General features: G+C 49.1%; 55 protein-coding genes and 1 riboswitch (2 of these 56 only partly in view). Of the genes, 39 read left to right on the forward strand and 16 right to left on the reverse strand.

What is annotated here, in order from left to right:
* Both JQX58_RS08875 and galU read left to right on the forward strand, forming a co-directional pair.
* Positions 1-68 carry the 3' end of an MFS transporter gene (locus JQX58_RS08875; RefSeq protein ID WP_204146479.1) on the forward strand. Its footprint begins 1,240 nt before the window's first position, so 68 of the gene's 1,308 nt are visible here — the last part of the coding sequence; its start codon lies beyond the left edge, outside the window; it ends in the stop codon at positions 66-68.
* 300 nt (positions 69-368) lie between these two features.
* Positions 369-1,199, forward strand: coding sequence for a UTP--glucose-1-phosphate uridylyltransferase GalU (gene galU, locus JQX58_RS08880; RefSeq protein ID WP_204146480.1), 831 nt, complete (start codon positions 369-371; stop codon positions 1,197-1,199).
* Between the two features lie 77 nt (positions 1,200-1,276).
* On the opposite strand, the gene JQX58_RS08885 is transcribed toward galU, so the two are convergent.
* Complete coding sequence (locus tag JQX58_RS08885; RefSeq protein ID WP_204146481.1) at positions 1,277-2,068, reverse strand: inositol monophosphatase family protein; 792 nt, start codon at positions 2,066-2,068, stop codon at positions 1,277-1,279.
* 250 nt (positions 2,069-2,318) lie between these two features.
* On the opposite strand from JQX58_RS08885, the gene JQX58_RS08890 reads away from it, so the two are divergent.
* Positions 2,319-3,038 (forward strand): RNA methyltransferase, encoded by a 720-nt coding sequence (locus JQX58_RS08890; RefSeq protein WP_204146482.1) that lies wholly within the window; start codon positions 2,319-2,321, stop codon positions 3,036-3,038.
* A 97-nt stretch (positions 3,039-3,135) separates the two neighbouring features.
* Here the strand turns inward: JQX58_RS08890 and gndA are convergent, their stop codons facing one another.
* The gene (gndA, locus tag JQX58_RS08895) at positions 3,136-4,662 is read right to left on the reverse strand and encodes an NADP-dependent phosphogluconate dehydrogenase (protein ID WP_204146483.1); all 1,527 of its coding nucleotides are present in this window, start codon (positions 4,660-4,662) and stop codon (positions 3,136-3,138) included.
* A 499-nt stretch (positions 4,663-5,161) separates the two neighbouring features.
* On the opposite strand from gndA, the gene JQX58_RS08900 reads away from it, so the two are divergent.
* From JQX58_RS08900 to JQX58_RS08915, 4 genes are all read left to right on the forward strand, one after another.
* Positions 5,162-6,715, forward strand: coding sequence for a phosphoenolpyruvate carboxykinase (locus JQX58_RS08900; protein ID WP_204146484.1), 1,554 nt, complete (start codon positions 5,162-5,164; stop codon positions 6,713-6,715).
* A 109-nt stretch (positions 6,716-6,824) separates the two neighbouring features.
* Positions 6,825-7,598 (forward strand): TatD family hydrolase, encoded by a 774-nt coding sequence (locus JQX58_RS08905; protein WP_204146485.1) that lies wholly within the window; start codon positions 6,825-6,827, stop codon positions 7,596-7,598.
* Between the two features lie 9 nt (positions 7,599-7,607).
* A complete protein-coding gene (locus JQX58_RS08910) occupies positions 7,608-8,489 on the forward strand; it encodes a sugar nucleotide-binding protein (protein WP_204146486.1) in 882 nt (293 codons plus the stop codon).
* Between the two features lie 36 nt (positions 8,490-8,525).
* Positions 8,526-8,924 (forward strand): hypothetical protein, encoded by a 399-nt coding sequence (locus JQX58_RS08915; protein ID WP_204146487.1) that lies wholly within the window; start codon positions 8,526-8,528, stop codon positions 8,922-8,924.
* A 36-nt stretch (positions 8,925-8,960) separates the two neighbouring features.
* Here JQX58_RS08915 and JQX58_RS08920 read toward each other — a convergent pair whose 3' ends face one another.
* Positions 8,961-9,806: a hypothetical protein gene (locus JQX58_RS08920; RefSeq protein ID WP_204146488.1), complete on the reverse strand. Its 846-nt coding sequence runs from the start codon at positions 9,804-9,806 to the stop codon at positions 8,961-8,963.
* 18 nt (positions 9,807-9,824) lie between these two features.
* A complete protein-coding gene (locus JQX58_RS08925; RefSeq protein ID WP_204146489.1) occupies positions 9,825-10,364 on the reverse strand; it encodes a YceI family protein in 540 nt (179 codons plus the stop codon).
* A 144-nt stretch (positions 10,365-10,508) separates the two neighbouring features.
* Here JQX58_RS08925 and JQX58_RS08930 point away from each other — a divergent pair, with 144 nt between their 5' ends.
* Positions 10,509-11,399 (forward strand): LysR family transcriptional regulator, encoded by an 891-nt coding sequence (locus JQX58_RS08930; protein ID WP_204146490.1) that lies wholly within the window; start codon positions 10,509-10,511, stop codon positions 11,397-11,399.
* Positions 11,400-11,428: 29 nt separating this feature from the next.
* On the opposite strand, the gene JQX58_RS08935 is transcribed toward JQX58_RS08930, so the two are convergent.
* The 3 genes from JQX58_RS08935 to JQX58_RS08945 form a co-directional block, all read right to left on the reverse strand.
* Positions 11,429-13,345 (reverse strand): beta-ketoacyl synthase, encoded by a 1,917-nt coding sequence (locus tag JQX58_RS08935; RefSeq protein WP_204146491.1) that lies wholly within the window; start codon positions 13,343-13,345, stop codon positions 11,429-11,431.
* Positions 13,346-13,497: 152 nt separating this feature from the next.
* A complete protein-coding gene (locus tag JQX58_RS08940) occupies positions 13,498-14,409 on the reverse strand; it encodes a glucosaminidase domain-containing protein (protein WP_204146492.1) in 912 nt (303 codons plus the stop codon).
* 173 nt (positions 14,410-14,582) lie between these two features.
* Entirely contained in the window at positions 14,583-15,563 is a 981-nt protein-coding gene (locus JQX58_RS08945) for a glutathione S-transferase family protein (RefSeq protein ID WP_204146493.1), read from the reverse strand.
* A 105-nt stretch (positions 15,564-15,668) separates the two neighbouring features.
* On the opposite strand from JQX58_RS08945, the gene JQX58_RS08950 reads away from it, so the two are divergent.
* The 5 genes from JQX58_RS08950 to JQX58_RS08970 all read left to right on the forward strand — a co-directional run bounded on the left by JQX58_RS08950 (position 15,669) and on the right by JQX58_RS08970 (position 22,416).
* Entirely contained in the window at positions 15,669-16,817 is a 1,149-nt protein-coding gene (locus tag JQX58_RS08950) for a GGDEF domain-containing protein (protein WP_204146494.1), read from the forward strand.
* Positions 16,818-17,092: 275 nt separating this feature from the next.
* Complete coding sequence (locus tag JQX58_RS08955) at positions 17,093-17,737, forward strand: TetR/AcrR family transcriptional regulator (protein WP_338040714.1); 645 nt, start codon at positions 17,093-17,095, stop codon at positions 17,735-17,737.
* A gap of 2 nt (positions 17,738-17,739) precedes the next feature.
* Complete coding sequence (locus JQX58_RS08960; protein WP_204146496.1) at positions 17,740-18,357, forward strand: LysE family translocator; 618 nt, start codon at positions 17,740-17,742, stop codon at positions 18,355-18,357.
* A gap of 128 nt (positions 18,358-18,485) precedes the next feature.
* Positions 18,486-20,918, forward strand: a complete 2,433-nt coding sequence (gene lon, locus JQX58_RS08965) for an endopeptidase La (protein WP_204146497.1) — start codon at positions 18,486-18,488, stop codon at positions 20,916-20,918.
* 127 nt (positions 20,919-21,045) lie between these two features.
* Positions 21,046-22,416: an MATE family efflux transporter gene (locus JQX58_RS08970; protein ID WP_204146498.1), complete on the forward strand. Its 1,371-nt coding sequence runs from the start codon at positions 21,046-21,048 to the stop codon at positions 22,414-22,416.
* A gap of 4 nt (positions 22,417-22,420) precedes the next feature.
* On the opposite strand, the gene JQX58_RS08975 is transcribed toward JQX58_RS08970, so the two are convergent.
* Positions 22,421-23,179: a TlyA family RNA methyltransferase gene (locus tag JQX58_RS08975; RefSeq protein ID WP_204146499.1), complete on the reverse strand. Its 759-nt coding sequence runs from the start codon at positions 23,177-23,179 to the stop codon at positions 22,421-22,423.
* Between the two features lie 109 nt (positions 23,180-23,288).
* On the opposite strand from JQX58_RS08975, the gene JQX58_RS08980 reads away from it, so the two are divergent.
* The 3 genes from JQX58_RS08980 (at position 23,289) to JQX58_RS08990 (ending at position 26,319) form a co-directional block, all read left to right on the forward strand.
* Positions 23,289-24,137: a sulfurtransferase gene (locus JQX58_RS08980; RefSeq protein ID WP_204146500.1), complete on the forward strand. Its 849-nt coding sequence runs from the start codon at positions 23,289-23,291 to the stop codon at positions 24,135-24,137.
* Positions 24,138-24,201: 64 nt separating this feature from the next.
* Complete coding sequence (locus tag JQX58_RS08985; protein WP_204146501.1) at positions 24,202-25,371, forward strand: nucleotide sugar dehydrogenase; 1,170 nt, start codon at positions 24,202-24,204, stop codon at positions 25,369-25,371.
* Complete coding sequence (locus JQX58_RS08990; protein ID WP_204146502.1) at positions 25,372-26,319, forward strand: glycosyl transferase family 90; 948 nt, start codon at positions 25,372-25,374, stop codon at positions 26,317-26,319.
* Here the strand turns inward: JQX58_RS08990 and JQX58_RS08995 are convergent.
* From JQX58_RS08995 to JQX58_RS09015, 5 genes are read right to left on the reverse strand one after another with little or no spacing between them, the layout of a single operon-like run.
* Complete coding sequence (locus JQX58_RS08995; protein WP_239090223.1) at positions 26,312-27,343, reverse strand: glycosyltransferase family 4 protein; 1,032 nt, start codon at positions 27,341-27,343, stop codon at positions 26,312-26,314. The two genes, JQX58_RS08990 and JQX58_RS08995, sit on opposite strands and share 8 nt — an antisense overlap.
* A 4-nt stretch (positions 27,344-27,347) precedes the next feature.
* Positions 27,348-28,133, reverse strand: coding sequence for a glycosyltransferase family 2 protein (locus JQX58_RS09000; RefSeq protein WP_204146503.1), 786 nt, complete (start codon positions 28,131-28,133; stop codon positions 27,348-27,350).
* 7 nt (positions 28,134-28,140) lie between these two features.
* On the reverse strand, positions 28,141-29,163 hold the full coding sequence (waaF, locus tag JQX58_RS09005) for a lipopolysaccharide heptosyltransferase II (RefSeq protein WP_204146504.1): 1,023 nt from the start codon (positions 29,161-29,163) through the stop codon (positions 28,141-28,143).
* Positions 29,156-30,103 (reverse strand): ADP-glyceromanno-heptose 6-epimerase, encoded by a 948-nt coding sequence (rfaD, locus tag JQX58_RS09010; protein ID WP_204146505.1) that lies wholly within the window; start codon positions 30,101-30,103, stop codon positions 29,156-29,158. The genes waaF and rfaD overlap by 8 nt, the downstream gene beginning before the upstream one ends.
* A 19-nt stretch (positions 30,104-30,122) precedes the next feature.
* The gene (locus JQX58_RS09015; protein WP_204146506.1) at positions 30,123-31,259 is read right to left on the reverse strand and encodes an AGE family epimerase/isomerase; all 1,137 of its coding nucleotides are present in this window, start codon (positions 31,257-31,259) and stop codon (positions 30,123-30,125) included.
* Positions 31,260-31,339: 80 nt separating this feature from the next.
* Between JQX58_RS09015 and hldE the strand changes: the two genes are divergently transcribed.
* From hldE to JQX58_RS09045, 6 genes are all read left to right on the forward strand, one after another.
* On the forward strand, positions 31,340-32,767 hold the full coding sequence (gene hldE, locus JQX58_RS09020) for a bifunctional D-glycero-beta-D-manno-heptose-7-phosphate kinase/D-glycero-beta-D-manno-heptose 1-phosphate adenylyltransferase HldE (protein WP_204146507.1): 1,428 nt from the start codon (positions 31,340-31,342) through the stop codon (positions 32,765-32,767).
* Positions 32,767-34,533, forward strand: a complete 1,767-nt coding sequence (msbA, locus tag JQX58_RS09025; RefSeq protein WP_204146508.1) for a lipid A export permease/ATP-binding protein MsbA — start codon at positions 32,767-32,769, stop codon at positions 34,531-34,533. Before hldE ends, msbA begins: the two co-directional genes overlap by 1 nt.
* A gap of 5 nt (positions 34,534-34,538) precedes the next feature.
* Positions 34,539-35,768, forward strand: a complete 1,230-nt coding sequence (locus tag JQX58_RS09030) for a 3-deoxy-D-manno-octulosonic acid transferase (RefSeq protein WP_204146509.1) — start codon at positions 34,539-34,541, stop codon at positions 35,766-35,768.
* A 92-nt stretch (positions 35,769-35,860) separates the two neighbouring features.
* Positions 35,861-35,964: riboswitch (TPP riboswitch) on the forward strand.
* Between the two features lie 45 nt (positions 35,965-36,009).
* Positions 36,010-36,999, forward strand: coding sequence for a thiamine ABC transporter substrate binding subunit (gene thiB, locus JQX58_RS09035; protein WP_204146510.1), 990 nt, complete (start codon positions 36,010-36,012; stop codon positions 36,997-36,999).
* A 2-nt stretch (positions 37,000-37,001) separates the two neighbouring features.
* A complete protein-coding gene (gene thiP / locus JQX58_RS09040; RefSeq protein WP_338040717.1) occupies positions 37,002-38,585 on the forward strand; it encodes a thiamine/thiamine pyrophosphate ABC transporter permease in 1,584 nt (527 codons plus the stop codon).
* Positions 38,572-39,282, forward strand: coding sequence for an ATP-binding cassette domain-containing protein (locus JQX58_RS09045; protein WP_204146511.1), 711 nt, complete (start codon positions 38,572-38,574; stop codon positions 39,280-39,282). The genes thiP and JQX58_RS09045 overlap by 14 nt, the downstream gene beginning before the upstream one ends.
* A gap of 16 nt (positions 39,283-39,298) precedes the next feature.
* Here JQX58_RS09045 and JQX58_RS09050 read toward each other — a convergent pair whose 3' ends face one another.
* Complete coding sequence (locus JQX58_RS09050; protein WP_204146512.1) at positions 39,299-40,204, reverse strand: DMT family transporter; 906 nt, start codon at positions 40,202-40,204, stop codon at positions 39,299-39,301.
* 246 nt (positions 40,205-40,450) lie between these two features.
* Here JQX58_RS09050 and rpsF point away from each other — a divergent pair, with 246 nt between their 5' ends.
* The 6 genes from rpsF (at position 40,451) to JQX58_RS09080 (ending at position 45,655) form a co-directional block, all read left to right on the forward strand.
* Complete coding sequence (rpsF, locus tag JQX58_RS09055) at positions 40,451-40,861, forward strand: 30S ribosomal protein S6 (protein WP_204146513.1); 411 nt, start codon at positions 40,451-40,453, stop codon at positions 40,859-40,861.
* A gap of 22 nt (positions 40,862-40,883) precedes the next feature.
* A complete protein-coding gene (rpsR, locus tag JQX58_RS09060; protein WP_055461955.1) occupies positions 40,884-41,114 on the forward strand; it encodes a 30S ribosomal protein S18 in 231 nt (76 codons plus the stop codon).
* A 22-nt stretch (positions 41,115-41,136) separates the two neighbouring features.
* The gene (locus tag JQX58_RS09065) at positions 41,137-41,994 is read left to right on the forward strand and encodes a hypothetical protein (RefSeq protein WP_204146514.1); all 858 of its coding nucleotides are present in this window, start codon (positions 41,137-41,139) and stop codon (positions 41,992-41,994) included.
* A 30-nt stretch (positions 41,995-42,024) separates the two neighbouring features.
* Positions 42,025-42,471 (forward strand): 50S ribosomal protein L9, encoded by a 447-nt coding sequence (gene rplI / locus JQX58_RS09070; RefSeq protein WP_204146515.1) that lies wholly within the window; start codon positions 42,025-42,027, stop codon positions 42,469-42,471.
* 158 nt (positions 42,472-42,629) lie between these two features.
* Positions 42,630-44,006, forward strand: coding sequence for a replicative DNA helicase (gene dnaB / locus JQX58_RS09075; protein WP_204146516.1), 1,377 nt, complete (start codon positions 42,630-42,632; stop codon positions 44,004-44,006).
* Positions 44,007-44,092: 86 nt separating this feature from the next.
* Positions 44,093-45,655, forward strand: a complete 1,563-nt coding sequence (locus JQX58_RS09080) for a methyl-accepting chemotaxis protein (RefSeq protein WP_204146517.1) — start codon at positions 44,093-44,095, stop codon at positions 45,653-45,655.
* Positions 45,656-45,728: 73 nt separating this feature from the next.
* Here the strand turns inward: JQX58_RS09080 and bioA are convergent, their stop codons facing one another.
* Both bioA and JQX58_RS09090 read right to left on the reverse strand, forming a co-directional pair.
* Positions 45,729-47,006: an adenosylmethionine--8-amino-7-oxononanoate transaminase gene (gene bioA / locus JQX58_RS09085; RefSeq protein ID WP_204146670.1), complete on the reverse strand. Its 1,278-nt coding sequence runs from the start codon at positions 47,004-47,006 to the stop codon at positions 45,729-45,731.
* A 102-nt stretch (positions 47,007-47,108) separates the two neighbouring features.
* A complete protein-coding gene (locus JQX58_RS09090) occupies positions 47,109-47,843 on the reverse strand; it encodes a ComF family protein (protein ID WP_204146518.1) in 735 nt (244 codons plus the stop codon).
* Positions 47,844-47,892: 49 nt separating this feature from the next.
* Here JQX58_RS09090 and bioB point away from each other — a divergent pair, with 49 nt between their 5' ends.
* From bioB to fliG, 11 genes are all read left to right on the forward strand, one after another.
* Positions 47,893-48,939, forward strand: a complete 1,047-nt coding sequence (bioB, locus tag JQX58_RS09095) for a biotin synthase BioB (RefSeq protein ID WP_338040718.1) — start codon at positions 47,893-47,895, stop codon at positions 48,937-48,939.
* Positions 48,929-50,110 carry an 8-amino-7-oxononanoate synthase gene (bioF, locus tag JQX58_RS09100; protein WP_204146519.1) on the forward strand — a complete coding sequence of 394 codons (1,182 nt, stop codon included), beginning with the start codon at positions 48,929-48,931 and terminating at the stop codon, positions 50,108-50,110. The genes bioB and bioF overlap by 11 nt, the downstream gene beginning before the upstream one ends.
* 6 nt (positions 50,111-50,116) lie before the next feature.
* Positions 50,117-50,923 carry an alpha/beta fold hydrolase gene (locus JQX58_RS09105; RefSeq protein ID WP_204146520.1) on the forward strand — a complete coding sequence of 269 codons (807 nt, stop codon included), beginning with the start codon at positions 50,117-50,119 and terminating at the stop codon, positions 50,921-50,923.
* Positions 50,904-51,704, forward strand: coding sequence for a malonyl-ACP O-methyltransferase BioC (bioC, locus tag JQX58_RS09110; RefSeq protein ID WP_204146521.1), 801 nt, complete (start codon positions 50,904-50,906; stop codon positions 51,702-51,704). The genes JQX58_RS09105 and bioC overlap by 20 nt, the downstream gene beginning before the upstream one ends.
* A complete protein-coding gene (gene bioD, locus JQX58_RS09115) occupies positions 51,697-52,383 on the forward strand; it encodes a dethiobiotin synthase (protein WP_204146522.1) in 687 nt (228 codons plus the stop codon). The genes bioC and bioD overlap by 8 nt, the downstream gene beginning before the upstream one ends.
* 110 nt (positions 52,384-52,493) lie before the next feature.
* Complete coding sequence (locus JQX58_RS09120; protein ID WP_204146523.1) at positions 52,494-52,964, forward strand: helix-turn-helix domain-containing protein; 471 nt, start codon at positions 52,494-52,496, stop codon at positions 52,962-52,964.
* Positions 52,965-54,116, forward strand: a complete 1,152-nt coding sequence (locus JQX58_RS09125; RefSeq protein WP_204146524.1) for an ATP-binding protein — start codon at positions 52,965-52,967, stop codon at positions 54,114-54,116.
* Between the two features lies 1 nt (position 54,117).
* On the forward strand, positions 54,118-55,461 hold the full coding sequence (locus tag JQX58_RS09130; RefSeq protein ID WP_204146525.1) for a sigma-54-dependent transcriptional regulator: 1,344 nt from the start codon (positions 54,118-54,120) through the stop codon (positions 55,459-55,461).
* Between the two features lie 71 nt (positions 55,462-55,532).
* A complete protein-coding gene (gene fliE / locus JQX58_RS09135) occupies positions 55,533-55,892 on the forward strand; it encodes a flagellar hook-basal body complex protein FliE (RefSeq protein ID WP_239090224.1) in 360 nt (119 codons plus the stop codon).
* A 26-nt stretch (positions 55,893-55,918) separates the two neighbouring features.
* The gene (gene fliF / locus JQX58_RS09140; RefSeq protein ID WP_204146526.1) at positions 55,919-57,595 is read left to right on the forward strand and encodes a flagellar basal-body MS-ring/collar protein FliF; all 1,677 of its coding nucleotides are present in this window, start codon (positions 55,919-55,921) and stop codon (positions 57,593-57,595) included.
* Position 57,596: 1 nt separating this feature from the next.
* A protein-coding gene (gene fliG / locus JQX58_RS09145; protein ID WP_204146527.1) for a flagellar motor switch protein FliG crosses the window boundary here: on the forward strand, positions 57,597-57,671 show its beginning. 936 nt of this gene lie beyond the right edge of the window; 75 of the gene's 1,011 nt are visible here — the first part of the coding sequence; the start codon lies at positions 57,597-57,599; its stop codon lies off the right edge, out of view.

Raw genomic sequence — 57,671 nt, forward strand, 5'->3', positions numbered from 1 at the left:
CCATGAGTAATCAAACGCCTGAGCCAGAAGAGATGGAACAGGCGCAAGAGGGCGAGTTGAAGCTTTGATACATCAATTCTGCTTTTATTGCACAAGGTTTGCCGTAAGGTGTCAGCCAAGTGTGTAGAATTAGTTTTATTATTTAGATGATTTTGGCCTAATCGGTGGCACGCTATGTGCAACTCATTAGGTGCGATAAGTAAAACCTACAAAAGGCCGTCAGTGCCATAGGCCTGATTGGGCGGCGTTAGGAGATAACGCGACACAGTGTGCTCATCATACTGTCATCCGATCAGTGTTAAGTTAATGAGGTCTGCTGTTGTTTTAGTTGTATGAGCGGCCCATTCGTTTTTAGAGAAGGAAGAATTATGATTCGTAAATGTTTATTCCCTGTTGCAGGATACGGCACGCGCTTTTTGCCAGCAACAAAGTCGATGCCTAAAGAGATGCTGCCAGTCGTAAACAAGCCGTTGGTACAATACGGTGTTGAGGAAGCGGTGGAAGCAGGTTTAGAAAACATTACGTTTGTAACTGGCCGTGGCAAGCGTTCGATTGCTGACCACTTTGACATCAGTTACGAAGTCGAGCATCAAATTGCCGGCACAGCCAAAGAAGAGTACCTAACCGGTATTCGTCATTTGATCGACACGGTGAACTTCTCGTTCATCCGTCAGCATGAAATGAAAGGTCTAGGCCATGCGATCCTTACTGGTGAGTCTTTAATCGGTGACGAGTCGTTTGGTGTAGTGCTAGCAGACGATTTATGTATTGGTGGTGAATACGACGGCGTGATGGCGCAGATGGTGAAATTGCACAAGCAATTCCGTTGCTCAATCGTCGCGATTCAAGAAGTGCCAGAAGACGAAGCCCATAAATACGGCGTGATCGCCGGTGAAGCCATGAGTGATGGTATTTTCCGTATCACTGACATGGTTGAGAAACCACCAAAAGGCGAAGCGCCTTCGAACCTAGCGATCATTGGTCGTTACATCCTAACGCCGGATATCTTTGATAAGATTCGCGAAACACCACCAGGCAAAAATGGTGAAGTGCAGATCACCGATGCGATCCTACGCCAAGCGCAAGAAGGTTGTGTGTTGGGCTATAAATTCAAAGGTCGCCGCTTTGACTGTGGTAGTGTGGATGGCTTCGTTGAAGCAACCAACTACTGCTACGAAAACATTTACAAAGCTAAGTAAGATCTATACTTACTTAAGTTTTAAGCAAAAAAAAGCCAGCTCATGGAGCTGGCTTTTTTGTGTCCGTCTAACAAGGATTAGCCATTAAGCTGCTTGTTAAGGATCGGTAATAGGTATTTGAATAGGCGTGGATTAGCACACAAAACGTGACCACTTTCGTAGTTTGGTGAGCCGTCAAATCCTGCAAATAGGCAGCCTGCTTCTTTAGCGATGAACAGTGGTGCTTGCACTTCCCATTCACGTAGGTCTAGGCCCCAAGCAGCATCTAAGCGACCCGCCGCAACGTTGGCTAGCATCAGTGCTGGTGCGTCTTGCATCATCACGCGAGCGCCTTTATGGGCAACTTCTTCTAGCACTTTAAATTGACCAGCGGCGTACGCGATCGTGGTTTCGGTGCCAGGGAATTGTGAGCCAAGAGTGGTGTTTTCTAGCGAGCGAGCGCCGCCAGTACGGATACGAGAATTGTTTAGGTAAGCGCCACGGCCTTTGCTGGCATAGAACTCATCACGCGTCGCTGGGTTAACCATAAGCGCGTGTTCCACTTTACCCGCAACAAGGTAACTGATGGTGATCACGTGACCTGGAAGGCTACGTGTAAACAGGTGCTGACCTTGGATGGCATCGATGATCCATTCGCCTTCGTTGCCTTCTTGTACTGAGCCTTGTAGACGCGTGGTAATCGTGTCTGCTGGGTAGGCTTTTTCTAGGTGGTGAACGATAGTGCGTTCAGCGCCTTGGCATACGTTTTGGTAGACTTCGTTGGCGTTTTGGCCCTGTTCTTTGTCGAATAGGAACTTTTCTTGCGCGTGAAGGATGAAGTCGGCGGCAGCGCGAGCCGCTTTCATAGCGACATTAATTCGTGGTTGCATGGGATACCATTTATTGAATCAATAGGGCAGCATCTGTCTTTTGGACAGTCTGTTGCGGTTATAGTGTTAAAGAGCGTGTTGATACGATGTAGCTTTTAGGTATCAATCTTTGTGGGCGCGAATTCTAGCCCAAATGGCGCTCCTAATCCAGTGAAAAGATGGTTAAATTCTGTCCAAATGCTGGGTTAATGGCAAATCTCTGATAACATGGGCGCCTTATTGCTTTTTAGAGATTTGGTAGCACACAACTATGCAGCAGAACGTAAAAATTGTCCTGGTTAATACGTCCCACCCAGGCAATATTGGCGGTACCGCCCGGGCGATGAAAAACATGGGATTGAGCGAGCTGGTGCTGGTTGATCCTAAGCTGTTTCCCCATGATGAAGCCATCAGCCGAGCATCGGGGGCGACCGATATTTTGGATAATGCAAAAGTCGTTGCCACGCTGGAAGAGGCGATCGCAGACTGTCAGTTGGCGATCGGCACCAGTGCGCGCGAGCGTCATATTCCGTGGCCTCTTGTCGATCCGCGCCAAGCCGCGGATTTAGTCTTTAGTGAGCAGCTAAAAACCGCATTTGTATTCGGGCGTGAAGATCGTGGCTTGACCAACGAAGAGCTGCAACGCTGTCACTACCATGTGCATATCCCGTCGGTAGAAGGCTTTAGTTCACTAAACTTAGCGGCAGCGGTGCAAGTGATCGCTTACGAACTGCGTATGCAAGAGCTGGCGCAGCAGGATGGTCCGATCGTACAGAGCAAATGGGATGTGCCAGCGGCCACGACCGAGCAGCTAGATTACATGCTGACCCATTTGGAAAAGGTCTTGGGTGATATCGAGTTTTTAGACCCGAAAGCGCCACGCCAAGTGATGACGCGTTTTCGTCGTCTGTTCCAGCGTTCGCAGCTGGACCAACAAGAAGTCGGCATGCTACGTGGCGTGTTAACGGCGATCGAAAAGCAACACAAATAAATATTGCGCTAACGTTGTCGGTTAGCTCGCTATGTCAGACACAAAAAAGCCCGCCTAAAGATCTTTAGGCGGGCTTTTTAATGGCAATGAGCCGGGCTTATTTGACCTGAGTTTCAGGGCGGCCCGCTTGTTGCCAATGGGTATGGAATTTTTGACCTGGCTCTGCGTCAACACGCTCATAGGTGTGCGCACCAAAGTAGTCGCGCTGTGCTTGCAGTAGGTTGGCTGGCAACACTTCTGAACGGTAGCCATCGAAGTAGGCCAGCGCTGAGTAGAACGAAGGTGTTGGAATGCCTGACTGTGCGGCCAATACCACGGCGTCGCGTAGACCTTTTTGCTTTTCTTGCATCGCGTTGGCGAAGTACTCGTCTAGCAGTAGGTTTTCTAGGTCGTGGTTGTTTTCAAATGCGTCGGCAATCTTCTGTAAGAAAGAGGCGCGGATGATACAGCCGCCACGCCAGATCTTGGCGATACCGACGAAGTTTAGCGTCCAGTCGTATTCGGTTTGAGCGGCACGCATGAGCTGGAAGCCTTGCGCGTAAGCACAGATCTTAGCGCAGTACAGTGCGTTTTCGATTGCTTGCTCAACTGCTTGTGCATCGATTTCAGATAGATCAACGTCGCCCACTAGGAAGCTTGATGCTTTTTCTCGCTCGGCTGTCAAAGTACTTAGCGCACGTGCGTAAACCGATTCACTGATGATGCCCGCCGGTACACCCATTTGGGTGGCGCTGATAGACGTCCAACGACCTGTACCTTTTTGACCGGCACTGTCCAAAATCATGTCGACCAGTGGTGCGCCGGTTTTTTCATCGTACTGTTGTAGGATGTCGGCACTGATTTCGACCAAGTAGCTGTTCAGTACGCCTTGGTTCCACTTTTCAAATAGCTTACCGATTTCAGCAGGCTCGTAACCAAGTAGCGAACGAAGAAGGTGGTAGGCTTCACAGATTAGCTGCATGTCAGCGTATTCGATGCCGTTGTGTACCATCTTAACGTAGTGACCAGCACCGTTTGGCCCAAGGTAGGCTGTACATGGCTCACCTTCGGTAACAGGCTGACCTGGTGTGCGGGTTTCGATTGGCTTGCCATTGGCATCAACTTTTGCTGCCACGGCTTCCCACATTGGCTGTAGGTATTTCCAAGAGTCTGCGTCACCACCTGGCATTAGAGAAGGACCAAAGCGTGCGCCAACTTCCCCACCCGATACGGCTGTGCCAAAGAATTTGAACTTGTCTTTATACTCGCTTTCGCGACGAATAGTATCCGTCCATTGGCTGTTACCGCAATCGACCACAATGTCCTGTGGCTCTAGACCGGCTTCGATTAAGTTTTGGCAAACAGCATCCACTGGTTTACCAGCGGGTACTAAGACAACGATAACGCGTGGGCTAACCAGCATATCGAGCATTTGCTTAATGTCGTCACAACCAATGATTCTCGCTTCGTCGACGGAGTCAGGACGCTCACTAGCTTCAGTGTCTAGTACGTCTTGGACTTTATCTTTGTCGAGATCAAAACCTGCAACGCGATAACCGTGGTCGGCTAGGTTAAGGGCAAGGTTCTTACCCATGACGCCTAATCCAACGAATCCGATGTTGCAGCTCTGATTCACGTTTTGCATAGCTTTAAGTCTACCTTTGTTTCGAACGGGGAAGGTTAGAAAGAATCCTACCATGAACCTAGGCTTAAAGGCCTGACTGACGGGCAGGGTAATAGTTGAATTATTGTGGATTTTAATAATTTCGAGGGGGATTTTAGACGAGAATAAACGCAATTTCGAGTAAAAATGCAGCGAATGCGCTTAGAGCCTATATGCAGTTAGTTGGAATCCTTTATAACCCTTCACTATATAGCGCCGTAATTTAAAAACATTTACGTAATTTTATTTCATATCGTTATTTTTATTACAGTATAAAAAATCAACTAAATGTCGTTTTTGAAACATTTAAATTGTTTAATTTCAAAGGCTTAGCACTTCTTTGTAGTCCCAGTCACCTGTAAAAAAATAACATTATGTTATATCAATATTATTTTTTAGAATGTTTTGTTAGTATATTTGTAACCCCCATATAAAAAAAATAATTCCAATAATTAATATTCTATTCAGAGGACTTGTGCATATGATCAATCGATCTGATGACTCAATAATTGTACGAAACCCCACCACAGCAGTACTGGTAGAAAGTGCGTTGGCAGCGGGTGAAGGTGTGTTGGCGGATACCGGTGCATTGGTAGTAGAAACGGGTGCGAGAACTGGCCGTTCACCGATGGATCGTTTCATTGTTGAAGAAGAGACCACACGCGATACGATTCACTGGGGCGCGGTAAACCGTCCATTCCCAGAAGAAAAATTTGCACCACTTTGGGAGCGTGTTGAAAGCTACCTTAATGAGCGCAAATCTTACCTATCAGATGTGCATGTTGGCGCGGGCGATGATTACTACATCCCAGTGCAAATGCGCACAGAAACGGCTTGGCAGCATTTGTTTGGTCGTAACCTATTTATTGCCCCTGAGTCTTACAATCCTAACGCTAAGGGCGAATGGCAGATTTTGAATGTCCCCACATTCGAATGTCAGCCAGAGCGTGATGGCACCAACTCTGATGGTTGTGTGATTCTAAACTTCAAAGAGCGTAAGGTGCTGATTGCCGGTATGCGTTACGCTGGTGAAATGAAGAAGGCTATGTTCTCGGTGCAGAACTACCTATTGCCAGCAGAGCAAGTGTTGCCGATGCACTGTGCCGCCAACGTCGGTGAAGAAGGCGATGTGACATTGTTCTTTGGCCTGTCTGGTACTGGTAAAACAACCTTGTCTGCAGATGAGTCACGCTTCTTGATCGGTGATGATGAGCACGGTTGGGGCAAAGGCACTGTCTTTAACATCGAAGGTGGCTGTTACGCCAAAACCATCGATCTGTCTGAAAAGAATGAGCCGGTTATCTGGAAGGCGATCAAGTTTGGTACCGTTCTTGAAAACGTGGTTCTAGATGAGCAGCGTCACGCTGACTACACTGACACCTCTTTGACGCAAAACGGCCGCGCAGGTTACCCGCTGACGAGTGTTGAAAAACGCTCAGCCCATAACCGTGCGGGTGAGCCGAATGCGGTGATCTTTTTGACCTGTGATTTGACGGGGGTCTTGCCGCCGGTGTCGATCTTGTCAAAAGAAGCGGCGGCATACCATTTCTTAAGCGGTTACACAGCTTTGGTTGGTTCGACTGAAATGGGCGCTGGCACGGGTATAAAATCAACTTTCTCTACCTGTTTTGGTGCGCCTTTCTTCCCACGTTCGGCGGATGTCTACGCAGATCTTTTGATCAAGCGTATTGAAGAGTTTGGTAGCAAGGTTTACTTGGTTAATACTGGCTGGACAGGTGGTGCTCATGGTAAAGGCGGCAAGCGCTTTAGCATCCCAACCACACGTGCCGTAATCGCTGCGATTCAGTCCGGCGCGCTAGCTAATGTTGAGACAACGCACCTTGAGCAGTTGAATGTGGACATTCCGACACAAGTTGAAGGGGTGGAAAGCCAGCTTTTGAATCCTCGTGATACATGGTCAGATCAAGCCGCTTACGATGCACAGGCGAAAGATTTAATTAGCCAGTTTGTTGAGAACTTTAAGAAATTTGAGACCGTCTCGCAGAGCATTATCGATGCCGGTCCTAAGCTGTAACGGCTAACGTCTCCTCTTTACACAAAAGCCGCGTACCATACGCGGCTTTTTTACACTCCCATGTGTTGAGTCTCTAGAGACTTGAGCCCGCTTCATGTAATCTTTGTGCATGATCATCGACAGTCACTGCCATTTGGATTTTGCTTGTTTTAGCGACGATTTGGATGCGCTATTAAAGCGTTGCCAAGCCGTTGGTGTGAGCGAATTTTTAGTGCCCAGTACGACGGCGGCTTCTTGGTCGCAAGTGCAGGCGTTAGGGCAACAATATCGCTGTTGTAAGATCGCGCTAGGATTACACCCTTATTTTTTAGAGAGCTTCACCGCCTCAGCGTTGCCTTTACTTGAGCAGCAGTTGTCGGCACAACCTGTCGTGGCGCTAGGGGAAATCGGTTTGGATAAATGGCCAGGTATGCCGGACTACGGGCTGCAAATTGAGGTTTTTTGTGCTCAGTTAGCTATGGCCGATCGGTTGCAGTTGCCGGTGATTTTGCATACCCGCAAAAGCGAAGATGATGTATTGAAGTATCTGCGCCAGCAGGGCTTTAAATGGGGTGGCATCGTGCACGCCTTTAATGGCAGCTTGCAACAGGCGAAGCGCTTTATCGAGATGGGATTTGTGTTGGGCATCGGCGGCACGGTGACCTACCCAAGAGCAAACAAAGCGCGTCAAGTGCTGCAGGCGTTAGCCGATGAAGAGTTTGTATTAGAAACGGATGCGCCAGACATGCCGTTAAGTGGTTATCAAGGGCAAACCAATACGCCTGAGCGGTTACCGCTGGTGGCGCAAGAGGTGGCCACTTTGCGCAGTCAATCGCTAGAGCATGTGGCTGAGCAAACCAGCAAGAATCTATTAAGAGTGATGCCTAATTGGCATAAGGTTTAGAGAGTAAGTATGCAAGACAACATTAACGCCCCGATGCGTGTGGTGCTATTAGGCAGCGATACTGAGCTGGGGCGCGCGATTCGTGAGTACTACGACAACGATTTTGACTTTGATTGGTTAGAAACCCCGAGTGAAGAGGTGATGCAGCGTTTGTCCTCGTCGGTGCTGGATCGTCAATATTGCGATGCGATTATCGACGCTTATTCTTTACGCAGTGCATCACAAAACGATTATGCCCAATTTTTAGCCGCCCTTGAGCAGGTTGTTCAGCAGGAGTCTTGTCCACCAATTTATATGTTAAGTGGTGTGCAGGTGTTTTTGGGCGACAAAGAAACCACTTACCTAGAAACCGATGAGCCAGATGGTCGTGGCCGTTTTGCCAATACGTTACAGCAGGCGGAGCAGGTCGTGCTAGCGTCTGACAACAACATTGTGTTGCGCACCGGCTGGTTGTTTAGCGGTGCCGTAGATGATTTTGTGTCTAATACTATCAATCTGGTGCGCTCGGGCTCTTCGGTCACGTTTCATGACACTGCGATCGGTTCGCCGACGCCTGTCAGTGATGTGGCGCGAGTACTATTATCTGTGGTTAAGCAGCGCCATTACGGTGCTAAAAATACCGGTATTTATCACTACTGTTGCTCAGAAGAGATTTCTTGGATGGGGTTGGTGGAGGCTGTGTTAACCACGGCGAGCCAATTTGATCAAAGAGCCCAAGCGGAGCTCGAAAAGCTGGGGGATACGGTAAATGCCTTGGAAATGGCTACTGAGATCAAAAGACAGTCATTATCCTGTCGAAAAATCTTTGGTCATTACGGCATCAAGCAGCGTTCGTGGCGACCTGTGCTACGATCACTGATTAAAGAATTGTATCAGCTACCATCTGCCTGATGGTCAGTAATAATCTATTGTCTAGAGGAGTGAACTGTGAACGTTAAAGCTGTCTTGTTGGTTTATGTGTTACAGCTGATTGCCGGAGTGATTTGGTATTCTGCGGCACCTGCGGAGGTGACACAGCAGCTTGAGGGTGGTTCGCTCAGTGATGGCCTGAATGGCAGCATGATCGGCTTTGCGATTGCGCTATTCGTTTATACCTATTTCACCGCTTGGTTACTGGTTAAAGCCAACATAGGCTCAAGTTTTGGCATGATGCTGATTGTTATTATGAGCTGGTTGTTTGTGGTATTGCCTAACTTCTTTTTCACCAGTCTATTTTTAGACTTCTCGCACATGGGTTACTTGCTGTCGTTTGGTTTGATTAGTTGCTTGATTGCTGCGTTCATTCTGCCATTTTGGCGTGCGAGTCGTACGATCTTTAAAGGCTAGAAAGTTTGCTGGATCAGGGAAAGTAAGAAAGTAGCCTTAATAAAGGCTACTTTCTGGCCAGACAGACCAAAGCGCAACTGCTGCGATCACTGCACTCAAGAGTACTTGTGGTAACAGAGTTTTAAGGGGGCTCAGTAAGCGCCCATCTTCACGCCAAATAAGGTTGCTCAAGGCATTAGTTAGCAGAGCAACATAGCTTACCAATACGACCCAAAGCGGTAGATCAGCCAATACATGGGCTTGCGCTAATAGGCCGGCAAGCACAAAAGTGCCAGGCAATAGCAGAGTTAAGCTGCTTTGTTTAAGAACAAACCTTTGTACCAAGATCGCAGCTGCCATGCTGGCGGCAAAGACCCCCAACAATTGTCCAATCAGCAAACTGCCACCGATCGATACGACTGGTGCGCTCACGGCGGCTACAACAGCGAGTGAAGCCGTTGGCGCGTGAGAGGTCTTGGCTTCGGCAGTAATATTTTGGCAACTCATCACCAACCAAGCGATAACGCCTGCCGCAATGGCCCAAGAAATACTCACCAGTTGATTTTGATGCTGTAGCACAGGGTTTAGTAGCAAATAAAAGCTTACACTCAGTAGCAGCAGCGTTAACCAAGAAGTTTGCCAGCGTGCACTTAGCGTTTTTAGCAATGAGGCCAAACAACCTAATAAGACGGTGATGACTAAGAAGTCTAGGGCTTTGCTGGGCGGGAAGTTTAAGCCTGAATGAATCAGGTTTAAGCCCACCAAAAAGCCCGCTGCAAGGCCAAGGACGCTCAGTCTTTGATGTATCTTTCCTAGCAGGGCGAGTAGCGCCGCTGCTAGAAATGGATAGATCGCTGTATTGAGTAACATCACCAGGTTGGTATTACCGGCTTCCTCATACATGGTGCGGTCAGCCTCTTATTATTGGCGAATGCCTTCAATGTAAACGTCGATTTCGGTTTCGTCGGTCACACCAGGGATGAAGTAAGACACACCAAAGTCGCTACGCTTAATCGTAGTGCTGGCTTCAAAGCCGGCACGGTAGCCGCCCCATGGATCGTCGCCTTCGCCAACTTTATCGACTTCGAATGTCACTTGTTTGGTCACGCCGTGAAGCGTTAGGTCGCCAACTAGATCTTCGCCGTCAAATGAGGTGCTTTTGAAGGTTAACGTTGGGAATTGTTTTACGTCTAGGAAATCAGGGCTGCGAAGGTGCTTATCACGTGCTTCGTGGTTGGTATCAACGCTAGCTGCTTGAATGGTGAATTCGACTTTGCCTGTGGTGTCGTCATCACCGTAAGCAAAAGAGCCTTCAAAGTCATTAAAGCGGCCGACGGTTGTGCTGACACCAAGGTGACCCACTTCAAATGTCACGGCTGAGTGTGCTGGGTCAACTTGATAGTCTGCGGCGAATGCGCCTGTTGATGCGATCACTGCGGTAGTAACCAGTAAAGCTTTCATAGTGCCTCCAAAAGGTATGTTGTTTAACGTTGGCAACCAGTATAATCAGGTTTAAATGATACATAATCAGCCATTTTTACAATTCACTGTTTTATATTAAGAAATAAATCTAAGGGAACTTTCCTTACAAATCAGGAGTTAAATATGGATAAGCTGCAGGCGATGAAGGTGTTTTGTCGTGTTTATGAAGCTGAGAGCTTTAAGCTTGCCAGTGAATCATTAGATATTTCTAGACCTATGGTGACCCGTTATATCAACTCCCTAGAAGAGGAGTTGGGGGCTAAATTATTACATCGTAATACACGTAATATCAGTATCACGCATGCGGGACGTCAATATTATCAGCATTGCACCAATATCCTTGAGGCGATCGAAGAAGCTGAAGGTGAGCTGGGGGATTTGACGCGCCAACCTAAAGGTCATTTGCGTATAAGTGTGCCGATGGACTTTGGTTTGACGCACATGGTGCCGATCTTAAGCGAATTCTCTGCCCGTTACCCAGACATTACTTTAGAAATTGATTTTAGCGATAAGCGCATTGATTTGACCGAGTCTGGGATTGATTTGGCGGTGCGTGGTGGTGAGTTGGGTGGCGATCACTTTATCGCTCGACCTTTGTGTAACATGCGTGGTTATGTCTGTGCTTCGCCGGACTATTTAGCGCGTCGAGGGACACCTAAGCACCCAACCGATTTGCTCGAACATGACTGTTTGATTTATACCAATGCTCCTTACGCTGGGCGTTGGCAGTTCCGTAATGCGCAAGAAGATTTTGAAGTGCATGTCTCTGGTTCGTTGATGGGCAACAATGGCGGAGCATTGACACGCTTTGCGGTAGAGGGGGCGGGGATTATTATGCAGCCGGATTTCTTGATCGAAAAGTACGTCGAATCTGGTGAGCTGACGGTGTTGTTCCCAGAGTATGAGACGTTCACAGGGCAGTTTTACGCGGTCTATGCGGAGCGCAAGTTGTTGCCGAAAAAGGTGCGCTTATTGATTGATTTCTTGATCGAAAAACTAGGATCCCCAGCATAGCTGGGGATTCTTGGTCTGACTTGAGGTGATTAGACTAGATCGTCGAAGTCGTTACTGACGTTTAGATCAACTGCCATATCATAGCCAGGTAGCTTGATCTGGCTATCGCTAATGTCCAATTCTTCGCCGCCTAATACATTGAAGCCAAAGCGATAAATCGGTTCGATTTCGCCGCGAATCATGGCCTCATTGTAGGCTTGCGATGCTTTCTTAACCGCTGCGTTCTTTTCTTGGTAAGCGGCGAGTTGCTCTGCGCTGTAACGCTTCGCCAGCATATCCATCGCTTTGTGAGGGGCTAACAAGATCGCAGTGGCATTGTTGCCGCCAAAGCCTTTGGAGTTTAGCAGTGCCGCATCAAAGTGCTCTTTACCGTATTCTTCGTGCTTAAGTTGGAACTTAAGACCATCGGTGTAGACGTCATCCGCCACAGCACTTGAGGTCACGATACCTGGCAAAATGCCATGTTCCCAGACACCAAGTGATAAGTGAAGCTGGTCGCCACCGGCGGTACCTTGAGAGTGGCCAAGATACGCTTTCATCGCAGTGACCGGCATGGCCTCAGCACCAAAGCTGGTGGCGGCTTGGCTTAATACATGTGATTCGGTGACACGGTTTTGCGGCGTACTGGTACCGTGCGCTTGGATAAAGGTGCGCTCGGTTAAGCCGTCACGGCCAACGATGTTTTCTAAGTAAGCCATCGCTTTACTAAGCGTTAGGTAGTTACCTACACCCGGTGCAGAAATGGACTTTTTGTAACCATCGGCAAACGCGTACACCATTGGGATAGCGCCGTGAATCGTCGCGCCCAACTCAATCGCTAGTTCATCATCCATTAGCAAGGTCCACTGGCTGGATTCACCAATAGTGAAGCCGCAGTTTTGGCCAAATGGGCGACAGCTGCGTGTGTGGTCTGGCTCTTTTTGGTTTTCTAGCATGTCCAATGCCAGCAAAGCGGTATCTTCTGCTAGGGCACCCATGGTGCGGAAACCTTCGATGATCTCAGGTGTGATCGGCGCATCACTGCCGCCAACCATCGCTACGCGAATCTTACCGGTTTTGATACCTTCAACTGCACGTTCAAGGTTAAAGAAGTAAGTGGCACAGGCACCAATCGAGGTGCCAACATTACCTACCGAGCCTAATACGTAAGCGTTGACGAAGTCCGCAGGCATTTGTGCGTAACCAAGCGGTAAGTGTTTTGAGGTGGTGCGTTTGCCCATTAGAGCTGATTTGAGCATGCCGCCAAACCCTAGGTCGTCCATCTGGCCGATGGAGTTGGCCGCGTAAACTGCTACTTGGTCTGGCGCGACTTGATTGCGCACATAATCCCAATCTAGGCCACTACTTAAAATCGCATCAGAGGCGCCGTATACCGTCATTTGTAAACCGCGCGGGTGGTTGCGACTTTGGTATAGTTTGGACGGATCAAAACCTGTCGGTAGCTGGCCGGCCGCTTTGACTGATAAAGACTTAGTGTCTTTGATAAAGGTCTCAAGCGTACCATCAACAGTGATTTCGCTGTGTGTCTTCGACACTTCTTTCACTTGCCAGTTAGTTGGGATGTTGTCTGGCAAAGAGCGAGTTTTAACACTGAAGCTAAGCTTTTCGCCTTCATTGACAGGTGATAGCGCTGAGCTTTTGTGAATCACGACATTGTCGACGTCAAACAAACTTGGGTGAATGCGGCGAATAAGTGTGCGCGCTAGAATCTCTTCACCAAAGGTGTCGATCAATGTTTCAGCATCCAGTGCTTCACCATCGGCTGTAAGCCACTGGCCATTTTGGTATTCAGCGATATTGGTAATCGTGGCGAGGTCTAGTAAAACCTCCTGCTGAATGGCATTGGGAAGTAGATCAAAGATGATTCGGCGATATGCTTGATGGAAAGATGTACGTCCAGCCGAATTGATTCCGCCAAAGCCAACAATAACAGGTAAACGGGCCAAAGGAATGTCCTCGATTTTATAATTTGGGTACTAACGAGCGTTATTGTAAAGGATGGGGCCAATAGACCGCCACCCTGTTACAGCGCTAATTTCTGAGTAAAACATGTTGACCGCGTCACTGAACAGAAAAGTGCACGGAATTCGACTAATGTTTACTCGTTGTAATGAGTCGTGTCATCGCCATGTAGGTTGAAACGCCACAGTTCGTTGTAGTCGATCAAGCTACCGATCTCATCAATGTAATCTTGGCCGCGTTGTGAGTAATGCTCAAGGCCATGTACTAAGGCTAAACCAGTAATGGTTTTGTTTTGCTCACGCAGCTTGGCGCGGATCGCACGCAACTCTTTATAGGCTGAGTTGCTGTTTAGGTTATCTATGTAGGCAAACACAGATTCACGTGCATCACTGAATTTTTTCACTTCGTGATCTTGTGCTTCACCACGGGCGTTGGGCACTAAACCACAGCCTTTACGGAAGCACCATTGGCCGAAGTAGTTGTTGCCCTCTACAGCAAAGCGCGAGGTGCCCCAAGCCGATTCATTGGCTGCTTGGGCCAATACCAAAGACGTTGGAATGATGTCGACGTATTTTAGTAAGGCGGCGATGTCTTCGTGGGTATAGACACCCACTTTGCGCAAATTGTGAATCTTACGCAAAGCAGCCAGCCACGTTTTTTCTTCCCGTGTTGGCGGCTCTGGGTTTTCGAGGATCTTGATGAGGCGCTCACGGTCTTTAAGCAACAGCGCGTTCTTTTCATTAGCAAATGGGATCAAAAACTCGAAGAAAGCATCTTTACGCGTTTGTACGTCTTCAATCGCAGCAAAGTCTGGTTTATTCGGATCGATCGGATGGCTTTGGAAGTACTCACGTTCTTCTTTTGTCGCATCGGTGCTGCTTTTAGCGGTGTCAGATTTAGCCGGCTGTTTCGCCTTCGATTCGGCTTTTTCTACGGCTTGTTCTGTTGTGTCTGAGTCTGTTGCCGGAGTCGTGCTCTGAGGCTCAATTTTTAACCACAGAATGACAATCACTATACTCGAGATAACCCAAAGTAACTTACGTTCCATACTTAACCATCATTTTATTAGCGCGTTTTATAAACAAAACGAGCAACAGAAGGGCCTGATGCTCGCTTGTAGAGTTCAATATATAAGCAGCGTATTATCCGAAAAAAAAGGTTACTTTAATAGTCGCGAGTGTGGCTATCGTCAAAAAGTACTAAATTTTCCCTAAATAACTGCTAAATATCATTCCGAAATAAGGTCGTAGGCCCTTTTGGTACGACTCTTGTCGGGTTAATTGTGTCGTGGCTGTAATAGTAGTGTTCTTTAATATGGTCGAAGTTTACCGTTTTTGCCACGTTTTCCATATCGTACAGGCGTTTTAGGTAGGCGTTTAGGTTAGGGTAATCGATGATGCGCTTCAGGTTGCACTTGAAGTGGCCAAAGTATACTGGGTCAAACCGCACTAGCGTGGTGAATAGGCGCCAGTCTGCTTCGGTTACCTGATTGCCCACAAGATATTGTTGTTGCTCAAGGCGTTGTTCTAAGAAGTCTAAGCTCTCAAACAATGGCGCAACCGCTTCTTCATAGGCCTCTTGGGTCGTAGCAAAGCCTGATTTATAAACGCCGTTATTAACAGTGTCGTAAACTCGTTCGTTAATAGCGTCAATCTCTTGTCGCAACTCAGTCGGATAAAAATCTTGATGGTTGCCAGTTAAGTCATTAAACGCGACGTTGAACATACGGATGATCTCGGCCGACTCGTTAGAGACAATGGTTTGTGTGTATTTGTCCCATAAAATCGGCACGGTGACACGACCAGAGTAGTTGGCATCCGCTTTGGTGTAGAGTTGGTAGGCATAATCAAAGCCATAAAGTGGATCGCCGGCAGGCACTTCAGCATCTTCAAAGCGTGTTTCTGATTTGAATTCCCAGCCATTTTCTAGCATGTGCGGGTGCACGCAGCTAACGCTAATGTGCTCGCTAAGTTGCTTTAGTTGGCGCATAACAAGCGTGCGATGCGCCCATGGGCAGGCTAAGGAAACATAGAGGTGGTAGCGCCCAGATTCGGCGGGGAAGTGTTGTGCATTGTCAGCATCGTATTCACTTGGGGCGACTAGCCAGTTACGAAATTGTGATTGCGAACGTACGAATTTACCTTTGGTCGATTCGGTGTCGTACCATTGGTCGTGCCATTTTCCATCAATTAATAAGCCCATAACTACCTCAATGTTGATTTAAGCCCCCAATTATTAATGAAAATTACTTCATTTAGGGGCAAGATATTGATTTTATATAATCGAATGAATCGATAGGTTAGGTAAATGCCTCAGAGAGTGACCTCACTTTTTATTCCTCTTTTTATATTATTGGGGAGTTTGCTAGCGGGTGTGTATACCCAGCAATTGCCCAATTTGGCGTTGGCTTTACTGCCATGGCTACCTTATATATTAGTCGTTGTCATGGCGCTGATGGCTTGGCACTTCAATCGCGGGAAGGTGTTGTTGGCTGGATTGCTGATTCTGACGCCGGCGTTTTTCCCTTATATACAAAACGATAGTCTGCCGAGTAGTGCCACCACGGTTACGGCACTCGGGCTTGGGTTGTTGCTGTTGCTGCGTGAGCGCGGCTTCTTTAATCGCTATGTGTTTAATCGTTTTTTATTTCTCGCCATGCTGCTCATGTGGAGTTTCGCATATGAGAAACAGTGGGTGCATTTTAAGTTTTTAGCCTTTGCTGTGCCGCTGATAGACATGCCACTGTCTACTTTACTCTGCTGGGCGGTGGTGGTTTTGGCGCTTGGATTGTGTCTTTATATCTGGTGGCGCGCCAATGACGCCTTTTCCTCAGCCGTTTTGGTGAGCCTGCTAACATTGCTGTTACTTGAAGTATTAACCCTTAATCGCCTCCAAGAGTCGGCCTTGCGCAGTGCACAAATATTAATTTGGATCTGGTTTTTCGTGGCAGAGAGTCATCGTATGGCCTATCGCGATGAATTGACCCAGTTGCCCAGCCGACGTGCCTTAAACGAAGCATTGCAAGCGTTGCCTAGGCATTACGCGATTGCCATGCTGGATGTGGATCATTTTAAGAAATTTAACGATTCTTATGGTCATGACAAAGGGGATGAAGTGCTGCAAAAAGTAGCCGAAGTCTTACAGCAATTTAATGGTTATGCGGCGGTGTTTCGTTATGGTGGCGAAGAATTTACCTTGTTATTCAAAGGTCGTCATTTGGAGCAAGCCGGCGAGGTATTAGAGCAGGTGCGTGAGCAGATCAGTGCTCAGCAACTGGATGTCTCGACAGACAAAAAAACCAAGCACGTCAGTGTCTCAGCAAGCCTTGGCTTGGCCCACGCCCAGCCGAATGAGTGGCCGGATGAAGTGATAAAGCGGGCGGATGAGGCGTTGTACAAGGCTAAGCGTAAAGGGCGTAATTGTATCGTCACGGCGCGCTCGCCTAACAAAACTTAAACACTTGGTTAACTTACGTTGCCTTTTAAGTGCTTTTTGGGTAATCTGACCAAATGTTCAGATTTTTACTGCGGCTATCGCACATCTAAATTGTCGTGCCTGACGATAAACTGAGCCAACGTGGTACAGCAGCACTAAATAGGCGTATGCCTAACGCCTAACTGTTGTAAGGGGAACGGGGAGCTTTTGCTCCCCATTTTTTATGATGTGAATTACAACGCTTTGCCCCTATAATTCTTCTTTTGCCAATCCGTTCTAACTAAATGGAAGTCGTTGTGACCGAACCGAAGAAACGTAATAAAGATCAGCTTAAAAGTCATATTCGTGCGCAAAATCAAGCGCTTATCCTAGCGACTGCGGAGCGAGTATTTGCCCGCCAAGGGCTAGCCAAAACGACCACGCAGATGATCGCTGACGAGGCAGGATTGCCAAAAGCCAATGTGCATTATTACTACCGCTCGAAGAAAGATTTATTAGAAGCTGTCTTAGAAAGCATCCTACAGCTGTGGCTCGATTCTGTGAGTCAGTTCAATGTAGAAGATGGCCCTAAAGCCAATCTAACCCGTTATATCAGCCAAAAAATCGACCAATCTCGCATCAATCCCTGTTCGTCCAAAGTATTTGCTATGGCACTTATTGGCGAAGAGGAGTTTGTACTGGAGTTTCTACGCCGCTACTTTGTTGGGCAATTGCAAAAAGAGCGCGAAATTATCGATCAGTGGGTTGCAGAGGGCTTAATGAAGCCAGTCTCGGTAGAGCACCTTTTCATCAGTATGTGGGCGTTGACACAAACCTATGCGGACTTTGATGCGCAGGTAAAAATTCTGCTACAAAAAGACGAGCTAAGCGAAGCGGACTTTGACGAAGCCAAGCAGTTTGTGACGCGTATGATTCTCGGCACATGTGGTATTGAGGCTTAATCATGACCATTGAAAGTGCGATCACCTTTTTTATCGCTATCTTTGTGTTTGGCATTACGCCAGGCCCTGGCACCTTTGCAGTATTGGCCAAAAGCTTGTCACAGGGTGTTTTAAGAACCTTGCCTCTTTCTATGGGTATGGCGTGCGGTGATATCGCTTATTTGGTGATGGCGTGCTTTGGCTTAGCGACCATTGCTGAGCAATGGGAAACCTTGTTTATCGCCATTCGCTACGTTGGCGCGGCGTATCTTTTGTATTTAGGGCTGAAAATGTGGACGGCGCCAGTGACGTCTCTTGATGAAGCCCCTAATCAGTCACGTAAGCAAGGTATGGCGGCTGCGGTGCAGGGCTTTTTAATCTCTTCTTCGAATCCTAAGGTGATTTTGTTTTACATCGCCTTTTTACCTACCTTTATGGACGTTACGGTGCTGTCTGGTACCGATGTGGCAAAAGCCTCTGTATTGGCCTTTGTCGCCTTAATGATTGCTTTGACCACCGTCTCATTGGGCGCTGCCCAAGCACGTCGCTACATGACGTCGGTACGGGCTATGCAGCGCTTAAATCGCAGTGCTGGTGGCTTAATGATGGGCGCAGGTGCCTATTTGGTTGCGCGCGGTTAACTGCAAAAAAGGTGAAGTAAACAAGCACCTAGGGGTGGTTGGATTGTATTTCTGCTAACTGACACTACATACTCTTTATATTCCAATATTGATCGCATGCTGATCATAATTTGCAGAGAAGAGACTTTATGAGTGACGATGAAAAATATCTAGACCAATCTCAAGGTGATGTTGTCGACGCGGAAGAAGTGTCCATCAGTGACCCGCGTGCCCTAGCGCTGCCGGATGATGTGTTACCCGATACCCTCTATATTTTACCAGTCTCAAGTCGCCCCTTTTTTCCAGCACAGGTACAGCCTGTTATGGTCGACGCTGACCCTTGGGAAGAGACCCTAGAGAGCATTTCAGATCAGCAACAAGCCGTTGTTGGTTTGGTCTATGCGGAAAAGGTAGGCTCTGGTGCTCCTAAGGTTGATTCCTTCTATGAGCTTGGCTGTGTGGCGCGCATTCACCGCGCTGAGAAACAAGACGATAAAGTAACTTTTTTGGCGCAAGGCCTTAAGCGCATTCAAGTGGTTGAGTGGTTAAGTGAAGAAGCGCCTTACCTAGCGCGTGTGCGTTATATCACTGATACGACGGTAAAAGATGATGAGGCCAAGGCTTACTCCATTGCCATCTTAGACGCCATCAAAGAGCTGATTCGTCTGAATCCTCTCTTTAGCGAAGATTTGCGTCAGTATCTAGGGCGCTTCTCGTTTAATGAACCAGGTTTGCTGGCCGACTTTGCGGCTTCGATTACCTCGGCTGAGCCGCAAGAATTGTACGATGTGTTGGCAACACTCAAAGTGTCACCACGTCTTAATGCATCACTGACGCTACTACGTAAAGAGCTAGAGATTGCTCGATTGCAGAATGAAATCAGCTCGGAAGTAAACGAAAAGATCAGCAAGCATCAGCGTGAGTTTTTCTTGAAAGAGCAGCTCAAAGTCATTCAAAAAGAATTGGGCATCTCGAAAGACGACCGCACTACCGATGTGGAAACCTTCCAAGAGCGTTTGCAGGGCAAAACCATTCCTGAGGCCGCCCAGCATAAAATCGATGAAGAGATGCATAAGTTGAGCATCTTAGAAGCGGGCTCGCCAGAATACGGTGTTACGCGTAACTATTTAGATTGGGCGACGTCCTTACCTTGGGGAGTGCACTCAGAAGATAACTTGGACATCAACGTGGCCCGCGATGTGCTCGGTTCGCACCATGCGGGGCTTGGCGATGTAAAAGATCGTATTATCGAGTTCTTGGCGCTGGGGGCCCATCGCCAAGAAATGGGCGGCTCGATCTTGCTTTTGGTGGGGCCACCAGGGGTAGGTAAAACGTCGATTGGTAAGTCGGTCGCCGAGGCGCTTAACCGTGAGTTCTATCGCTTTAGTTTAGGTGGTATGCGCGATGAGTCTGAGATCAAAGGCCACCGTCGCACTTACATCGGCGCGATGCCGGGTAAATTTGTGCAGGCCCTTAAAGATGTGCAGGTGGAAAACCCTGTGATCATGCTCGATGAGATCGACAAGATTGGCTCGTCGTTCCAAGGGGATCCAGCCTCTGCGTTACTTGAAGCGCTAGACCCTGAGCAAAACAGTGAGTTTTTAGACCATTACCTTGATATGCGCGTGGACTTATCTAAAACGCTGTTTGTCTGTACTGCAAACCAGCTGGATACCATCCCAGCGCCGTTGCTTGATCGTATGGATGTGATTCGCCTGTCAGGTTATATCGCTGAAGAGAAACTCGCTATCGCCAAGCAACATCTATGGCCTAACTTGTTGAAGAAAAACAAGTTGCTGAAAAAACAGTTGAACATTACTGATGCCGCACTGAAGTACATCATCGAGTCTTATGCCCGTGAGGCGGGCGTGCGCGGGCTTGATAAGTTGTTGCAGAAGATTCTGCGCAAAAGTGTCGTGGAATTGATGACAGGCGAGAAAGAAAGCATCAATGTCGGCGTCAAAGATGTGGAAACCTTGCTGGGAATGCCGTACTTCCGCTCAGAGAAGACGTTGCGCGGCGTAGGCGTGGTGACAGGTCTGGCTTGGACGTCTATGGGTGGCGCTACCTTGCCCGTTGAAGCCAATCGCGTACACGAGCTAAGCCGTGGCTTGAAGCTGACGGGTAAGCTGGGCGATGTGATGAAAGAGTCGGCCGAGATCGCTTACTCTTATGTGCTGTCACACACTAAGAGCTATCAGAAAAACGCTGAGTTCTTCGATAAGTGTATGGTGCATTTGCACGTGCCCGAAGGGGCGACGCCCAAAGATGGTCCAAGTGCCGGTATTACCATGGCCACAGCCTTGATGTCGTTGGCCAAAGGTGAGCCAGTGCAGCGCCCTATGGCCATGACTGGCGAATTGACGCTCACGGGGCAAGTGCTGGCGGTAGGCGGTATTCGCGAAAAAATCATTGCCGCTAAGCGCAGTAAGATCAATGAGGTGATTTTGCCTGAGGCGAACCGTCGTGATTTTGATGAGTTGCCAGACTCGGTTAAAGCGGATATGACGGTGCATTTCGCCGAGCGCTACGCCGATGTCGAGAAGATTGTGTTCGCCAAGTCGGATCGCGGTATTCACTAATATGTCCACAATAGAGCGTTCTATCGCTTGAGGATACGTGCGACAATAAACAGCCGAGTGAGCCAAAAGCTTGCTCGGCTTTTTTTATCTCTGGCGCCACACGCCGCATTGGTTTTCGAGGGGTTTCATGCCGCAGCAGGCAAAATTGACACAAGGGTCGACCTTTAAACACGTTTCCGTGATGTCCTTTACTGGGGCATTAGGGTTGATGGCGATGTTTTTGGTGGATCTGGTGGACATGCTCTTTTTGTCGATGCTGGATCAACATGAAATCGTCGCAGCAGTGGGCTTTGCCAGCACCATCATGTTTTTTACTGTGTCGATCAGTATTGCCGTGTCGGTAGCGGCGACGGCACTGGTCGCCAAGGCAGTAGGTTCTGGTGATTACGCGTTAGCGCGGCGCCGAGCGACCCATGTGCTGGCGGTGGGCACGGTTTTTTCCACACTTGTTGTTTGGCTGCTTTGGCCGCAAATTCCCGCTTTACTTGGCTTTTTAGGTGCCAGTTCGCTGACGTTAGAGCTGGCCACTGGCTATTTGCAAATCCTCATGCTGGGCATGCCGGCGGTGATGGTAGGGATGATTGCCTCGGGCATTATGCGTGCTTTGGGCGATGCTCGACGCGCCATGTATGCAACTTTGCTCTGTAGTGTCGTCAACGCGATTCTTGATCCGCTGTTGATCTTCGTTTTTGGATTGGGCATTCACGGAGCGGCTATTGCTTCCTTGGTGGCGCGCATATCGATGCTCGGTGTGAGCTATTGGGGCGTGGTAACGGTTCATGGCATGTTGGGGCGTTTTAGCTTTTCTGAGTGTTTCTATGATCTGAAGCCGATCGCAAAAATTGCTGTGCCAGCGATGCTAACGAATTTGTCATCGCCGCTGGCGAATGCGATTGTGATGGAGCATGCGGCCGAGTTTGGCGATGATGCTGTGGCTGGCGTGGCCATTGTTGGACGCATCATTCCGGTGGTGTTTGGCGGGTTGTTCGCTTTATCCGGGGCGGTCGGTCCGGTATTGGCACAAAACTATGGCGCCAATCAGTTTAAACGCATGCACGATGCCATCACCAGTGCGGTGGTGTATGCGCTAATTTATTGCGTGCTGTTATGCAGTGCTTTGTACTTAGCGCAAGGATTTTTGGTCTCGATCTTTAATGCTACGGACGAGACCGCCAGTTTGATTCGCTTCTTTGCAACGTATGGCTCGTTTAGCTTCTTTTTCCAGAGTTTGCTGTTTATCGCGATTGCTGCGTTCAACAATTTGGGGCGCCCGCTCAGCAGTACGTTGCTGAATTTTGGCCGTGCCACACTCGGCACTTGGCCATTGATTATCATGTTTGGCTGGTGGATGGGCGCCGATGGTGTGATCTTCGGGCAGGCGGTCGGTTCGGTGATTTTTGGTTTGATCGGCTTTGTTTTGGCTAAGCGCTATGTACGTTTGCTCGAGCGCCGCGCTTATGCACGCCAGCGCTCACCTGCCACGGCTAAGGCGGCTTAGCGGATTAATGGCGCTGAGCGACTAAGACAAACTCCTGATTGCCATCGCCGCCTTTGATGATACTTTTTTCATAATGCAGTACATCAAATCCTAGGCTTTCGACCAACGCTTTCATCTCTTGCTCAAGTTTCACGACGCGGGTTTTGTCACGCACAATCCCACCCTTGCCAATGGCTTCTTTGCCAAGTTCGAACTGTGGTTTGACGAGGGTGATCAAGTAGCCTTGTGAGCGAATTAGAGCTGGCAGCTGCGGTAATATTTTGGTTTGTGAAATGAAGGACACATCCATCACAGCGGCATCAAATCCCGCTTCGGGGCAGTGCTCACCAAGATCATCACGGGTCAAATGACGGGCATTGGCGCCCTCCAGACAGATCACTTCATCACGCTCGCGTAGGCGTGGATCGAGCTGGTCGTGTCCGACTTCCACGCCAACGACTTTGCTGGCACCGTGCTGCAAGGCGCAGTCGGTAAAGCCGCCAGTAGATTGGCCAACATCCAGCACTTGAAAGCCTGCCAGACTCAAGTTGGCGGTGGTTAAGGCGCCCACAAGTTTCAATGCACCGCGTGATACGTATTGATCTGCTTCATCTAGCTCTAAGCGTATTTCGACCTCTGGGTCTACTTTGTAGCTGGGCTTTTTGATCGCCAGCCACTGGTCTTTTTCAAACACAAACACTTTGCCTTGGCTGATAAAGGTTTGCGCTTGTGAGCGGGATTTGGCGAGTTGTTTTTCGGTCAGCAGTTGGTCGATACGTTTCATGGTGTCATTTTGTCAGATTGATTGCCGCCACATCATAGCAAAAGCGCCGCAATCGCAGTAGGCTATTGTGTTCATACTTAACACATGATGTGACTCAATAGAGGTGGATATGGCACTGCCAACGATGATTTCTGTGGCGCAACTGAGCGCAATGTTAGACCAGCAAGATTTGGTGATCTTAGACAGTCGTTTTTATTTGGCAGATATACACAAAGGCCAGCAAGTATATCGTCAAGGCCACATCCCAGGGGCTGTGTTTGTCGATCTGCACCAGCAATTAGCGGGTACAGAGAGTGAGCAGACCGGCAGACATCCGTTACCTGAGCCTGATGCCTTTGCCAATACCATTGCTGAGCTGGGCATTACTGCTGATTCTGAAGTGGTGGTATACGATGATATGGGCGGCGCCATGGCCGCTCGCGCATGGTGGATGTTGGTACAGCAGGGCATCCAAGTGTATGTGCTTGATGGTGGATTGCCAGCTTGGCAGAGTGCTGGATTGGCGTTAGAAAGTGGTGAAAACATGCCTACTAAGGCTAGTAAACGCGTGAAGGTGTCGTTTCCTTGGCAAGTACTGGAAGAAGACGTGGTGAAAAACTTTGAAAGCGATCAGTTTCAGTTGCTTGATGCCCGTGCCAGCGATCGCTTCAACGGTGAAAATGAGACCATGGATCCAGTGGCAGGGCATATCGCAGGGGCTTTGAATCGTCCTTTTAGCCAGAATTTAACCGCTGATGGCACTATGAAAGCACCAGCATTGCTGCTCGATGAGTGGAGTGATTTACTGCGTCATGTGGAAGCCCCCATTGTTTATTATTGTGGCTCTGGTGTGACGGCTTGTCACAACGTGTTGGCGATGAATTACGCGGGCCTTGAAGCTAAACATATCTATGTGGGCTCATGGAGTCAGTGGTCCAAGCGTATGTTGCGTCAGTTGCAGGGTAGTTCGGGCATTTAGTCATAGAGCTGTTATCAAAGGCGCGCTAAAATAGCGCCAATTTAAACGTTATTAAGGTTTGCAGATGAAAATTGCAGTAGTGGGCACAGGCTATGTGGGGATTTCCAACGCCTTGTTGTTAGCCAAACACAACGAAGTGGTAGCGCTTGATGTGGTGCCTGAAAAAGTCGAAATGCTTAACCGTGGCGTGTCTCCGATCCAAGACGATGAGGCGGAGCGTTACCTAGCCGAAGAGACGTTAAATTTTCGTGCTACGTTAAACCCTGAAGAAGCCTATGCGGGCGCCGAGTTTATCGTCATTGCCACTCCGACCGACTATGATCCTGAAACCAACTACTTCAATACGCGTCATGTGGAGTCTGTGATTGCCGATGTTATCCGTTTAAATCCGACGGCTACTATGGTGATTAAATCGACCATTCCGGTGGGTTACACCTTGGATGCTTGTGCGCGTTTTAATACGGAAAACCTGATCTTTTCACCAGAGTTCCTCCGAGAAGGCAAGGCGTTATACGATAACTTATATCCTTCGCGCATCATTGTCGGCGAGCGTTCAGAGCGGGCGCAAACCTTTGCTAATCTGTTAGCGCAAGGGGCTAACAAAGATGGCATTGATATTTTGCTCACCGATGCCACTGAAGCCGAAGCCATCAAGCTGTTTGCCAATACTTACCTGGCTATGCGTGTAGCGTACTTCAATGAGTTAGATACCTATGCGGCGACTCATGGTTTAGACACCAAACAGATCATTCAAGGGGTGTCTTTAGATCCACGTATTGGTGGTCATTACAACAATCCATCGTTTGGCTACGGTGGTTACTGCTTACCAAAAGACACTAAGCAGCTCTTGGCAAACTACGATCAAGTGCCTAATAATCTGATTCGTGCCATTGTTGACGCCAACGTGACCCGTAAAGACTTTATCGCCGATGAGGTGGTACGTCGCAACCCTAAAGTGGTGGGTATTTATCGACTGGTGATGAAAGCTGGCTCTGATAACTTCCGTGCCTCGGCGATTCAAGGTGTGATGAAGCGTATTAAAGCCAAGGGCATTGAAGTCATTGTTTACGAGCCTGTTATGGAAGAACAAAGCTTTTTTAATTCTCGTGTGGAAAACGATCTGGAGGCCTTTAAGCAGGCATCCGATGTGATCATTGCCAACCGCGTCACGGATGATATTGAAGATGTACTGGAAAAAGTATACACCCGTGATTTGTTTGGTGGAGATGCATAAGTGGCGAAAAAGAAAGACCTTGCGTATCTAAAAAAGCGCTTGGCGAAAATAACGTATTACATCACCGAGGCGTTTGCTGTCAGTCGCTCGGGGCAAGCTGTGGACGCTTACCTCAAAGGGCGCTCGATCAGTGAAGAGATGCGAGCTCGGGTGGATTATTGTTGTAAGCTTGATCAGCCGTTTTCGCTGACTGATAAGGCGGTCGCGGTGGGCGATTTTAAGCGTGGTAAAAGCTTTGTTTATTACGCGGATACGCGTCGTGTGATCCGCCACTTCCCCAAAGAGGTGCGCTTTGAGTATATCTTTGGCGACGTGACCTATGTGCCTGAGACGCCTTCGTTTGTAAAGAGTCGCCCAGTGTCGGATGACAATGCTAATGCAGTGTTGCTGAAACTGGATGCTTACCGACACTTCCAGTTTTATCAAGACCCTTATCAATTTAAGGATAAAAAGCCACAAGCGATCTGGCGCGGCATGGTTTATCAGCCGCACCGCCGTGCCTTTGTCGATCTGTTTTATAACAGTACGCTGGCGGATGTTGGTCATAACGATGCGACTTTGGCCCATGAGCCGAGCTACAAAGGTTTTATGTCGATCCAGCAACAGTTTGCCTATCGCTATATTTTAAGTGTAGAAGGCAAAGACGTCGCGACCAATCTTAAATGGGCGATGGCGTCAAATTCGCTAGTGATGATGCGCAAGCCACGTTATGAAACATGGTTCTTAGAAGGGCGTCTTGAGCCTGGCAAGCATTATGTTTTATTAAAGGACGATTATTCGGATCTTGAAGAGCAAATTGCTTATTACAATGAGCACCCTGGGGAGGCGCAAGCAATTATCGCTAATGCTCACCAGTATGTCGCACAATTTCTTGATGCCGAACAAGAGCAAACTGTGGCGCTTTTGGTGGCACAGAAATACTTTGATCTACAAAAGAGCGCTAACTAAGCGCTCTTTTGTACAGTTCAAGGTATTGCTCAGCCATGTGCCCTGGGGTAAAGGCTTGTAAGTGTTGTGTGGCGCCAGCCACTAACTGCTGCTGTAATGCAGCGTCTTGGTCTAAGCGCTTAATGGCGTTGGTTAACGCGCTAGCATCGCCTGCGGGGATGCTAAGCCCCGTTTCTTCATGGCGAATAATATCAGGGATGCCGCCCGCATCCGAGGCAATGATGGGCACTTGCGCGTCGATGACGTCGAGTAAGCTCGAGCCAAGGCCTTCGTTACGCGAAGGAAACACAAAATAATCAAAGGCGTGAATGTAGTCACCCACATTGGTTTTAAAGCCCAGCCACGTCAGATTAGGCAAGTCTTCACTCAGCGCCATGAGTTCGTCTTTATCTTTACCGTCCCCTAAGCACAAAAACTGCAAGTGCGGATGGCTGTTCGCAAGTTGGCGCGCACTCTCAATAATGATTTTTTGGCCTTTGTGCTTATCCACCAAAGCGCCCACATGGCCGACTAAGGTTTTGCCTGCAAACGCTTGCTTGATTTTGGCGGTTGCGGCGGGATCGTGACTTAAATCGCCTTTGACGCTAAACACTAAATCCACATTGCCCCAATGCTTTTCTAGAATAATGCCGCGAATGATATTCGAAATAGCCACGCGCGCAGACGCCTGAGAATAGGTCTGCTTATTCAGCCATTTGTCTTTTATCGGCGCATCGACGCGACGGGTCAACAGGTAGGGCGTTTTGCGCAGTTGCTTATGCAACCACGCCCAATGCACCGCCTTTGCCTCATGAGCGTGCACCACGTCGGTTTTGCTAGCCTTAAAGTGGCCGTCAAATTGGTGATTGGCATCGCTAAAGCTAAGGTTGGGGACCTTGTTAAGCTCGGCTCGCAGCGGCGAGTCGGCACGGCAGACTAACTGTTGTGATAGGTTGGGCTGTTTGCCGAGCTCTTTGATCAGAATCGCTGTTTGGCGCTCACCACCGCGAAAGCCTTTGGCAAGATTGACGTGGGTAATATGCATAAGGCTACCAAATGTTCTTAAAGTCATCTTGCTGGGTGACAGAAGGGTCACGTTGGTATTCCAGCAATTTAGCGTATTTCAAATAGCTGTTGACCGCAGAGCTCATTGACACCGTGAAGCCATCGACGCCGCCTAAGAAGCCACGTTTAGCGATGTATTTACGCAAGAAAGCATTTAAGCCATGTAAAAAAGGCGATAAGGCATGGGCGCGTTTGCCTTTGTGATACATGATTTTAGCGGCACGACCACTGAAGTTACGCCCAGGTTTCGCGAACAATTCGCCAATGTTGCGAAACGAGTAGTGGATGATGTCGGCATTAATATTCACCACTTTTTGTGCTTTGACTGCAGCGTGCTGTTTCACATCTGCAAAGCGTGCACTGGTGTGGTTGTAAAGGCGGATACAGCGATCTGGATACCAGCCACATTGTTTGATCCAGCGTTCACCAATCATGTTACGTCGACGGAAGGTGTAGGCGTCCACACCTTTGTCACCAAGGCTCAGCTGTTGAATGGCGTGTGCCATTTCTTCTGTGACGCGCTCATCGGCGTCCAAGCTGAGTACCCAGTCGTTGCTCACATGGCCAAGGGCGACGTTTTTCTGAATGCCATCGCCTAGGTAAGGTTGGTGAACAACTTTGGCGCCCAGTGATTCTGCAATGGCGACGGTGCGATCGCTAGAGCCAGAGTCGACGACGATGATTTCGTCACAGACTTGCTGCAAACTTTTAATGCACGCCTCGATATGGCGCTCTTCATTGAGAGTGATGACGTTGCCGGAAATTTTCATAAGCGACCTATTGTGACGATTGCGGTGAGGGCAAAATGGTTGCGATAACCTGCTCGGGCTTAATATCGTTTAAGCAATTGGTATGGCCGAGTGGGCAGGTACGTTTAAAACACGGTGAGCAGTCTAAGTGAAGATTATGAATCACTTTGTTATCAGTCAGTGGCGGTGTGAAGCGCTCGCTGGTTGAGCCGTAGATGCCGTGCACCTTGGTGCCGACTGCGGCGGCGACATGCATTAGCCCAGAGTCATTACTCACGGCAACGTCAGCGGCCGCCAGTAAATCGATAGCATCCACCAGTTTGGTAGCGCCACAAAGGTTATGGGCGTGCTCGCCTAAGCCATGGATGATGGCATCGCCATCGGCTTGATCTTTGGGACCACCGAGCACCCAAACTTGGTAGCCTTGAGCAATCAGCTGACGTGCCAGCTCATGAAAGTGGGCAATCGGCCATTGCTTGGCTGGGCCAAATTCTGCGCCCGCCATCATAGCAACGCCAGGACGCTGGGCATCAAGCTTCAGGGTTTGGTATAGCTTAGCTTGATTGTCAGGGTCGACGCTTAGCTCTGGATTAGGGCGTGTTTGCGGTGGATAGGCTAGCTTTTTATCCACACCTAATGAAACAAAACGTTTTACTGTTTGGTTCAGGGTTTGTTTGTCTAGCTTGCGGCGCTCGGTCAGCAGTAGGTAGCGTTGCTCACCGTGAAAGCCAACACGTTTTGGAATTTTGGCAAAGAAGGGCACCAGCGCTGATTTCCAAGAACGCGGCAGTACGATGGCTTCATCGTAGCTTTCTTCGCGCAAAGATTTGCCTAGCGTACGGCGGGTACTAATGCCCCACTCGCCGTGACCTGTTTTAAGCGTTAAGCCACGGCGTACTTCTGGCATGCGTGCCAAGATTGGGCTAGACCAAGCTGGGCCAATCACGTCGATGATGGCGTCAGGGTCTTGTAACTTGATGGCTTTAAACAAACTCTGTGCCATCACCATGTCACCGACCCAAGACGGGCCTACAATCAAATATTTAGCCACGCTGATCTAACCATACCATGTAGTCTTTTACACCTTGAGCAAGACCGCGGAAGCTGCCTTGGTAGCCCGCACGGCGTAGTTCAGAAATGTCCGCTTGAGTGAAGCTTTGGTAGGCGCCTTTAAGGTGTTCAGGGAAAGGAATAAACTCGATTTCACCTTTGCCGTAATGATCGATCACCGTCTCGGCAATGGTCTTAAAGGGTTCTGCATGACCCGTGCCCAAGTTGTAAATGCCTGAGGTTTCAGGGTGATCAAGGAACCATAGCTTGGTGTTGACTAGGTCTTCAACGTAAATGAAGTCACGGCTTTGGCCGCCGGCTTCGTAGCCATCGTAAGCACCAAACAATTTCGGATTTTCGCCGGCTAGTACTTGGTTGCGTAGGTGGAACGCTACACTGGCCATGCTGCCTTTATGCTGTTCACGAGGACCGTACACATTGAAGTAGCGAAAGCCGACAATTTGCGAGGTAGCATTAGGTAAAATTGCACGTACGTATTGATCAAATTGGAACTTAGAGTAGGCGTACATGTTGAGCGGCTGTTCATGTTGGCGCGCTTCTTGGAACACAGGGCCAGGGCCGTAGACAGAAGCAGACGACGCGTAAGAGAAGGGCACTTTATGGTCTAAACACCACTTCAACACCGCTTTGGAATATTGGTAGTTTACGTCCATTACGTATTTACCATTCCACTCCGTGGTCGCTGAACAAGCGCCTTCGTGGAACACCGCTTTGGCTTGGATATCTAGCGCATCGCGTTTGATCGCGTCTAAAAAGTCGTACATATCCATGTAGTCAGCGATGTCTAAGTCGGACAGGTTTAGACACTTCTTACCGTCGGTTAAGTCATCAACCAGTAAGATGTCGCGAATGCCGCGATCGTTTAGCGCTTTAATAATGTTACTGCCAATGAAGCCGGCACCGCCTGTTACAATGTACATAAGTCTAATCCTGTTAACTCTAAGAATGGGTCCATTTTAGCACTTCTGCCACGCCGAGGAAGATGTGATACCCGGTTGTGCCTGGCAATGGATAGTCTTTACTGTGATTTTGCGCATCTAAGTACTCAATCCAGCGACCGTTATCAATAAAGTAGTGCTGTTCGATAAAGTTCAGTGCGTCTTCGAGACGTTGCTGGCGCTCAGTTTCAGTAAGCGTGATCACACAACAAGCTTTTAGGTATTCGGTAATAGGCCAGATGCGTTTTTCAGCATCGATCGTGGCGCCTGTGTTGCCATCAAAACTGTTGATAATGCCGCCATTAGCGGCATGACCGTATTGATTAGCACTGTGCCATAAGCGTTTGGCCAGCGCTAAGTCTTGTGCGCGCCCCGTGAGAGAATAGGTTTGATAGAGTAACCAAACCCACTCAAAGTGATGCCCAGGCTCTACCAAATGGCCTGTTTCGGGGTCTAGGCTCAGGTCACCTTGGAAAAACTCTCGCAACGTATCGCTGTCAGCATCGACAAAATGCTCGTGGGCTAGCTCGCACAGTTCGATAATAGTCTCTAAATACACTGGCGCTTGGCTGACTTGGTAAGCGGCTACGTAGCCTTCAAGTAAGTGCATATGCGGGTTTTGACGGCGGGTTTGTTGCGGATCCAGCGGGTACTCTTCGTAAAAGCCGCCTGCGGGGTGGCGCATATTTTGGCACAAGAACTCGTGGGTCTGCTGCATATAAGTCAGAGCGTGCTTGTTACCAGTAAGCTTGTAGTAGTGACTAAAGGCTAACAAAATAAATGCCAGAGCGTAGGCGTCGCTTTTGCGATCCAGTGGCGTTAGCTCTTCGTTTAGCGAGAAAATCCAGCGCTCGTCGACCCAGTAGTGCTGTAAAATAAAATGAAACAGTGATTCAATCTGCGAATCGTAGCCTGAAATATAGCCAAGCTGTGTCGCATGGCTTAGGGTGTACAACTGACGGCATTGCGTCAGCAGACGAATGCGTCCAACAGGGTTGTTGTGCCACTCCAGCGTTAAGCTTTCGAGGCTGTATCCTTGGTTGGTAAGACCGTGAGCAACCCAGTTAGGAATAAGGCCTTGGAATACGTGTGCCGCACAAGTTTCTATGCGTTTGTGCAAGGTTTTAGGTATTTCCATGTTGATCAATTTCGCGCGAGTCCAATTTGAAAGATGGTTATGATAAGATGCTCGCCCTCAAAAATCGATGAAAAAGCACTATGACATCTTCTCATTTGAACTTTCAGAACAAACATATCCTAGTCGTCGGCGATGTAATGCTCGATCGTTACTGGCATGGCGGCACCTCACGCATCTCTCCAGAAGCGCCAGTCCAGGTGGTCAAAGTCTCCGGCGTAGAGGATCGCCCTGGCGGTGCTGCTAACGTTGCGCTAGGGCTTGCTAAGTTAGGTGTGAAAGTCTCGCTGGTCGGTGTTGTAGGGCAAGATGAGAATGCTACGGCGCTGGAGCAGGCGTTGGCGCAAGAGGGCGTTGAGTGTCACTTCGTGACCGCTGAGCACTTGCCAACGATCACTAAGCTTCGTGTGATCAGCCGCCATCAGCAATTGATTCGTTTGGACTTTGAAGAGCGTGAGGACTCTCTTAGCCAAAACCAAGCCGTGGCTGAGCAAGTTGAAACGCTACTACCGCACACCGATGCCGTGATCTTCTCGGACTACGCCAAAGGTTGTCTAGCGGATGTCAGCACCCTAATCGAGCTTGCTAATCAAGCCAAGGTGCCAAGTTTTGTTGATCCAAAAGGGGATGACTTTTCGATTTACCAAGGCGCGACCTTGGTAAAACCTAATTTGGTGGAATTCGAAGCGATTGTGGGTAAGTGTGCCGACCTTAAAGCGATCGAAGCTAAAGGGCGTGAACTACGCGAGCGTTACGGCTGGCAGGCGCTTTTGGTGACCCGTGGCGAAGACGGTTTGGTGTTACTCGAAGAAGGCAAAAACTCGTTCTCTCTTGCGACCGCTGCCAAAGAAGTATTTGATGTCACAGGTGCTGGCGATACGGTTGTCGCTGTACTGACGGCGGTGTTTACCACCAGCAAGCGCTTCAGCGATGCGGTGGATTATGCGAACCAAGCGGCCGGTTATGTGGTCGGCAAATTAGGGACGGCCTCAATCGATGCGCAAACCTTAGAAGCGATTATGTTTGCGCGCTCGCATTCCACCAATTTTGGTGTGTTATCTCCAGAAGCCTTGCAAGAACAAATCAAATTGGCGCAGCTAAACGGTGAAAAAATCGTCTTCACTAATGGCTGCTTCGATATTTTACACCCAGGCCATGTGGCCTACATGAAACAAGCCAAAGCGTTAGGCGATCGCCTAGTCGTTGCGGTCAATACGGATGCCTCAGTAAAACGTCTTAAGGGCGAAAAACGCCCGGTCAACGATCTCACTCACCGCATGGCAGTCTTGGAAGGTGTCGGCGCAATTGATTGGGTGACTTGGTTTGATGAAGACACCCCACTTGAAATCATTCAAACGCTAACCCCTGATGTACTAGTCAAAGGTGGCGATTATACCATTGAGTCCATCGTTGGTGCCGAACATGTGTTAGAACATGGCGGAGAAGTGAAAGTATTATCTTTTGTGGACGGGTACTCTACAACGTCGATTATTGAAAAGGCGAATAGTTAATGACGACCCCAGAACAACATGACGCTAAGCCAGCTTCCGGTATCAAGATCTATTTCCGTTTGCTGGGTTACGTTAAGTCCTCGTGGTGGCTGTTTGTTATCAGTGTGTTTGGTTTCATCCTTTACTCAGCGATGGAGCCAGCTCTAGCGGCGCTGTTGAAGCACATCGTAGATGTGGTCTCGACAGGTGCGGTGGAAGAAAACCGCCTGCTAATCCCTCTCGGTATCTTAGGTATTTTCGTTTGTCGTGGCTTAGGCACGTTTTTAGGCAGCTACTTTATGGCGAAGATTGCCAATAAAGTGGTCTATGACTTGCGTACTTCTATGTTCGATAAGTTGGTATTGCTGCCGTCGAGTTACTACAGCGAAATGCCCTCTGGCCGTATTTTATCCAAGTTAACTTACGATACTGAGCAGGTCGTAGGCTCGGTGACGTCGGCAATCAAAACCTTACTGCGTGAAGGTTTCACTGTGATCGGCTTGTTGGGCTACATGATGTACACCAACTGGCGCCTATCGCTGATGTTTTTGTTGATTATTCCACTGATCGGTTTGGTTGTGTCCTACGCCTCAAAGCGTTTTCGCAAGCTTAGTAAGCGCATTCAAAACGCCATGGGTGGCGTCTCGGATGTGGCATCCGAATCGATCAAAGGCCAAGAAGTGGTGAAGATCTTTGGTGGCTTTGAGTACGAGCGCGATCGCTTTCGTCGTGTGGCGAATGATAACCGCCGCTCACAATTAAAGATGGAGCTGACCAAAGCGCTTAACATTCCTGTGGTGCAGTTTCTGGTCGCGATTTCTTTAGCGCTACTGATCTGGTTAGCATTAAACCCAGATATCAGCTCGCACATGTCGGCGGGTGACTTTGTCGCCTTTATCGGCGCTGCAGGTATGTTGAGTAAGCCTGCCCGTCAGTTGACCGATGTGAACAGTATTTTGCAAAAAGGCATCGCCGCCGCACAAAGTATCTTTGCCTTCATTGATATGACCGAAGAGCCTGATCAGGGTAAGCAAGATTTACCCCAAGCTAAGGGTGAGATCACTTGGAAAAACCTAAGCTTCCAATACCCAAGTGCGGAAAAGAATGCGCTGAAAAACATTAACTTAACCGTGCCAGCGGGTAAAACATTGGCGCTGGTTGGGCGCTCAGGTGGCGGTAAGTCAACCTTGGCCAATTTAGTGCCGCGACTCTACGATGTCACCGAAGGTGAATTGTTGATTGATGGGCTTGATACCCGTGAATACTCGCTTAAGAGCTTGCGTAGCCAAGTGGCACTGGTTAACCAAAACGTGGTGCTGTTTAACGGCTCGATTCGCGACAACATTGCTTATGGATATCTGCGTGATGCTTCTGAAGAAGAGGTGATCAACGCTGCCAAAGCCGCCAATGCGTGGGAATTCATCGAAAACCTAGATCACGGCTTGGATACCATGGTGGGTGAAAACGGTGTCTTGTTATCTGGTGGTCAGCGTCAACGAATCGCCATTGCGCGTGCGATTTTGAAAAATGCGCCGATCTTGATTTTGGATGAGGCCACATCAGCATTGGACACAGAATCCGAGCGTGCCATTCAACAAGCCCTTGATGGCTTGATGGCCAATCGCACCACGATCGCCATTGCGCACCGTTTATCGACCATTGAAAACGCCGATATTATTGCCGTGGTTAACCACGGTGAAATCATCGAGGTCGGCTCGCATCAAGAGCTGCTGGCGCAAGATGGCGCCTACGCTAAGCTGCACCAAAAACAGTTTAGCGACGAGTAACGCATATGTGGCTGTATCGTCTGTTGTTGACGCTGGCAGCGCCGTTTATCGCACGGCGCATCTGGCGCTTCCATAAGCGTTATGACAATTACCGTGTGCGAGAAGCATTAGGTGATTGGCGGCCTGTTACGGCGGACTTGTGGCTGCATTGTGCCTCCGTCGGTGAAGTGCTGGCGGCCAAAGCGCTGATAGAGCAGTGGCTAAAGGCTCACCCAGAAGGGCGATTGCTCGTGACCACTGTGACGCCGACTGGGGAGGCGCAGTTGCAAAAAAGCTTTGCTGGGCGCGTCGAGCATCGTTACCTGCCGTTGGATCATAATACCTGCGTCAAACGAGCGTTGCGCTCGTTGAACTGCCCGCAGCTTGCCATTATCGAAACCGAGTTATGGCCCAATCTACTACAGCAAGCCAAAGCTCAAGGCATGATCATTCAAGTGATCAATGCGCGCCTAAGTCAGCGCTCGGCTGATCGCTATGGCAAATTCTCACTTGTTTCCAAGCCGCTGATGGCGCTGCCAGATCGCTTTTTAGCGCATGCTGAGGCGGATGCAGAGCGCTTTAAAGCACTGGGCGCCAAAGACGTGCCAGTAGTGGGAAATATTAAGTTTGATGTCAGTGCTCCAGACGATCCTGAGGTGCTTAAGTGGCAAGCGCATCTGGCGCCACAAAAGGAGTTTGTGTGGATCGCGGCCAGTACCCATGAAGGGGAAGATGAGCAGTTTCTCGAGGCACATAAAACGCTACAACAACAGGTCCCAGAGGCCAAGTTGATCTTAGTCCCGCGTCATCCTGAGCGCTTCGATAGCGTGTATGAGCGTTGTCAGCAAGCTGGTTTTAGCACGGCTCGACGCTCGGAAAACGCTTTTGAGCAGTGGTCGCAAGCGGATGTCTTGTTAGGTGACAGTATGGGCGAGATGATGCGTTATTTTGCCATGGCTGATGTCGCATTCGTCGCGGGTAGCATGATTGAACGTGGCGGGCACAATCCAATCGAGCCTGCGGTGCTCGCTAAGCCTATTATCGTCGGCGAGCATACCTTTAACTTTGCTGACATCACCGAATCTTTGGTGCGAGATCAGGGAGCGTGTCGTGTGCATTCTGTGGAGGAGTTGGTGCAGCAACTGCTGATGTTAGTGAATGCCGATCAGCGCCTGCAAATGGGGCAAAGGGCATTACATAACGCACAAGCCAATCAAGGCGCTCTCGCGCGCGTGCTGCGTTATTTAGAGGTCTAGTGTCAGCTAAAGTGAGCGTCAATGCGCTGGCTTAGCTGTGTAATATTTAGACTTCTGGCACGGCTCTGCTAGAATGTGCAAACTTTGAATATACCTATCTCATGGGGTGTGGCATCGCCACTGAGAAGCCTTAAAGGCTAACCCATTGAACCTGAACCAGATCATGCTGGCGTAGGAATTGAGATAAGCAAGCCTGAGCGCTTGCCAGTCCAGTTATACGCCGCTCATTTACGGAGCGACTATGTCTATCAAATCTCTTCTCGGCACGGCGGCTTTGGCATTCGCCAGTGTGTCTTCGGCGCAAACTCTAAACGTTTATACCTATGATTCGTTTGCTTCAGAGTGGGGGCCAGGTCCTAAGGTTAAGCAAGCGTTTGAGGCGCAATGTGATTGTGAGTTGAACTTTGTCACGCTGGATTCTTCGGTGGGGATTTTGTCACGCGTACAGCTTGAGGGCAGTGAGTCGCAGGCCGATGTGTTATTGGGCCTAGATTTAAATGTTATGCAAGCGGCGAAGCAGACTGGGCTGCTGGCCAAGCACGGTGTGGATACGTCAAACGTGACCACACCCGGTGGTTGGTCAGACGAGTATTTTGTGCCATTTGATCAAGGTTACTTTTCCTTTATTTATAACAGCGAAGCGATCACAACCCCACCTAAATCACTTAAAGACGTGGTAGAGAATCAAGATCTACGCGTGATTTATCAAGACCCACGCACCAGTACGCCAGGACTTGGTTTATTGTTGTGGATGAAGGCTGTCTACGGTGAGCAGGCGGATGACGCTTGGCAGACCCTTGCGCAGCATACTGTGACGGTGACCAAAGGCTGGTCAGATAGCTATAGCTTGTTCTTAAAAGGCGAAGCGGATGTGGTGCTAAGTTACACCACATCTGAGGCGTACCATGTGGTCGCTGAAGGCGAGCATAAATATAAAGCCGTTTCTGCTAGTGAAGGTTACTACCCACAAATCGAAGTGGCAGCGATGTTAAAAGAGTCTGCTAACTCTGAGCTTGCTGAGCAATTTATGGCGTTTATTTTGCAACCTGAGTTTCAAAACACCATTGCGACCAATAACTGGATGTATCCTGTTATCGAAGACGTGGAGCCTTTACCTGACGCTTTTACAGCGCTACCAAGTGATGACCAAGTCTTGACCTTGCCTGCTGAGCAGGTGGCAAAACAGCGCCAGCGTTGGATCAACGAATGGCTTGACGCGACGACGCGCTAATTGTGTTGTTAACTGCTTCGTATCTGCGCCCAGCTTGGCTGGGCGTTGTTGTTTATTTAGGTATCGCCGGTGCCGCTTTGCTGGCGCTGCTAAGCTATGCCGCGCCGTCTAGCTGGTTTGAGTATCTGCAAGACCCTTATATCTGGCGCTTAATTCGTTTCTCCTTATGGCAGGCAAGCTTGAGTGCCTTGCTCAGTCTGTTGCTGGCTGTGCCGGTTGCATCGTGTTTATTCCATCGACGCTTTAAGGGGCGCCAGCTACTGCTTAACCTGTTTGCGGTGTCCATGGTGGTGCCATCAATTGTGGCGGTGCTTGGCATTATTGTGGTCTATGGTCGCAATGGTTGGTTTACGCAACTGTTTGGGGTGCCGTTTCCGTTATATGGTTTGGGTGGCATTTTGTTGGCGCATGTGTTTTTCAATATGCCGCTGGCGGTGCGGGTCTTGTTGCAGACTTACAGTTTGATCCCTGATGCCCAATGGCGCCTTGCGAGCCAACTTGGCTTTACGCGCTGGCATGCGTTTACCTTGATTGAATGGCATTACCTTAAAAAAGCTCTGCCGGGGCTGTTTTTATTGATTTTTATGCTCTGTTTCTCAAGCTTTGCAGTGGTGCTAAGCCTAGGGGGCGGGCCGCGTTCAAGTACGCTGGAAGTGGCGATTTATCAAGCGCTGCGTTTTGAATTTGATCTTAATAAAGCCAGTTACTTGGCGCTGTTACAAGTCACTATATGTAGCCTTGTTGCGTTGCTGGTGTATCGTTTGGCGCCCAAAGTGGTACAAGATGTTAGTGTCTTTCGAGGGGCTAGTGCACCGTTGCGCAGTGGGCGGCTGAGTACAACTGTAGATGGCGCTATGTTGTTGCTGGTGGCGCTCTGGGTACTACCACCGTTTGTTGCAATTGTATTGCCTGTCCTGAGCACTGTTTTTTGGCAAACCTTGCAGGCGCCAGCGCTGTGGCATTCGGTGTGGAATTCTGTACGCATTGCTTTACCTTCGGGTCTGTTGGCGTTATTGATCGCGTTAAGTTTAGCGGCCTTGGCACGTACGTTACGCTGGCGTGAAAGAGGAGATTTTTGGGCCGATAAGTTTGAGCAGTCGGGCAATCTAGTATTGATGATTCCTGGGCTGGTGTTGGCGACGGGCTTGTTTATTGTGTTTCGCTTCTTGGGAATTGGTATTTCCAATGCCTATTGGATTGTGGTTTGGGTCAACGGTGTGATGGCGCTGCCGTTTGTGTTGCGCTCGCTATTGCCGAGCGTTTATCAGCAAGAAAAACGCTTTCGCTTGCTGTATCAGCAATATGGTATTAAAGGCTGGGCGCGCTTTCGTCTAGAGTGGCCTGTGTTACGTTCGGCCATGGCGCAAGGGTTGGCTTATGCCGTGCTGATCAGTCTTGGTGATCTGGGAGTGGTGGCCTTGTTTGGCTCAAAAGGTCTGGAGACATTGCCGCTGTACTTATATCAATTGATTGGCTCGTATCGTGTCGATCAAGGCGCGTGCGCGGCGGTGGTGTTAATTAGCCTGTGTGTCGTGTTGTTTTACGTGATCAATCGAGTGATAGGAGGCCGTCGTGCTGAGCTTTGATTTTAGTTATGAATGGCAGGATTTCTCTGCGCATTATGCAGCACAATTGCAGCCTGGCATAACCTGTATATTAGGTCCGAGTGGCGGCGGGAAAAGCACCTTGTTGGCCCTGCTTGGCGGCTATCTGGAGAGCAAAGGGGATGTGCATTTTAACGGCCAATCTATCTCGTCACTGGCGCCGTTCGCGCGCCCGATTACCACGCTATTTCAAAGTGATAATTTGTTTCCGCAGCTGACGGTAGCCGACAATGTGGCGCTTGGGTTGGCGCCATCGCGCTCGCTTAATAAAACCCAGCAGGCAAGGTTGCAATGGGCACTAGAGCAGGTGCAGCTGGCAGATTATGAGCTGAAGTATCCTGAGCAACTATCTGGCGGCCAAGCTCAGCGCGTCGCTATCGCCCGCGTACTGGTGCGTGATCAGCCCATCTTGTTGCTAGATGAGCCGTTTAGTGCTCTGGACCCCAAGTTACGTGAAGACATGCTGCGCTTAATTAAACAACTTACCGAAGAGCATCATTGGACCACCTTGATGGTGACTCATGCTCCGGGGGATGCGTTATTGCTAGGTGGCCAGGTGATGCTGGTCGAAGCGGGGCAAATCACAGCCTATGAAGAGGCTGCTGCGTTAGAAGCTGGACACGACAAACGCGAGGCGTTTCTAGGGTATTTGGGAACCCTCAGTCGCACCCCGCTTTAGGCTGATTGTTGCTTACTTAACCACCTGTGGCGGTGCGTTGGCGCTGTACTCGCTGATGCAGCACCGTGGCAATGCCAATTCCAGAAAAGATCAGCAAAATGCCGATGCCATGGAAGCCTTCGATTTGCTCGCCTAAAAATAGCACTGACAAGAAAATGCTAAACACGGGCATTAAATGAACAAAATGCCCAGCAGTCGCCGCGCCAAGTTTTTGTACGCCGAGGTTCCAGCACAAGAAAGCGCCTATCGAGGCGAAAATCCCCATGTAAACAATCGCGCCCCAGTTAGCCACACTTAGCGCGCTTAAGTCGCTGCTGGCAAACAGCAAGAAAAGCGGCAATTGCAACGTTGTGCCGATCACGGCAGTGGTCGCAAAAAAGCTGAGCAGGTGCAGGCCAGGGCGTTTGGTGAGGAGTACTGAGTAGATCGCCCAGCTCACCGCGGCGGTAACGATCCAAAGGTCTCCCGGGGTAAAGGTTAAGTGTAAAAAAGTCTCGAAACTGCCTCGGCTTATAATGACAACCGCGCCCACGGTGGACAGCAAAATGCCGCTATTTTGCAGAGTGGACGTGCGAGTGCCGAGCAGCAAACGTGCGGTGATTAAGATCATTACTGGCATAATCGAATTGAGCAGCACCGCATTGGTGACCGTGGTGGAGGTTAAGCCAATGTATAGGAAGAGGTTGTAGTTACAGATACCTAGAAAGGCGAACAGTACCAGCATCGGCCAGTGTTGTTTCACTAAGGGCCAGTCTTGGCGAATTTTGGGCCAAGCAAATGGCAAAATCAGTAGGCACGCAATGCTCCAGCGGAAAAATGAAATGGTGAAAGGATCAATGCCACCGGATACGGTAACACGACCTAACACGTAATTACCTGACCAAAACAAGATGGGCAGGAGCAGATAAGCAAAAGCGGGCATGTGCATCCTTTCTGATTAAGTGGCTGGGGCGCACAACATAGCCATATTAGGCGCGCCTGTCGACCATCTGAGGGATAACGACTGTGGCTGTGGTTCGATGAGTGATAATAAGGTCATTTTTTATGCGCTTGGGCTTTTTAATTTTAGGTGGGCAGTATATAATTCGCGTCCCCGTAAATCATACTCCTTGTCTCACAGCTTTTTAACGGGGAAAGCGTGGAGACTAAGAACCCATAAGGAGCAATCATGCGTCATTATGAAATCGTGTTTCTGGTACACCCAGATCAAAGCGAACAAGTTCCAGCGATGATCGAGCGTTACACTAACTTGATCACTGAAGACGGCGGTCAAGTTCACCGTCTAGAAGACTGGGGTCGTCGTCAACTAGCTTACCCAATCAACAAAATCCACAAAGCGCACTACGTTCTTATGAACATTGAAGCGTCTGAAGGTGTGATGGCTGAGCTAAACGACACTTTCCGTTACAACGATGCGATCATCCGTAACCTAGTTATCCGTCGTAAAGAAGCGGTAACTGAAGTGTCTCCAATCAAAGCTGCTGAAAGCCGTGAAGAGCGTCGTTCTGCTCCACAGCGCGAAGAGCAAAAACCAACAGAAGCTGCTGCTGACAAAGCTGCAGACGACTCTGCTGAATAATTGATTAATTAGGAGATACATTATGGCTCGTTTTTTCCGTCGTCGTAAGTTCTGCCGTTTCAGCGCAGAAGGCGTTAAAGAGATCGACTACAAAGATCTAGACACTCTAAAAGGTTACATCACTGAAACTGGTAAAATCGTACCAAGCCGTATTACTGGCACACGTGCGCGTTACCAGCGTCAGCTAGCGACTGCTATCAAACGCGCTCGCTACATTGCTTTGCTTCCTTACACTGACGGTCACTTCAATTAATAAGTGATAGAAGAAGTACTCCATGAGCGGATTAGCTAACTGGGTCATGAAAAAACGAAGCAATGCTATCATCGCGGTAGCATTGTGTAGCATCATCCCAGTGATGTTTTGGCTAGGCGCAGCAGTCTTAGGGCTGGTAGTGCTTCGAAAAGGTGTAAAAGACGGAATACCGGTATTTGCTTGGGGTGGTCTACCAGCACTTGTGTTGTGGGCGATTCAAGGTGATGCAACAGCGCTGATTGTGCTGATCGATACGTTTATCTTGGCCTATGTGTTAAGAGAAAAAATATCTTGGGCTTGGGTGATGCTTGGAGCAAGTGTTCTTGCTGTCATGTCGTCCTTGATCCAGCCGCTCATTATGGCGAACTTGCTTGATATGGTTGCAGAACTGATCCAGCAGGTTTTACAAAATGAAGGCGAGACAGACATTCCTGCCAAGGAAGTGATTGTCGAGCAAGCGGTGATCGCACTGTCTGTGGTGCAGGCGTATGTTGCTGTAGGTGCGTTATTTTTAGCGCGCAAATGGCAAGCCAGCCTCTACAATCCAGGCGGGTTAAAGCAGGAGTTTCATCAATTTAGACTCCCTTTAGTGTTCGCTTTGATTCTAGCGGCCATGGTGTTGGTAGGCGAAAGCCTTGGTGGTGCCTTTGAGGTGTTATCAAGAGCGGCGGTACCAGCATTGGTGATACCTGGCCTAGCGCTTGTGCACGGTGTTCTGGCATTGAAAAAAATTGGGATGGTCGGTCTGGTCCTATTTTATGGGGTTGGCTTCCTACTGTTGAGTGCGTACTTTGCGAATATTCTGATCTTCCTAGCGGTGGTCGATAGCATTGTAAACATTCGCGGCAGGCTGCAAACCAAGCCAACCGACATCAATTAAGCTAGTTAATTTATTTTAGAGGTGATCGAGATGGATGTGATTCTACTCGACAAAGTAGGCAAACTAGGCGGTATCGGTGACGTTGTTGCTGTTAAACCAGGTTTTGCTCGTAACTTTTTGATTCCAAACAAAAAAGCTGTGATGGCTACTAAAGCTAACCTAGCTTCTTTTGATGAGCGTCGCGCTGAACTTGAAGCACAAGCAGCTGAGCGTAAATCTGCTGCTGAAGCTCGTGCTGAAGCTCTGAATGGCCAAACTTTCACTATCACTGCTAACGCTGGTGACGAAGGTAAACTATTCGGTTCTATCGGTACTCGTGATATCGCTGATGCGATCAACGCTGCTGGCGTTGAAGTATCTAAGTCAGAAGTTCGTCTTCCTGAAGGTGCTCTACGTAACGTAGGCTCTTACGAAGTTGACGTACAAGTTCACTCTGACGTGACAGCTACAGTTTCTTTGGTTGTTGTAGCTCAGTAATTTCTTCGAAATTATTGTATAAGAAGGGCACTCTATTTAGGGTGCCCTTTTTTTATGTCTAGTCCTAGCCAGTGGCGTTTTTTACGCTTGGAATCTTGGCTGTAAAACGTAGAATGTACAGCCTATTATTGTTCAACCCGTCTACATGAGAGTGCTCCGTGTCCGTAGAAGATTCAGAAGTTTCCGCTATTAAGTTACCGCCTTATTCGATCGAGGCAGAGCGCTCCGTTATCGGCGGCTTGATGCTTGATACACAAGCGTGGGACAAGGTGTCCGAACACGTGCTTGCGGACGATTTTTACCGCCCAGAGCACCGTGCTATTTTCGCGGTCATCGCGCGCTTGGCAGACGATTCTGAACCGATCGATGTAGTGACCATCAGCGAGCGCCTGGACAAACGCGGTGAGCTTGAAGACATCGGTGGCGTGGCCTATCTAATTGAGATTGCTGAAGCGACTCCAAGTGCCTCGAACATTGCCTCCTATGCGGAAATCGTACGTGAGCGCTCGCTGTTACGTCGACTAATCAGCACCACCAATGATATCTCTAGCCGTGCTTATCACCCAGAAGGGCTGACGGCGGCGGAAGTGCTGGATGAAGCAGAACGTAAGATTTTCCAGATTGCCGAAGGTGGCGAGAAAAAAGGCGGCCCACGCATTGCCGCCGATATCCTGAGTAAAACCGTCGATAAGATCGACGAGCTGTACCATCAGGAAGGCTCGATTACGGGTCTAAGTACCGGTTTTACCGACTTGGATGCGATGACGTCCGGCCTACAGCCCTCTGATTTGATCATTGTTGCCGGTCGTCCATCGATGGGTAAGACTACGTTTGCCATGAACCTAGTGGAAAACGCTGCCATGATCAGCGATTTACCGGTAGTGGTGTTTAGTTTGGAGATGCCTGCAGAGCAGCTGATGATGCGTATGCTGTCATCGCTAGGGCGCATTGACCAAACACGTATGCGTTCAGGGCAGTTGATCCAAGAAGACTGGGACAAATTGATGTCCGCGGTCAAAATGCTCAAAGATCGTAAGTTATTTATCGATGATACCGCCGGTATCAGTCCAACCGAGATGCGTTCGCGCGTGCGCCGAATTGCCCGTGAACACGGTGGTGTTGCCATGGTCATGGTCGACTATTTGCAGTTGATGCAAATCCCAGGATACAGCGAAGGTCGAACCAATGAGATCTCGGAGATCTCGCGCTCGCTTAAAGCCATCGCCAAAGAAATGAACTGCCCGATGATTGCCTTGTCCCAGCTTAACCGTAGTCTGGAACAACGCCCGAACAAACGCCCAGTTAACTCGGACTTGCGTGAATCTGGAGCGATCGAGCAGGACGCCGACGTGATCTCCTTTGTCTATCGTGATGAGGTCTATCACGAAGATACACCGCACAAAGGGGTGGCTGAGATTATCATTGGTAAGCAGCGTAACGGTCCGATTGGTACCTGTCGCCTTGCCTTCATCGGTAAGTTCACGCGCTTTGAGGATTTAGCGCCAGATGCTTATCGAGATTTTGCGGAAGAATAGTGCACTTAAGCAACGGTTTTTGTTGCGTAAAGTGTATGTAAAACTTAAGGTTAAACCTATAAGTAAAAATTTTAACGAGAGAAGTTATGCGTAAGATGTCTGCTACAAACAGGGAGAATGACTTCCCTGCGCACTACACCCTTGTATCCAGTACCGATGTGAAAGGACGAATCACGTTTGTAAACGACGATTTCTGTGCTGTAGCCGGTTACGAGCGTGAAGAACTGATTGGACAGCCACACAACCTGATCCGCCATCCAGATGTCCCACCCGCTGTGTTTGCGGATATGTGGGAGAACTTGAAAGCCGGTCGTAGTTGGATGGGGATCGTTAAAAACCGCTGTAAAAATGGCGATCATTACTGGGTCAGTGCCCATGTGAGTCCATTGGTTGATAATGGCAAAGTGATTGGCTATGAGTCGGTACGTCAACGCGTAACGAACGATCAGAAGCAGCATGCGCAGTCGGTATACGAGCGTGTCAATGCTGGCAAACATCCGGTGCCAGGTCTGCCGCGTTTTAAAGGCTGGATGTGGCGTCAAACATGGCTTAACGCGATCTTCTTTGTGATCTTCGGAATCATGGGATTGTTTTCACCATGGTTGTGGTGGCAGGTATTGTCGCCGATTCTGGCGATAGTCGGTGCGACACTGAACTTGACGCAGCGTCACGCCTTGCGTTCGACCATTGCCAAATTGCCGACCGAAGCCCATAACACCATCGGGCAGTATTTGTATTTCAAAGCCGTGGGTCCCAATGTAGCGCTAAGTTTCTCGCAACTACACAAAAGTGCCTCGGCCTTTACTTTTAGGCACCGTTTGATGGTGGGTTCGAAGCAGCTGCAGTACCGTGCACAGCAAGCTAAAGAGAGCGTTACCTCAAATCTTGGTAACTTTAATAAGCAGCGTGATGGCTTCCGTGCCGTGGTATCGGCCAGCTCGCAGTTGCAATCCAGTGTCAATCAAATTGCTGATCACGTACGTATTGCGGCAGAAGACACGGCCTCGGTAGAAGAGAAAGCGAAACACAGTCGTGATAAAGCGCGTCACACCGGTGAAACCATGCAGAAGGTATACGCTGAAGTAAACTCTGCCAAAGGCGTGGTTGAGGATTTGGCGCGTCAGAGCGATAAGATCAACGGTTTGGTCAATTCGATCAGCGACATCGCAGAGCAGACCAACTTGTTGGCACTAAACGCAGCGATCGAGTCGGCCCGTGCTGGTGAAGCGGGCCGAGGTTTTGCTGTGGTCGCAGACGAAGTACGTGCCTTGGCGATCCGTACGCAAGATGCGACGCAAAGCATTCACGATACGACTGAAGAGTTAAAGCGTAATACCCAAGCTGTTTTAGAGGCGATCGACAAAGGTGCTACGGTTGCTAATGAAGGGGTAGAGGGCGTCTCAGAAGTGGCGGAAAGTATGAACGCCATTGAGCAAGCTATCCACCATATTGTTGAAATGACTGCGCAAATTAATTCTGCCACCGCCGAGCAGGCGCAAGTAGCGACCTCGTTGAGTGATCAAATGAACGATGTGGATCAGTTGAGTATCGAGAGTATTGAACGCGCTGAAAACATTGTGACCAACATTGCCTCGATCGAAGAAGAAGCCTACGAGCAAGGCAACCTTGCTGAGCGTATGAAGCAGTAATAACACGATTGACCTTTTCACGTTAAAAGCCGAGCAAATGCTCGGCTTTTTTGTGGCTAGGCGATGGTCAATGTTAGGCGTTAAAGTGTTGCTCAATCACACGATAAATCGCTTTGCCTAAGGTGTGAATCTGTGCTTCGCTGATGATGTAAGGTGGCATCAAATAAATAAGTTTGCCAAACGGGCGCACCCAAACCCCTTGCTCGACAAATAAAGGCTGAATGTCGTGCAAACTCACCGACTCGTGGAGCTCAACCACGCCGATAGCGCCCAAGCAACGTACACTGCTGACTTGTGCTAAGGCTTCACAAGGTGTCAGCGCTTGTTCTAACCAGGTGTGTATTTGTCCGACTTTGTGCTCGATATCGTAGCTTTGCACCAAGCTTAAACTAGCATTAGCCGCGGAACAGGCAAGGGCGTTACCCATGAACGTTGGACCATGCATAAACACACCGCCATCAGAGCTAATGCCCAGTGCGACTTTGTCGCTGGTGATGGTCGCCGCGAGGGTGATGTACCCCCCTGTTAATGCCTTACCCAAACACATAATATCCGGCTCGATTTGACTGTGTTCGGTGGCAAATAGTTTACCAGTACGGCCGAAGCCGGTGGCGATCTCATCAAAGATGAGCAGAATATCGAACTCATCACACAGCGCGCGCAGAGCATCTAAATAGGCCGGATTATAAAAGCGCATGCCGCCAGCATTTTGCACCACAGGTTCAATAATAAAGCCTGCCAGTTGCTCATGTTGTTCTTCAAAAAGCGCTCGAATGCTGTCGAGGTAATCTTGATCGACCGGCGCATCAAGGCCGGTAGGCGGTGGCGCAACAAAGTATTGCGGTGTCAGGGCCTGATTGAACATGCTGTGCATGCCGTTGACGGGATCACATACCGACATGGCGGCAAAGGTATCACCATGGTAGCCCGAACGTGGTGTAGCAAAGTGCTGCTTACTAGTTTTGCCTTGTGTATGCCAATACTGAATGGCCATTTTTAGCGCCACTTCCACCGATACCGAGCCCGAATCTGAGAAAAATACGCGTGTCAGTGAGTCGGGCGTCATAGCGACCAGCTTTTGAGCTAATTCGATCGCTGGCTGATGTGTCAATCCGCCAAACATGACATGGGCAAACTGGTCGACTTGGTTATGAATCGCCTGATTGATATCGGGATGGTTGTAACCATGGATAACGCTCCACCATGATGACATGCCGTCAATCAGCTGGCGGCCATCGGCCAATTGAATATGACAGCCATTGGCTCCTTCCACCACGTAGTGAGGAGTTGGGTGGCTCATGGACGTGTAAGGGTGCCACAGTAGCTGTTTATCCAGCTCAGTAAGCGCCATGTATTCATCTTGGGTCAAGGGACACCTCGGCTACGTAATCAATAAAGACGGCGATACTAGCCAAAATAAAAATGAAGCGCAAAATTGGTGCGGATCATAATATCAGAATAGATCGCCGGTTTGCTCTGGCGTACGTGCCAAGGCCCATACCGTGACCCGTTCTGCACCGGCGAGTTTAAGTGCTTGGCTACAAGCCTGAATGGTACTGCCAGTGGTTATGATGTCATCGATCAGTACCACGTGTTGCGGGACAGTAGTGGCGATATGAAACTGCTTGTGGCTCAGTTTAGTACGTTCTTTACGGCCAAGGTTATGTTGCGCCTGTCCAGGATTACGACGCTCTATCGTGAGTATTTGGCCGGTGTTGGGATGGTGTTTACGCAGTAAAGCGATGAGTTGCTGACGCATAAAGTCGGTCTGACAAAAGCCGCGCTGTTTTAAGGAGCTTTCGCTGGTGGGCACAATCGCCCAGTGGCTGGCCAGTTCAGATTGCTCGAGGATTTGCTCGGTCAGCAGCTCAATCAAGGGTCGTAGCAAGTGTGGCTGCTGCTCAAACTTAGCTTTACTGATCATCATGCGACACAGACCTTCGTACTGCAGTGGGGCGATCACTTGGTCAAAGGCTGGCTGACTGCGCTGGCATTCGCCGCATTCTTCAATATAAATCGGCGTCGGTCTGGCGCAGCGCTGACAGTGGCAAACGTTGTCTGACAGTAGTGTGCGGCAGTGGTTGCAGAGCGTACCTTCACCGCGAAAGTCGCAAATATAGCATTGGTTGAATAATAGACTTTTGTAAACTTGCTTGAGCTTGTCAGTTGACAGATTGGGTAGGGTCATTAGTATTGCGTTCCTTGCAACAGTTAATTTTAAAGATGGAGCCTTCAAGGTGAATATTGCGACTCAACCTCGATATGACTGGACCAGCCCGGAAGTTCAGGCATTGTTTGATATGCCGTTTATGGATTTGCTCTTCCATGCGCAAACCGTCCACCGTGCCAATTTTGCCCCCAATCAAGTTCAGGTGAGTACGTTATTGTCCATCAAAACGGGTGCCTGTCCAGAGGATTGTAAGTACTGTCCACAAAGTGGCCACTACAATACCGAGCTTGAAAAAGAAAAGCTGATGGAAGTTCAAAAGGTACTGGAAGAAGCGAAGCTTGCCAAAGACAGTGGCGCGACGCGCTTTTGTATGGGCGCGGCGTGGAAGCATCCATCGCAAAAAGATTTCCCGTATGTATTGGAAATGATCAAGGGTGTTAAACAGCTGGGTTTAGAGTCTTGTGTCACCTTGGGTACGCTAAACAAAGAGCAGGCCCAGCAATTGGCAGATGTAGGTTTGGATTACTACAACCACAACCTTGATACGTCACCAGAATACTACGATAGCATTATCACGACGCGCTCCTACCAGCAGCGCTTAGACACGCTATCTCATGTGCGTGACACCGGTGTAAAACTTTGCTGTGGCGGCATCATGGGGATGGGCGAAGAGCAAAAAGACCGTGTCGGTCTATTGCGTGAATTGGCGAAAATGACACCTCACCCAGAGAGTGTGCCAATCAACATGTTGGTAAAAGTCGAAGGTACGCCATTGGAAAATGTCGATGACTTGGATGAGTTCGAGTTTATTCGTACCATCGCGGTGGCGCGTATTTTGATGCCGACCTCACACGTTCGTCTGTCAGCGGGTCGACAAGGCATGAGCGAGCAGACGCAAGCGCTATGCTTTATGGCGGGTGCGAACTCTATTTTCTACGGCGAAAAATTGCTGACAACGGGCAACCCTGAAGCGGATCGCGACCGTATGTTGTTTGAAAAGCTGGGCATCGAGCCAGAGCAGCGTCATGATGTATCCGATGAAGCGGTAGCAGAAGCGATTACCGCGCAGGCGCAAGCGCAAGAAGAAGCGAAATTTTTCTACGATGCCAGCTAACACTCCTGCATGGGTGACCACGGCGCTCGTTGAACGTCGTGCACAGCACCTATGGCGTCAAGTAGAAGCGGCACAAAGCCCGCAATCCGTGCAGCTTACGGTAGCGGGTCAATCTTATTTATCCTTTTGTTCCAATGACTATCTAGGCCTGGCGAATCACCCAGCGCTAAAACAAGCCATGGCTGATGCGGCTCATACTTATGGTGTGGGCAGTGGTGCATCGCATCTTGTGTGTGGTCATTTGGATATCCATCAGCGCTTAGAAGAAGCGCTAGCTGAGTGGCTGGGCTACGAGCGTGTGCTCTTATTCAGCACTGGCTATATGGCTAACTTGGCTCTGATCTCCGCGCTAGGTGATAAACAGCGCCCGATTTTGATGGATAAGCTAAACCATGCTTCCCTGATTGATGGTGCGCGCTTATCTGAAGCGCCGTTTCGACGCTATTTGCACAACGATGTCACGAGTGCTGCAAAGCATATGCAGCGCTTGGATCAGGCTGGGATTTTAGCCACTGATGGCATTTTTAGTATGGATGGCGATATGGCGCCATTGTCCGACTTAGCTAAGCTCGCACAGCAACGTGATTGGCTGATGATGGTCGATGATGCCCATGGCCTAGGTTGCCTTGGTGAACAAGGGCGTGGCTGTTTGGCGTTATGTGATTTAGACGATGCCCAAGTGCCGTTGTTAATGGGCACATTTGGTAAGGCTTTTGGTGTCGCAGGGGCATTCGTCGCCTGCTCCAATGATTTAGCCGATTATCTGACGCAATTTGCGCGCCCGTTTATCTACACAACGGCCATGTCGCCTGCTGTCGCGGCGACGGTGTTGCGCAGTCTTGAATTAATTCGCTCCGATGAAGGTGAGCGCCGTCGTACCCAGTTGGCCGCTAATATTGCTTTACTTAAGCAACGGGCTGCGACTTGGCCATTTGCCTTGATGGCGTCAAACAGTGCGATTCAGCCGATTTTAATTGGCCCAAGTGATGCAACGCTTAAACTAAGCGATGCGTTGGCAGAAGCTGGGATATTGTGTAAAGCGATCCGTCCGCCGACAGTGCCGCCTAATACGGCTCGACTACGCATTACGTTGAGTGCTGATCACAGCCTTGAGGACGTAACGCGTTTGTGTGATACCCTAGAGACCATCTTTAACCAAGTCTCAAAGTGATTAAGTATGCGAACTCCCATTGAAACCGAAACGTTTGGGGATCCAAGCCTTCCCGCGGTCTTTGTTGTCTCGGGTTGGGCGATGCCCAAGGAAGTCTTTCATGACCTCGCGAAGGCCCTTAGTCAGCAGTTTTATGTCGTTTTAGCCAACTTGCCAGGCGTATCCGCGGATGCCAAATGGCACAAACGTAATCGCTTTGGCCCTAACTACGATATTGATGCACTGGCAGAGCAATTGATTCGCGCGGCCCCTAAGCCATGTTGGTGGATTGGTTGGTCGCTTGGCGGCATGATTGCACAGTATGTTGCAGCGCGCCGTTCAAGCTGTGTTAAAGGTGTTATCAGTATCGCCAGTGCACCCAAGTTTGTCGCCAGTGAAGACTGGTCTGCAGGCATGGCTGCGACGACTTACCAAGGCTTTTTTGAGTTAGTGAAGCAAGCGCCAGAAAAAGGTTTCCGTCGTTTTGTTTCGCTCCAAGCTCAAGGTACTGACGACACCAAGGCGCTAACCAAAACACTGCTGGCGTTGCAGCCAAAAGAGTTGATCGATCCAGAAGCATTAGTGCGTGGACTTAGCTTACTTGAGAGCTTGGATGTACGCCGCGAAATCGAATTGCTGGATGTGCCCAATTTACATCTGTTTGGCGCTCAAGATGCCTTGCTCGATACTCATGCGGTCATTGAGGCATTGCCGAGTAATGCTCTGCAAACGGTGTTGAGTTTGCCTGATTGTGCTCATCAGCCTTTTCTAGAAGATCTGCCATCGGTGGTGGCAACCATTGGTCAATACATGAATGACAACTCCTTCGACTGATAATGATGTGCGCTATAAGCGTCAAGTCGCGGCACGTTTTTCTCGTGCTGCGGATACCTATGATCAATATGCCCGCTTTCAAGAGCAAGTCGTAAAAGCGCTGGCGCCGCTGCTTCGCATCCATGCACCGCAAAAGTGGCTCGACATTGGCACAGGCACAGGTAAAGGCTTGGCGTTGTTGGCTCAGCAGGACATTGCCCCTGATGTGGTGGCGCTTGATTTATCCCATGGCATGCTCAGTAAAGTACGTGAGCAGTTTAACCATGTACCACTTGTGTGTGCGGACGCAGAGCGGCTGCCGTTTCAAAATGAAGTATTTGATGGATTGTTCTCTAGCTTGGCGGTTCAATGGTGTCAGCGCCCAGAGCGTTTATTTGCTGAATTGTCACGGGTATTAAAAAACGACGGTGAGGTGGTGCTTTCAACATTACTGCGTGGCTCGATGCCTGAGCTTGGGCTTGCTTGGCGCAATGTAGACGGACGTACTCATCATAACCACTATTGCACGTTGGCGGAGCTACTCAGTCAGGCTGAAAACGCGGGCTTTAAAGTGATGTTTGCCGAACAACACACCATGACGTCTTGGTATCCGTGCGTCAAAGAGGCGGTCTATTCTTTGAAAAAAGTCGGCGCTAGCTTTGTCAGAGGTGAAACACTGCGCATGTCTCCAAGCCTTTGGAAGGCGTTTGAAGCTGAATACGAAACTCAGCGAGTAGAGCAGGGGATTCCGCTATCATACGAGGTAGCCCTGCTAAAATTAACAAAGGTAACACATGGCTAAACAGCAATATTTTATTACAGGTACCGATACAGATGCGGGCAAAACACACGTCAGTGTCGGTTTATTAAAAGCCGCGGCGCGTCAGGGGCTGCGAACGTTTGGCGTTAAGCCAATCGCGGCGGGTGCCGAATGGGTTGATGGCAAACTGTGTAATGAGGATGCGCTGCGCATTCAAGCAGCAGGATCGATTGCGCTGCGTTATGAACAGGTGAATCCGGTGGTATTTGAGCCTGCCATTGCACCCCATATTGCGGCGGCGCAAGAGCAAAAGCTTGTCCATGTATCTCGTTTAGAAGGTTTTGTGCGCGGCACCTTATTGACGCCTCACGATGTCGCTTTGGTGGAAGGCGCTGGGGGATGGCGCGTGCCGCTAAATGATCGTGAGCTATTATCGGACTTGGCGAAACGCCTTGCTTTGCCGGTGATCGTGGTGGTGAATATGAAGCTTGGTTGTTTAAATCATGCTTTTTTGACCATGGAGGCGATTCGTCGTGATGGCTTGCAGGTGGCTGGATGGGTGGCCAATGGCGGCCAGCTGGATATGCCTTGCTATGAAGAAAACCTTGCTACGCTTCATACAATGTTATCAGCGCCTCTGTTAGGCACCTTGACTTGGCATGATGATGGCGCCACTGCAGAGGCTGAATTTGATTTGATATGGCAAAATTTGGCAGGGTAACCCCTTGCTATACATACAAATTATTTGAAAATTTAATGATTTAGGCCATGTCACTTTATTGACACTGTGCTAGAGTTTAGGGTTATTGAGTGGTTTAAATTAGAAGACGCATGAAAGCCTGTTTAATTGGTCTAAATCAAGAAGAAACACATGCTGTGGCGCCAGTGCTGCATTTCATCGGGGTGGAGGTCGTATTGGACCCTCAACAGGATGAGCTTGTGGATTTTTTTGTGGTGGGGAGTCAGGTCGAAGCACCTAAGATGGCCCTGCCGTTACCAACTATTTGGCTGCATGAGAGCCAAGATGATCTAGCTGATAGTGGTCTTTGGAGTTGTCCAATCCCTTGGCGACAAGAGCAAATCTTACCAATTATCAATCGCTTAGCTGACAGTTCAACGATGCCTCGGGCACAAGCAGTGAATTTAAATGTCTATGTTCGGCATTTGGAGTCATTGCTGATTCGCCATGCGCTGACGTCTTCCAATGGCGTCGTGTCACAAGCGGCGAATTTACTGCAAATACAACGTACCACCTTAATCGAGAAAATGCGTCGCTATCGCATCGATAAATCGGAGTTTTAAGTGAACAAGGACGAGGAAATAGCGCGTTTAAGGGAAGCATTTTTGTTATTCGAGGAAACCTCGAAAACATTGCAGGACTCCTATGATGAGCTGCAGGCTGAGGTACGTCAGTTAACGCAAAAGCTGGCTGAGGCAGAGCAGGCAAAGCGCGAAGAAGAATCGAAAAACCAAGTGCTGTTGAAGCAGTTTCAGCAGCTGTTTTGGTCTATGCCAGTGGGCGTTCTGTTGCTAAATCAATCGGGTGTGGTGGTCATGGCTAATCCGATTGTCGAGCGTTTATTTGGTGAGTCGATCTTAGGCGGTTCGTGGGCGCAGATTGTGCCCAAAAGCTTTCGCCCGCAAAAAGACGATGGCCATGAAGTCACCATGGTCAGTGGCCGTCGTGTGCGCGTCGAGACTTCTTCTTTAGGCGATGTGCCAGGTCAGTTAATTATTCTCGTGGATCTGACGGAAACTCACTCGTTACAGCGCCAGCTTGCACACCATGAGCGCCTATCGACTATGGGGCAGATGGTCGCGGCACTGGCTCACCAAATCCGTACGCCCTTGTCTTCAGCTATGTTGTATGCCGGTCATTTACAAAAAGAATCGTTAAGCGACGACATGCGCACGCGTTTTTCGCAAAAACTGTCGGATCGCTTAAATAATATCGAAAGCCAAATTCGTGACATGCTGATTTTCTCCAAAGCGGAAATTAAGCTGGATGAGAAAATAACGCTACAAGCACTTGCCGACAAACTATTGGAGCGCGCGTCGGAACTCGCTGAACAAAAGCAAGTCACATTAGAATCTGTTATCGACCTTCCTGCCGAGTCCTACCTACAATGTAATTCAGAAGTGTTGCTCGGTGCCATACTCAACTTGTTTAGTAATGCTGCTGAAGCCTCAGAGCGTCATGCCAGCGTTACCGTCGTCGTAAAAAATAAGTCGCAAAAACTGCAGATCGAAGTGATTGATCACGGCCGCGGTATGACTGCCGAGCAGTTGGAGAAGGTTCAGGAAGGTTTTGTTACCACCAAACAACATGGCACTGGTTTAGGGTTAATGGTCGTCAAAGCCATCACTCGTGCACACCATGGTGATTTTGTTATCGATAGTCAGCCAGGGCAGGGCACCACGGCGGCGATCATTTTACCAGTCTTAGGGAGTTAGTATGTCACAAGTAAATTTGTTGATAGTGGAAGATGATCGAGGCTTAGCGGAAGCGCTCGAAGATACGTTGCTGCTAGCGGGTTATCGCTGCACTATGGTGGAGAGCTCCGAGGCGGCAATTGTTGAATTAAAACGCCAGCATTTTGATATGGTAGTATCGGATGTCAACTTGCCGGGAATGGATGGGCATGGCCTTTTACAACATGTGGTAGAGCATTTTCCAGAGTTGCCGATTATGTTAATGACAGCCTATGGCGACATTGCTCATGCGGTGGAAGCGATGCGTAATGGTGCCGTGGATTACTTGCTAAAACCGTTCCAAGAAACAGAGCTGTTGGAATCGATTGCCAAGCATACTTCTAGAGCAGGCAAAGTGAAAAGTCATGCGCCGATTGCCAAAGACCCTTCTAGTATTGCCTTACTGGATCTGGCGAAGCGGGTTGCTGTGACGGACTCGACGGTGTTGATCTGCGGTGAAAGTGGCACCGGTAAAGAAGTGCTGGCGCAGTATATTCATTCGGCATCCGAGCGTGCTAGTGGCCCTTTTGTAGCGATCAACTGCGCCGCCATCCCTGAAAATATGCTGGAAGCGATGTTGTTTGGTTATGAGAAGGGCGCTTACACTGGCGCGGTCGCTTCCCAAGCTGGTAAGTTTGAGCAAGCCAACGGCGGCACCATTTTACTTGATGAAGTCACCGAGATGGATATTGGTCTGCAAGCCAAACTACTACGTGTCATTCAAGAGCAAGAGGTGGAACGTTTAGGGGGCAAAAAGTCGATTAAGCTGGATGTACGTATCGTGGCGACCACCAACCGTGATTTGGCGGAATACGTGCGTGAAGGCGGCTTCCGTGAAGACTTATACTATCGTTTAAATGTATTTCCACTGAAGTGGTTGCCTATTCGTGAGCGTAAAGGCGATATACAACCGCTTGCAGAAGCTTTATTGTTAAAGCATGCACAAAAGATGCGCATTGATCAGGCTACCCTAACTCCCTCCGCTTTGAGTAAATTAGAGGCGCATAACTGGCCAGGCAACGTGCGTGAGCTAGAAAATGTGATTCAGCGTGCGCTAATCTTATGCTCACATGGTAAGGTGGATGGTGAGCATATTTTGTTTGATATGATCGCCGCACCAAAGGTAGAAGAGCAAGATGAAGACGCCACTGAAGCGGCTTCGATTCTTGGGCGTGGGGTGCAGCAGCATGAGTTCCGAATCATCGCCCAGGCGCTGATCGATGCGAAAGGTAAACGCAAGGAGGTCGCCGATAAGCTAGGCATCAGTCCACGAACGCTACGCTATAAAATTGCTAAAATGCGAGAATGTGGCATAGAAGTTGATTGAATTTTAGGTCTAGTTTTTAATAGCAGTGTGCTAAGCTACGATAAATAAATGACTTTTTGGGTACGAGTACGATGGTGACAGATAGACCTGATATCAATCAGGTGCTTTCACAAATGCGAGAGTTGCGGAGCCAAATTCAGTCGCCTAATTCGGCGATTCAGCCAAGTGCGCCGCAAGCAGGATCGCAAGCCGTAGATGGTGTTGAACGCCCTGATTTTGCAGACATGTTGAAGTCTGCAGTAGATAATGTGAATACATTACAAAAAGATGCGTCGTCTTTAGCGCAAGCTTATGAGCGCGGTGAGGAAGGAGTAGACCTGCCTCAAGTGATGATTGGTTTGCAAAAATCGAGTGTATCCTTTGAAGCGATGACCCAGGTACGTAATAAGCTGGTGGACGCCTACGAGAAAATAATGAATATGCCTATCTAAGATAGGTTAAGACGTGGCAGTACTGAATGGATAATGTCCCAGCAGAGCGATCAGAACAAAAACTCTATATGGAGTTACTGACTGGCTTCAACCGATTGACAGTGATTCGTCAATTAGCGTTGATGGTCGGTCTTGCCGCGTCTATCGCAATCGCATTGGCTGCGGTATTGTGGAGTTCGGGGCCGGATTACAAGCCCGTCTTAAGCAGTATTACCGATTATAATGCCGATCAAATCGTTGAAATTCTCAACGTCAATAATATTCCTTTTAAGCTGGATGATAATACTGGCGCGCTGTTAGTAGAATCCGAGTATTACCATCAAGCACGCCTTAAATTAGCAGGTTCTGGTATCGTGTCCGACAACATTGTCGGTCTTGAAATTATGGACCAAGAGCAATCCTTAGGTACTTCACAGTTTGTCGAAACCACGCGCTACCGTCGTGGTCTTGAGGGTGAGTTAAGTCGTACGATCACCAGTTTGCAGAGTGTCAAATCTGCTCGTGTGCATCTGGCCATCCCCAAAGAATCAGTATTTGTGCGGGATACGCGCAAACCTTCTGCATCAGTGTTTCTAGAGCTCTATCCTGGTCGACGCTTGGATCGCAGTCAAGTGGATGCGATCGTCAATCTTGTGGCGTCTAGTATTTCTCAGTTAAGCGATCAGGATGTGACAGTCGTTGACCAGCGCGGTACCTTGCTCACCGAAAAAGATATCGACTCTGAGCTATCTGTAGCGGGCAAACAGTTTGAATACACGCGTCGCGTGGAAGACGTATTACTGCGTCGTGTTAATAATATTTTATCGCCAGTGGTTGGCAATGGGCGCTTTAAGGCTGAAGTCTCAGCGGACATTGATTTTACCGCCGTCGAGCAAACTGATGAGCAATACAATCCTGATTTATTAGCACTACGTAGCGAACAAACGTTCCGCGAGGAGAGTGCCAGTAACGCTAATCAAGGTGTGCCTGGAGCGCTCACCAATCAACCACCTGGGGCAGTGACGATTCCTGAGGCGGCCGATGAAAACGGTGCTAATATTGGTGCGCCAGGCAGTGGGCAAAATGGTACGGGGCGTTCACGTGAAGAAACCACGCGTAACTTTGAATTGGACCGTAGTATCAGTTATACCCGCCGACAGCAGGGTACGGTGCGTCGTTTATCCGTGGCGGTGGTGGTCGATGATATTGTGTCGATTGATCAAGAAACGTCCGGTATCGTGCGCACGCCTTGGAGTGATGAAGAGCTGAGTCGCTTAACCTTACTGGTGCGCGATGCGGTCGGTTATGATCCTTCTCGTGGCGACAGTGTCAGTGTTATTAACTCTCCATTTGCGACGCCTGAACCACCAGAAGAGCCAGAAGAAACGCCGTTCTACAAGCAAAGCTGGTTCCTAGATCTGCTGCAGCCAACTTTGGTTGGTATGTTTGTACTCTTGCTTCTGATGATGGTCGTAAGGCCTATCTTGAAGACCTTGAGTGAGCAAAACAAAATTGCCGTGGCAGAAGATACCGAAGCGGCGATCTTTGCCGATGAAACTGATGAAATTTCCGACGATCAAGTATCTCTAGTGAGTGCTGAAGACGTATCAGTGCCTGGTTCGCCAGAGAAAGTTGAGCGCCAGCTCAACGCCATTCGAGGCTTGATCGCCGAAGAACCAGAGCGTGTAGCACAAGTGATCAAACAATGGGTGATGGAGGGCTGATATGAGTGATCAAGATATTGCGAATATGAGCTCGCTGGACAAAGCCGCGGTACTTTTAATGTCGTTGGGTGAATCC

Source organism: Marinomonas ostreistagni (genome assembly GCF_016888445.1).
GTDB classification, from domain to species: Bacteria; Pseudomonadota; Gammaproteobacteria; order Pseudomonadales; family Marinomonadaceae; genus Marinomonas; species Marinomonas ostreistagni.

Bases quoted from the DNA above. Each gene is read 5' to 3' on its own strand.
- galU (WP_204146480.1), top strand. From the start codon at position 369: ATGATTCGTAAATGTTTATTCCCTGTTGCAGGATACGGCACGCGCTTT.
- JQX58_RS08885 (WP_204146481.1), bottom strand. From the start codon at position 2,068: ATGCAACCACGAATTAATGTCGCTATGAAAGCGGCTCGCGCTGCCGCC.
- JQX58_RS08890 (WP_204146482.1), top strand. From the start codon at position 2,319: ATGCAGCAGAACGTAAAAATTGTCCTGGTTAATACGTCCCACCCAGGC.
- gndA (WP_204146483.1), bottom strand. From the start codon at position 4,662: ATGCAAAACGTGAATCAGAGCTGCAACATCGGATTCGTTGGATTAGGC.
- JQX58_RS08900 (WP_204146484.1), top strand. From the start codon at position 5,162: ATGATCAATCGATCTGATGACTCAATAATTGTACGAAACCCCACCACA.
- JQX58_RS08905 (WP_204146485.1), top strand. From the start codon at position 6,825: ATGATCATCGACAGTCACTGCCATTTGGATTTTGCTTGTTTTAGCGAC.
- JQX58_RS08910 (WP_204146486.1), top strand. From the start codon at position 7,608: ATGCAAGACAACATTAACGCCCCGATGCGTGTGGTGCTATTAGGCAGC.
- JQX58_RS08920 (WP_204146488.1), bottom strand. From the start codon at position 9,806: ATGTATGAGGAAGCCGGTAATACCAACCTGGTGATGTTACTCAATACA.
- JQX58_RS08925 (WP_204146489.1), bottom strand. From the start codon at position 10,364: ATGAAAGCTTTACTGGTTACTACCGCAGTGATCGCATCAACAGGCGCA.
- JQX58_RS08930 (WP_204146490.1), top strand. From the start codon at position 10,509: ATGGATAAGCTGCAGGCGATGAAGGTGTTTTGTCGTGTTTATGAAGCT.
- JQX58_RS08940 (WP_204146492.1), bottom strand. From the start codon at position 14,409: ATGGAACGTAAGTTACTTTGGGTTATCTCGAGTATAGTGATTGTCATT.
- JQX58_RS08945 (WP_204146493.1), bottom strand. From the start codon at position 15,563: ATGGGCTTATTAATTGATGGAAAATGGCACGACCAATGGTACGACACC.
- JQX58_RS08950 (WP_204146494.1), top strand. From the start codon at position 15,669: ATGCCTCAGAGAGTGACCTCACTTTTTATTCCTCTTTTTATATTATTG.
- JQX58_RS08960 (WP_204146496.1), top strand. From the start codon at position 17,740: ATGACCATTGAAAGTGCGATCACCTTTTTTATCGCTATCTTTGTGTTT.
- lon (WP_204146497.1), top strand. From the start codon at position 18,486: ATGAGTGACGATGAAAAATATCTAGACCAATCTCAAGGTGATGTTGTC.
- JQX58_RS08970 (WP_204146498.1), top strand. From the start codon at position 21,046: ATGCCGCAGCAGGCAAAATTGACACAAGGGTCGACCTTTAAACACGTT.
- JQX58_RS08975 (WP_204146499.1), bottom strand. From the start codon at position 23,179: ATGAAACGTATCGACCAACTGCTGACCGAAAAACAACTCGCCAAATCC.
- JQX58_RS08980 (WP_204146500.1), top strand. From the start codon at position 23,289: ATGGCACTGCCAACGATGATTTCTGTGGCGCAACTGAGCGCAATGTTA.
- JQX58_RS08985 (WP_204146501.1), top strand. From the start codon at position 24,202: ATGAAAATTGCAGTAGTGGGCACAGGCTATGTGGGGATTTCCAACGCC.
- JQX58_RS08995 (WP_239090223.1), bottom strand. From the start codon at position 27,343: ATGCATATTACCCACGTCAATCTTGCCAAAGGCTTTCGCGGTGGTGAG.
- JQX58_RS09000 (WP_204146503.1), bottom strand. From the start codon at position 28,133: ATGAAAATTTCCGGCAACGTCATCACTCTCAATGAAGAGCGCCATATC.
- rfaD (WP_204146505.1), bottom strand. From the start codon at position 30,103: ATGTACATTGTAACAGGCGGTGCCGGCTTCATTGGCAGTAACATTATT.
- JQX58_RS09015 (WP_204146506.1), bottom strand. From the start codon at position 31,259: ATGGAAATACCTAAAACCTTGCACAAACGCATAGAAACTTGTGCGGCA.
- hldE (WP_204146507.1), top strand. From the start codon at position 31,340: ATGACATCTTCTCATTTGAACTTTCAGAACAAACATATCCTAGTCGTC.
- msbA (WP_204146508.1), top strand. From the start codon at position 32,767: ATGACGACCCCAGAACAACATGACGCTAAGCCAGCTTCCGGTATCAAG.
- JQX58_RS09030 (WP_204146509.1), top strand. From the start codon at position 34,539: ATGTGGCTGTATCGTCTGTTGTTGACGCTGGCAGCGCCGTTTATCGCA.
- thiB (WP_204146510.1), top strand. From the start codon at position 36,010: ATGTCTATCAAATCTCTTCTCGGCACGGCGGCTTTGGCATTCGCCAGT.
- JQX58_RS09050 (WP_204146512.1), bottom strand. From the start codon at position 40,204: ATGCCCGCTTTTGCTTATCTGCTCCTGCCCATCTTGTTTTGGTCAGGT.
- rpsF (WP_204146513.1), top strand. From the start codon at position 40,451: ATGCGTCATTATGAAATCGTGTTTCTGGTACACCCAGATCAAAGCGAA.
- rpsR (WP_055461955.1), top strand. From the start codon at position 40,884: ATGGCTCGTTTTTTCCGTCGTCGTAAGTTCTGCCGTTTCAGCGCAGAA.
- JQX58_RS09065 (WP_204146514.1), top strand. From the start codon at position 41,137: ATGAGCGGATTAGCTAACTGGGTCATGAAAAAACGAAGCAATGCTATC.
- rplI (WP_204146515.1), top strand. From the start codon at position 42,025: ATGGATGTGATTCTACTCGACAAAGTAGGCAAACTAGGCGGTATCGGT.
- JQX58_RS09080 (WP_204146517.1), top strand. From the start codon at position 44,093: ATGCGTAAGATGTCTGCTACAAACAGGGAGAATGACTTCCCTGCGCAC.
- bioA (WP_204146670.1), bottom strand. From the start codon at position 47,006: ATGGCGCTTACTGAGCTGGATAAACAGCTACTGTGGCACCCTTACACG.
- JQX58_RS09090 (WP_204146518.1), bottom strand. From the start codon at position 47,843: ATGACCCTACCCAATCTGTCAACTGACAAGCTCAAGCAAGTTTACAAA.
- bioF (WP_204146519.1), top strand. From the start codon at position 48,929: ATGCCAGCTAACACTCCTGCATGGGTGACCACGGCGCTCGTTGAACGT.
- JQX58_RS09105 (WP_204146520.1), top strand. From the start codon at position 50,117: ATGCGAACTCCCATTGAAACCGAAACGTTTGGGGATCCAAGCCTTCCC.
- bioC (WP_204146521.1), top strand. From the start codon at position 50,904: ATGACAACTCCTTCGACTGATAATGATGTGCGCTATAAGCGTCAAGTC.
- bioD (WP_204146522.1), top strand. From the start codon at position 51,697: ATGGCTAAACAGCAATATTTTATTACAGGTACCGATACAGATGCGGGC.
- JQX58_RS09120 (WP_204146523.1), top strand. From the start codon at position 52,494: ATGAAAGCCTGTTTAATTGGTCTAAATCAAGAAGAAACACATGCTGTG.
- JQX58_RS09130 (WP_204146525.1), top strand. From the start codon at position 54,118: ATGTCACAAGTAAATTTGTTGATAGTGGAAGATGATCGAGGCTTAGCG.
- fliE (WP_239090224.1), top strand. From the start codon at position 55,533: ATGGTGACAGATAGACCTGATATCAATCAGGTGCTTTCACAAATGCGA.
- fliF (WP_204146526.1), top strand. From the start codon at position 55,919: ATGGATAATGTCCCAGCAGAGCGATCAGAACAAAAACTCTATATGGAG.